This window comes from Parabacteroides sp. KHUB-02 (assembly GCF_056640955.1).
The window spans coordinates 518,534-576,204 of sequence record NZ_JBWQEV010000001.1 but is presented as its reverse complement, the minus strand read 5'-3'; the positions used below and the strand labels follow the sequence as shown (position 1 = coordinate 576,204).

Genomic DNA, 57,671 nt, shown 5'->3' with positions numbered 1-57,671 from the left:
CAGCTTGCCACCCACCTTTCGTACCTCCACGTACGAGGGGGCGAAATACTCGAAAAGAGTCTCTCCCCGACGTTCCCGCCGGGAAAGCTCCACGTCCAAGCCTTTGGAGGGACTGATCCGGTCACGCCGTCCACCCGCGGCGGTAGGAAGCGTGAGCACGTACCAGCGCACGGCTTTCAAGTCATGACGCTTGCCGGCCTGTGTCAAGCCCCCCTTCGGGCGATCGTTTCTCAAAATACGCGTCGGCATGATTCTCTTTTCCCTAAGATATACGAGGAGTTCCCCTCTGATTAAACGACAATTCAAAGCCCTGCCAAGCGTACCCTATTTACGCCTAACACACAGCACTTTAAGTTTTCAAATATGGCATTTCTGAAAATTACCATACCTAGTGAATATTTAGCTACTCGGGAAGTAGCGTAAAAGGAGGTGAAAATTACCCAGCTGTAGAGACGGAGCGTGCTCCGTCTCCCATCGTCTGACGGTAATTTAAATACCATTTTGAGGAGATGAGACGGGGCACGCCCCGTCTCTACAGGGATACACACACAGGTTATGAGGCATGGTGGAATGATACCGGGAACAAGAGGTCGTTTCACCCGCGTCACCATGTCTATACGTTTAGGATAAAATGGGAAAATCAAAGAATCGAGAGGATCAAACGCCTACAATGAGTAAACAAGCGGATCTATTCGCTTGTTTTTAGTTATTTTTTACTATATTCGCGGCATGAAAGAATACGCTACTTCCCGAGTAGCCAATCTCTTACCCTACCTCGGATACCGGTTTATACACGCTCTCGAAGCAAGCCCGGTTCACCGCCGACAGACGTTCCAAGGAAAAGCTCTTCAAGTAAATTTGCGTGGTCTTGATAGACGTATGCCCCAACAGCTCACTGATCATCTCGATCGGTACGTCCTGTTCCTTCAAGGTCGTGGCGAAAGAGTGACGGATCGTGTACGAGGTGACCGGCTCACCCACACCACAAGTCTCCGCCAGCGACCTCAAGGCGCGGTTAAAGCGCAGCAAGGCGCCGTTGTATTCCGCATAGGCCGCCTCACCCGTTTTCTTCCCGCTCAGAAACGGGAACAGGTAAGGCGAGTCCTTGTCCGTGCAAACCGCCAACTCATCCAACAAGAGCCGTACATCGGCCGGGATCTCCACCCGGATGAAAGACCCGCTCTTCTGACGGTGGTACGACAAGACCCCGTCCTTGACATTCTCTTTCCGCAAATGGGCGAAATCCACGAACGCCATCCCGCTGAACGAGAACATCAGGCAAAAACACAGCTGGGTTCTCCGCATCTCCGGCTCAACTCTCGGAGTCCCCATCAACGAACGCAAGCTATCCAGAGGCAACGCCTTCTTCCGCTTGCTCTCCACGCCTGTAAACACCCCCTTGAACAGATTCGGGATATACGAAACCTCGCCAGCCTCCACCGCCAAGTTATAGATATGCCGGATTCGCCGCATATAGGTGGACACCGTATTGCGCATACAGCCCCGCTTCGACAGCCATGCCTGATAAAGCAAGAGCCTCTCTTTGTCTATATAGGCATAAGGGATTTCCTCCATCCCGCAAAAACACTTGAACGAGCGTAAAGCGTCCAGATAACTCTTCGCCGTGGAATAACGCCCCACCTCACGAAGGTGGGCTATATAAGCCAACATACCCCCCACCACGTCTTCTTTTTTCATATAAATCCTCCTTAAATCCTTGTTTATTCTGTTATCTTTTATTTAATCATGTCAACACCATTAACATTGGGACGAACTGTTCGTCCCGCACTTTATTTTATTAATCCGACCTTCACCGCCGTTAATCTTAAGAAAAAGAATACATGAAAAATGAATTTAAAATGTCCCTTTTCGCAGCCCCGATCTCACCGGTCAAAGATAGCCTAACGGGACGAGTATCACGACCGGCTACCGTATATCCCAGTCGAGAAGTCACCTTACAGGAGGTGGCCCGACTCATCACCGGCGATCCGGCCCTCGAACGCCTCACCCGGCAGCTCCGCCTCCCGCTTGAGACGGGTGACAAGGAACGATTCAGCGAGCTGAAACGGCAAACGCTACCGTATGTCACGCCTTGCGGGACTTTCTCCTACCGGAAAAGCGATCGGCTCCTAGCCCCGAGCGGATTGGTAGTAGTGGATGTAGACGGATTGGACTCTACCGCGGAGGCGGAAGCTCTCCGAAGACAGCTGTTCGACGATGCCTACCTATGCCCCGCTCTCTGCTTCATCAGCCCGAGCGAACGAGGCGTAAAGGCTTTCGTCCCCTATCCGGAACATCCCGGAAACGAGACACCCGCCTATATCTCCGAGCATATCCTAGGCGTAATGAACTACGTGGAATATGTGTATGGCGACGGAGAGACGCGAGGCTCCCAGAAAGTAGACCCGAGCGGCAAAGACATCGTCCGCTCCTGTTTCCTATGTCATGATCCCAACGCACTCTTTAGGATTTGAAATCATAACTCATAAATCATAAATTACATGTCAGACAGTTTATCCCGCTTAGTAGAAGCGGTTCGTTCGGCGGGTGTAGATATCGCCCCCGGATATTGTGAATACGTACGCTTGGCGTTTGCCATCGCCAACGATTGCGGCGAGGCAGGACGAGAAGGTTTCATCGCCCTGTGTTCCCTATCGGTGAAGTTTAACCGGGAGAAGGCCGAACGACTTTTCTCCAACTCCTTGAAAAAGGGAGACCACAGGATACACCTCGGTACGGCCTTCCACTTGGCCGAACTGGCGGGCGTACGCTTGGAGCCTCCAAGCCGCCCCCGCAATACGCACGCAAGTAATGCAAGTAATGCAAATAATGCAGCACCTGTTTCCCACACACGTGCGTGCGATAATAATGTAGAGACCGAGATCGAGGAGCAGGTCGATCCGTTCACCCACCTGCCCTTCTTCCCCGAGGGGCATGAGTGGCCCCGGATGTTGCGGCAGATCATGGCGTTCGGACAGAGCCGGGAGCAACGGGATGTACTCCTTCTGGGCGGGCTCACCACCTTGGGCGCCTCGCTCGCCCAGACGCTGCGGTTCCTATATGGAGGCAAATGGTTCTTCTCCAGTTTGCAAACCTTCGTCGTCGCTCCCCCCGCCTCCGGAAAAGGCGTGCTCGCGTGGACGCGAATGCTCGTGCAACCGATCCACGACGAGATCCGGGCGACCGTGGCGGAGGAGATGAAAAGGTATAAGAAAGAGATGACCTCCTTCAATTCCTTGGGACGGGAAAAGGCGAAAGCCGAGGAGCCGGAAATGCCTCTCAACCGTATGTTTATATTCTCCGGCAACAACACCGGTACCGGTATCTTGCAGAATATCATCGACTCGGGCGGCGTGGGGATCATCTGCGAGACCGAGGCGGACATGGTCAGCAACTCCATCGCCTCGGATTATGGCCATTGGAGCGAGGTGATCCGCAGCTCGTTCGATCACGACCCACTCAGTTACAACCGGCGGACAGACCGGGAGTATCGGGAGCTGCGGCACTCACACCTGTCGGTATTGATAAGCGGAACACCCGGGCAGGTGAAGCCGCTGATCCCTTCCAGCGAGAACGGATTGTTCTCCCGGCAAATGTTCTATTATATGCCCCGTGTACTTCACTGGATCAACCAGTTCAGCCTACAGCGGACCGACACGTCGCTGGAGTTCCAGAAATTGGGCAAGGACTGGATCGCTCACTTGAGAGAGATCCAGAAACTGGGGGTGATCTCGCTTCGCTTGACCGACGCGCAAATCGTCTCCTTCAACGAGGTGTTCCAAACCTTGTTCGAGCGCTCCCGGAAGGGCACCGGCAACGAGATGAACAGCTCCGTCGTACGGATGGCCATCAATATCGGACGTATCCTGTCGATCGTCGCCCTATTGCGAATAACAGGGGAATGCGAGGAGGCGGGAGACTTCGCCGCCAGCCTGCGCAAGTCGCCCCGGCTCACGCCAGACCCGCAGACCTGCGCCGACAACATCAAGGACGGGATCATCACCCGCTGGGATCTCTCCATCCAAGAGGATGATTTCCAAGCGGTCCTTTCCTTGGCCGAGCCTATGTACCTACACGCCGTACACATACTCTCGTTCCTTCCCGCCAACGAGGTGAAGAACCGGGGCATGGCCGACCAAGAACGTCTCTTCATCGCCTTGGATACGGATTTCACCTATCAATCCCTCTTGGAAGAAGCCGAGAAGCTGAAGATACCCAAAAACACCGCATGCAGTTGCTTGCAACGTTGGCAGAAACAGGGAATCGTCCGAAAGGGAGAAAAACGAGGGGATTATAAGAAAACATAATCCCTCTTCCTCCTCTTCTTTTAAGTATGTACGCACGTGTGTGGGAAAACAGGTACTGCACTACTTGCATTATTTGCATTACTCGCACGCCCCACACGTACACCGGCATCGCCTCACGCCTACGCCCGTACAGGGCCACGCCGATATACGTGTGGGCTAACGTCAATATACGCATGAAGCGATGCCGATATACGCATGCGAAAGCGAACGTGGAAGATCCTCGTTCAAGGACGGCCCAAATAGCGAAAGATCAGTTCCACTTGCAGGGAGGTGAAAATCCGTTGCCGGTTTTGGTAGCCTGTCTCATCCAGCTCATGGCTGAGCTTCTGATGATGCCGGACCCATCCCGCCAAGCGGTTGAGGGCGGAACACGGACTGATATCGGGAGCATAGGCCATGGCCAACTCCCGTTTGCTATAAGGGCGCACCGGCCACTCATCCAGATATTCGTTGTTTGTTTGCATAAAATAGGTGTTTTTCAATTCATTTACAGGAATAAAGATACTGAAAAAGTACGAATCCGGCAACGATCCGATCCACTAATATTCATCTTTTATCACCTTATATACCCCGATTTCACACCGCCTCTACGAGACTCATTCCGGAGGAAACCGGAAGTCGTACATTCGTAATCGAAAACAGATCGATCCCATTTTCAATTATCAATTATCAATTTTTAATTATTAAAACTATGGCATTAAATTACAGTGTGGCCCTTCGGCCCAACCCTTTGAAGAAAGACGAGCCGGCGAAAGCGTACGCCACGGCACAGGTCAATGGAGAGCTGTCGCTCAAGCAACTGAGTCGCCGGGTATCCATGCAAACCACCGTCAGCCGTGCGGACGTGGTAGCGGTATTGATCTCCACCGTCGAGAACCTGCTCGATGCCCTCCAAGAGGGAAAGCAGGTGGATTTCGGCGATTTAGGCAAATTCCGTCTACAGATACTCAACGAGGGGGCGGAGAGTCTTGAGAAATTCACATCTACAAACATCACCGGTGTCAACATCCAGTATATACCGGGTGAGGACCTGAAGAACATCTTCGCCGGACTGGAGTTCCAGCCGGTGGCCAGTCGCAAGGCTCAGCAAGCCGTGCTTCGTGCGGAGAAGGCTGGGGAGACCTCTGTCGATATCAGCAAGAAGCCCGCTTCCGGAGGGGACGACTCGGAATCGCCTGACGAGATCTAGCGTGTCACTTTTGGCTTGCACCCAATCGGTATGTCACTTTTGGCTTGACCCAAAAGTAACCAAAAGGTCAAGGCTGACGCTGACGGGCTACTTCGAGACCTGCGCTCGCTGTCGCATCCCAACTCGCTACGCTCAAACAGGGATGCTCCGGGCGCTCGCTACGGTCTCTCCGCTTCACGCCCGTCCGCTGAGGCCTTGAACTTTTGGTTACTTTTCTTTCAAGAGAAAAGTAACACACAAACTAAAAAAAGAATAAAAATGAAACAATATTGCTTTTACCAGAATTACAGGGAGGTTCGCCTCCTTGTAATTCATTGCAGCGCAACACGCTACGACCGGGATTTTCCAGTGGAAGCGCTTCGAGGCGCACATAAGGATCGTGGGTTCGCCGACATCGGCTATCATTACTATATCACCCGGGATGGCGAGCTGCACCGCTGCCGGCCGGAGAACCAGATCGGGGCACACGCCTCGGGCTGGAACGATCACAGTCTGGGTATTTGCTACGAGGGCGGATTGGATGAGCGAGGTCTTCCCGCTGATACCCGCACCTACGCCCAGCGTTGTACCCTGCTCGATCTCTTGCGGCAGCTACACCGTGATTACCCTTCGGCACGTATCTTAGGACATTATCAACTCAGCACCAACATTCGCAAGGCTTGCCCCTGCTTCGACGCGGAGAAAGAATATCAACTATTTTGAAGACGTATTGTATTGTTTTCCATAAAATGTAACTATATTTGTAGATATATACGCAGTTTGGAAAGTAAGTACTGGCTAAAATCAACTATTAATGGATAAAAAATTCAACGAAATAGAAATTTCCAACTTCAGGGGCTTCGATTCTATAAAAATAGACCGATTGTCTGGATTGAATGTATTTGTTGGCGCTAATAATGTAGGTAAGAGTACTATATTAGAAGCCGTTTTCATGTTGGTAGGTATGGCCAATCCGATAATGCCCATGCGGGTAAATTACTGGAGAACACAGACTAATTCCGATATGGACAGCTTGAAATACCTGTTTCATAATATTGATTTTAACAATCAGCCTCTGTTAAAGGCAAAAACCGGAACTTCTGTACGAAGACTCACTTTCTCTCCCTTTTTTCGAAATACGACCGAAGCCTCTTCCAGTGACATCTCTTTAAAATCAACTGTCAAACAATTGAATTTTGATTTTGATGTGCAGGAAAAAGATGACTTCTCGTATCATACTGCCTTATTCGTCGGTGTGGACGGAACCCTTCAACAAACGCTAGATGCCACTTATAAGGAGGATTTGAATTGCTTGTTCATCCCTGTGGACAAAAATGACAATAACGCATCCAGTAATTTTGCGACATTGGTAAAAAGGAACAAGAAGCAGGTTGTCATTGATGCTTTGAAAGAGTTTGATCCGGATATAGAATCCATAGAAGCTTTACCGGATGGATTATATCTTGCCATGAAAGGATTGCACGAACTCCTGCCTATCAGCATGGCAGGCGATGGAGTAAGGCGCATGATTAATATCATGGCCACTATCGCCAGCGAGGATTACCACATTGTCATGATTGACGAATTCGACAACGGCCTTCATTATACCACCCACAAACTGATGTGGAGGGTTTTGCTGAAATTCATAGAAAAGCATAATATACAGCTGTTTGTAACTACACATAACTTGGAGTGCCTGCAAAGTCTTGAGTCTGTCATGCAAGATGACGAAAACCTTCGTGAACTTGCCAATGTTTACAATATCGCAAAGACTAAGCAGGCTGGTTTTCAAGCTTACAGATATTCCTTTGAAGGATTGAAAGAGGCGATTGACAATGAAATAGAAATCAGGCGATGAAAGAACTTTTTAAGATTTTCGTTGAAGGAGACGCCGATAAGCGATTTATTTCACAGCTATTGGAATTTTTATTTAAGACTTCTATCGATCAGGGTAATATTATCAAAACATCCGGTTGGAATTGTCTCGTTTCTCCTAAAACAGAAGAAGTTTATGTGAATCAGATGAACAGAACTTCGGCAGATGGCGGTGTTAACCTTGTAATCTTTGATGCTGATGCTGATTTTGAAGACAGGAAGAAGAAATTAATCTTGTGGAAAGAACGCTGTCATGTGGATTTCGAGTTATTCCTATTTCCAAACAATAAAGATACAGGAGAATTGGAAGATTTGTTAGAAAAGATAATCAATCCAAAAAATCAACCTGTCATGGATTGTTGGACCAGCTATGAGGAAGCATTGAAACAGGTAGTATTGCCTTGGAGAGAAGATACCCCTCTTACACTTCCTGCGAAAAAGACAAAGATATATGCCTATCTGGAGGTATTATTAGGGACCTCTAAAACACAGAAGGAAAAAATAAAGGAACCTAATAGGGAATATAGGAATAAATACCATTGGGACCTTGATGCGGATACGCTAAATAATTTAGTTGTTTTTTTAAAGGAACATTTATCATAAAAAAGATACGACATGAACTACTACGAACTTAGTTTCACATACACCTCCCCTATCGAGAAAGAGATTATCAATGACGTGCTGGCCGCCGAGTTGGGGGAAATCGGTTTTGAGAGCTTTACGGAAAGCGAGAAGGGTTTGCTGGGATATATATCCGAGGCTTTATACGACAAAAAGACATTGGATGATAAACTGGCCGACTTTCCGCTAGAGAATACCCGGATCGATTACACCTCCAAATGGGTAGAAAGCAAGGACTGGAATGAGGAATGGGAGAAGAATTATTTCAAACCCATCCGGATCGGAAGCGAATGCATCATCCGTGCCTCCTTCCACGAGGCGGAGCCCGGCTATACATATAATATAATAATAGACCCGAAAATGGCTTTCGGCACCGGCAATCACGAAACGACTTATTTGATGATAAGCGAGATGCTGAAACTAGACCTAGAAGGCAAGGAGCTACTGGATATGGGATGCGGCACAGCCGTGCTGGCCATCTTGGCCCGGCTGAAAGGGGCGAAACGGGTAGCGGCCATCGACATCGACGAATGGGCTTATAACAACGCCCTAGAGAATATCCGCCTGAATCATACCGAAGACATACAAGTTGCCTTGGGCGGCGCCGAGAAAATCAAGGAATTCGGGCAATTCGACATCGTCTTCGCCAATATCAACCGGAACATCCTCCTGAATGACATTTGTCAATATACAAACAGTATGAAACCGGGAAGCATCCTATTTATGAGCGGCTTTTATGTAGAAGATATCCCGGCGATAGAAGCAGAATGTCAGAAGAACGGGCTGAAATTGGATTCTTATAACGAAAGAAATAACTGGGTTGCCGTGAAGGTCTTAAAAGGATAACTTTTTTTAACAACAAAAGTTAAGACAAGGATAAACCTTAATCCAAATAAATACGTTATCTTAGTGGAAACTTCTAAAAAGAAAAAGTTATGAAAAGCGTAGATTCAAAATTATTACTTGGCCTTGTAGTAGGCGCGGCTGTTGGTGCCGCTGTAGGTTATTTGGCAGCGACAGATAAGAGAGAACAATTACTGGAAGAATTGAACGGTGTTGTCGGAAAAGTAAAAGAAGGTTTTAACTCCGCTCTTGCCAAATATAAAGAAGGAAAGCAAGAAGTAGTACAGGCAACAGAAGAAATCGTAGCTGAATAAGCTTTGTATGGAGAAAGATTCAGGAACAGTCTTCCGTGAGCTGAAAGAAGATGTATCGGCTTATGTGGAGTTAAAACTTGAGCTCCTAAAGTTGAGTACATATGAGAGAACGGGTAAAGTCATAGCCGTTCTCTCATATGGCTTGATATTATTGTTTTTGGCATTCTTCGCCATCTTGTTCATATTCTTGGCCTTGGGCTTCTTCCTAGGGGATTGGCTCGGCTCCTCCGGGTTCGGATTCGGTATCGTGGCGGTCTTGTACCTGCTACTTATCGGCATTATAATAATGAATAGGGACAGGATCAGCACAAAAGTATTAAATGAGGTAATAGCCGCCATGACGGCGAATGACGATAAAAATAATGCGACAAACGATGAACAACCAGCAAACCCCACTGGAGAAACTGATTTCTGACAAAGAACGCATACAGAGACAATGTAAGCGGCAGGAACAGAAATTGAATGAGGATTTCTCTTATATACAGGAGAACGCCGGAAGTTTGTTGTTATCCGGACTATCGTCTCTCCTTTTCCCTAGCAATAAGTCAACGACAAAAACAAACGACAAGAACACAGCTCCCGTAACGGCCGGACAACCCTCCATCGCTTTAGGGATCTCAGACTATTTATCCATAGCGAAAGGTATGATTCCCATCGCTTGGGATCTCGCTCAACCATTTATTATGACGTGGGGAATCAAAAAAGCGAAAAAATGGTTCTCAAATCTCTTATTCAAGAAAAAGAAATAACCTCCAACAATTAATTTATGTTAGAGGGCAGTTTTTTTCTCGCTATATTATAAGGCTCAATACAAAAAACATGACTACATTTGCAGTCGTTAAAGCAAGGATAAAATGAATATCTACTCCTTGCGATGGATAAGAGATAAAAATAAAGACTTATTATTAATAAACCCATAAAAAGTTTTATTACAATGATCAAACTAGGTATTAACGGTTTTGGCCGTATCGGACGTATGGTGTTCCGTGCTGCAGTTGCTAACTTTGGCAACGATATTCAAGTTGTAGGTATCAACGACCTTTTGGATGCTGATTACTTGGCATACATGTTGAAATATGACTCAGTACACGGTCGTTTCGACGGCGAAGTAGCTGTAGAAGACGGCGCTTTGGTTGTAAACGGTAACAAGATCCGTTTAACTGCTGAGATGGATCCTGCTAACTTGAAATGGAACGAGGTTGACGCTGACGTTGTTGTTGAGTCTACTGGTTTCTTCTTGACAGACGAGACAGCTCGCAAGCACATCCAAGCTGGCGCTAAGAAAGTTATCATGTCTGCTCCTTCTAAGGACGCTACTCCTATGTTCGTTTACGGTGTTAACCATACAACTTACGCAGGTCAAGACATTATCTCTAACGCTTCTTGTACTACAAACTGCTTGGCTCCTATCGCTAAGGTTTTGAACGACAAGTTCGGTATCGTTAAAGGTTTGATGACGACAGTTCACGCTGCTACAGCTACTCAGAAGACTGTAGACGGTCCTTCTAAGAAAGACTGGAGAGGTGGTCGTGGTATCCTTGAGAACATCATCCCTTCTTCAACGGGTGCCGCTAAGGCTGTAGGTAAAGTATTACCTGTATTGAACGGCAAATTGACAGGTATGGCTTTCCGTGTACCGACTTCTGATGTTTCTGTTGTTGACTTGACAGTAGTTCTTGAGAAAGAGGCTTCTATGGCTGACATCTGCGCTGCAATGAAGGAAGCTTCTGAAGGCGAATTGAAAGGTGTTCTTGGTTATACTGAAGACGCAGTTGTTTCAACTGACTTCCGTGGCTGTGCTAACACTTCTATCTTCGACGCTAAAGCTGGTATCTCTTTGGATTCTAACTTCGCTAAGATCGTATCTTGGTACGACAACGAGTGGGGTTATTCAAACAAAGTTTGTGAGATGGCTCGCGTTATCGCTGGTAAGTAATTTATTACCACTCTACATAGAAAAGGCTATCCTCTTTGAGGATGGCCTTTTTTTTCGTACGTTTGTATCATGAAATCATATGAACTTATCACGATTCTAGGGCCTACGGCTTCCGGAAAGACGACCTTCGCCGCCGCTCTCGCCGCCCAGTTGGATACGGAGATCATCAGCGCTGATTCCCGGCAGATCTATCGTTCTATGGATATCGGGACGGGTAAGGATTTGGCCGATTACAACGTGAATGGAAAACAAATCCCCTATCACTTGATCGATATCTGCGAGCCCGGCTATAAATATAACGTATTTGAGTATCAGCATGACTTTTTCCGGGTCTATGAGGATATGAAGCGGAGGGGTAAACTCCCGATCTTATGCGGAGGAACCGGGATGTACATAGAGGCCGTATTAAAAGGATATAAGCTATTAGACGTGCCTCAAAATCCTGAGCTAAGGGAATCCTTGAGGAATAAAACCTTGGAGGAGCTGGAAACCATCCTCGCCTCTTATAAGATATTACATAATAAAACGGACGTGGACACCGCCCAGCGGGCTATCCGTGCGATCGAGATCGAGGAGTATTATAAGACTCAGGCACCAGACGTAAATGAATATAATCCGATCAACAGCCTGATCATCGGTATCCACATCGACCGGGAATTACGTAGGGAAAAAATATCCAGACGCTTGCGGACCCGGTTGGACGAAGGAATGGTGGATGAGGTTCGTACGATCTTGGCTACGGGTGTTAAACCGGAGGACTTGATCTATTACGGATTGGAATATAAGTTTCTTACTTTATATATTATCGGGGAGCTTTCTTTTGAGGAGATGGTCTCGCAACTCGAGATAGCGATCCATCAATTCGCCAAGAGGCAAATGACTTGGTTCCGGGGCATGGAACGCCGGGGTTGCGAGATTCATTGGATAGACGCCACCCTACCGACCGAAGAAAAAATAGCGACAACAATGCGAATTCTAAATAATCAGCTATGATAACAATAAACGATCTAAATAAAAGCGAGAACTTCTTCTTGATGGCAGGTCCTTGCGTAATCGAGGGGGAAGATATGGCGTTACGTATCGCCGAGAAAATAGTGGGTATCACGGAAAGACTGCATATACCCTATGTATTCAAAGGCTCCTATCGGAAAGCGAATCGCTCCCGTCTGGATTCTTTTACGGGCATCGGGGATGAGAAGGCGTTAAAGATCTTACGGAAGGTGGGCGAGACGTTCAATATTCCCACCGTTACCGACATCCATGAGACAACGGAAGCTGCCATGGCCGCCGAATATGTCGATGTCCTTCAAATCCCGGCTTTCCTATGCCGCCAAACGGATTTATTGGTAGCGGCGGCCGAGACCGGGAAGATCGTCAATATAAAGAAAGGACAGTTCCTTTCGCCGGGTGCCATGCAATTCGCCGTACAAAAGGTAGTGGACGCAGGAAATGATAATGTCATGATCACCGAGCGGGGAACGACATTCGGCTATACCGACCTTGTTGTCGATTTCCGGGGTATCCCGCAAATGCAAACATTCGGTTTCCCAGTCATTATGGATGTAACCCATTCCTTGCAGCAACCGAACCAAACCTCCGGCGTGACCGGTGGATTGCCCGCCCTTATCGAGACGATAGCGAAAGCCGCTATAGCCGTAGGCACGGACGGCCTGTTTATAGAGACCCACCCGGAACCAAGCCAAGCCAAATCCGACGGGGCCAATATGCTAAAACTGGATTTATTGGAAGATCTTTTGACACGTTTGGTACGTCTACGCCAAGCGATCCTATAAAAAATAAGGGGCCCTTACTAAAAAGGCCCCTTTATTTCTTATTTTTACGATCAATAATCTAATTATCCCATCTTGCTGATCTTCTTCAACCGATCTTCATCTATCAACTTAATCTTTCTACCGTCTAAAGCAATGATACGTTCCGCCACAAAGGTGGACAACGTGCGAATAGCATTCGATGTAGTCATATTAGATAGATTTGCCAGATCTTCACGAGCCAAATAGATGCTTAACGTAGCACCGTCTTCTTCCAACCCGTAACTATCTTTCAGGAATAACAAAGATTCAGCTAATCGCCCACGAATATGTTTTTGCGTAAGGTTAACCGTACGTTCATCCGAGATACCGAGATCAATGGATAATTGTCGGATGAAAAACATAGCCAAATTCGGATTGCTCATTAAAAGGCCCGTAACCACTGTCATAGGAATCATGCAAACCGTAGAAGCCTCGAATGCGGAAGCGTTCGTCAAGTAATCTTCTTGAGCGAAACTAGCCCGGTAACCAAAATACTGCACAGGCTTAATCATTCGGATAATCTGGCTTCTGCCACCTACTCCATCCTTGTAAATCTTCACTTTACCCTTTAACAAGCACATCATGTCCTTTGGTTCGTCGCCCTCGCAATAAATCAACTCGTTACGTTTGAAATGCTGGATCGTCGAATTACTACGGAGGATCTCACGTTCCTTATCGGTCAGAACCCTCCACACCTCTGATAAACTGGCCGATAAATCGACCTCTTCTTTTTGCTGTTTAACCACGACTGCTATATAACATACTTATGAAGCACAAATATACGATTTTTCTTTTGAAAAAATAAAAACTTTTGTACGATTAATTACACCATATTGTAACATTTTACTTTCTTTCACGTCTAAACTGAAATTTATTCATTATGTTTGTCTGGAAAGAATGTAAAATCGTTGAAAAAGTTATATTCGATACTTACCTTGATTTTAATCTCTATAAGTATTTTCGCAAAGAGCACTGATACTTATAGTGATAAGATCCTGTCTTTTGGCAAGGGGAATCGAGAAACGAGAGAACGGGCGGACTCGATCATGCACCTTGTCATCGAAAAAGCGGCCCAATACCAAAATACGGTATCGAAATACGAGGCTGAGATTTATATCAAAGGACGTACAGAAATTTTAAAACAAAATATGTTAATACGTCTCGCCCATCATATCTTTCCTATCGACCGGAAAAATAAGGATATGCTTTTTGAAATGGTCTGTCAATCTAAATTTAACGCCCCGCAGAATTATCTTCATGATCTAAAGGCGGTCAACGGAAACAGCATACCCAACGGGAAAAAGCAGCAGGAGGCCTTGGCCTTCTTGAATTTGAACGTATACTCCCCTACCGCTTACGATGATGCTATCTTCATGCCGATAGCTAGCAACGCTTTTAAGTTTTATACGTTCAACTTGGAAGGGCTGGAGACTATCAACGGCTTGACGATTTACAAAATCCGTTTCCTACCGAAGCAATGGAGCCAGAAATTGGTATGCGGGGATCTATATGTCATCGACCAGTCATGGACGATCGACAAGATCGATATGAACGGTCGTTACTCTTTCGCCGAATTCAACCTAGTCATGAGCTACGGACGGGATTTCAGACGGTTCATCCTACCCGAGAAGGCGGATCTATTCCTCCGATACAGGGTATTGGGAAACGCAGTGGCAACCACCTACCATTCTTCCTTTAAGTATCAGGAAGTGGAATGGGTGGAGGAGGACAACGAAAGCCATAAATGGAAATCCTTGGACCTGACCAATTATTACAAACTCTCGTCCGATACGGTTCCTATTATCAGGGATTCCACGTATTGGAATATCCATCGTGACAATCCCTTGAGTCCGGATGAAACCCACTTATATAGTAAAGCCCAAGAGCAGAATATAAGTAAAATCGATACGGCCGATGATCTCCAGAAGTACGTTAAGCTAACGGAGCAGTTGACGAATACGGTCAATATGGATTATAAAACGACCCGTATTAAATATTCCGGCTTTCTAAATCCGTTCCAATTGGGTTATTCCGCCCGTAACGGCATCACTTACAAACAGCGATTCCGTATCAGCAAGACATTCGCCCGTGACAAACAGATTCGTTTCCGTCCGGAGATTGGTTACGTATTCAAGCGCAAGCAGATATTTTTCAAGGTCGGAGGCGATTGGGAATACTCGCCGCAGAAACGGGGAATCTTATCGGTAGAAGTAGGAAACAGTAATGAGAGTTATTCTTCCGAGATCACCCAAAAGATCAATGAGGAATTGAAGGATTCCACCTTCAATTTCGATGATTTAAACCTTGAGTATTTCAAACATTACTATGCGGAAATAAAAAACTCCATCGAGTTATTCAATGGGTTTCAATTAACAACAGGCATCTCTTACCATCGCCGTATCCCCTCTAAAAAGAAAGTGGCGATTGATCCCGGGGATGATGTAGAGGAAATACTTAGTCAAAATTATAATGACTTTACGCCCACGCTCGGTTTCTCCTATACCCCCCGCCAATATTATCGCATGGACGGATACCGGAAGGAGTATGTCTATTCTTACTATCCCACGATATCAATCGAAATAGCGAGAGGTATCCCCGGAGTCGGGAAAAGCTCAGGAGATTACGGACGTATAGAGGCGGACGTGCATCAAAGCCTTATGCTTGGCCTGTGCAGACGATTGAACTATCATATCAGCGCCGGTCTTTATACACAACAGAAGTCTACCTATTTCGCAGACTTTAGGTATTTCACCCGCAGGAATTTCCCCGATACGTGGGATGATCAGATTGGCGGAGTCTTCAATCTACTGAAAGGCGAGTGGTTCAATGCCTCCGATAAGTATATACAAGCACATTTCATGTATGAAAGCCCTTTTATCTTATTTAAGGTTCTCCGCATCAACTCCACGAAAAAGTTCATGCAAACGGCCTCACGCTATATCCTCTCCGAACGCTTTTATTGGAGCCAGCTATGGACACCGGTCTTGCCTAGCTATACGGAAGTCGGATACGGGATCGGGAACCATATCTTTAATATCGGGATATTCGCCGGATTCGATCGCTGGCATTACCAAAGCATGGGATTCAAGTTTGCCTTCGAGTTATTTCAATGAATCGATAGTGGGCGGGCTACCAATATCCCTTTACAGCTCTTTATCCCCTCGGCGTAATCTCGTAAGGAGGATGCTTGGATGATTCCCTTTTTAGCGGAAGAAGAGGCATGGATAAATGTCAGTTGTCCATCCTTCCAATAGGCGATCCCGACATGCGTCACGTCCAGCCCCTTGATAGAAGTAACAAAACAGAGGATATCGCCATTCTTGATTCCGGACGAACATTTCTCGATCTCCTGTTTAGGCACATAATAATGAGGACGTAGGTTTATCTCCTTTTCCTTATCGGCCATCCTTCGAACTCTTTCCGGATGGTTCTTCAGTTGCTTATAGCTATCCGGATGCGTAGAGATAAAAGATAAATCCAAAGGTAGGGAGGCACCACCGATTTCCCTCCCCATATCTTTCACGATTCCTTTTCGCTCATTCTCATAGAACCAGTCCGTCATATAATGCAAACGATCTGTGTAATCCCCTATCGTACCCTCTCTGTACCGGAGCCGTTGTAGATTCTCACAGAAGTTCTCAAAGGTAGTTTTTTCCTCTCGCAGGGTACGGGATAAAGCCAATACGGTCTCCGCGAATGTGGTGCAATCCAATTCCCGCAGATTGACCACCAAGCCCTCCGGCTCCTTTTCCAAGGTAGAGGCGACATAAGGAGTCCCCCGGAAGAAAAGGGCGGTATGGATCATTAGCTCGTCTAGGGGTAACGACTTCTTAGGTTCCATCTGAGTACAATACCGATCGAAAATAGCACGATCCTCATCCGTACAATACAATTTACGGGATGTATGCTCTTGGGCGTTCACTAAAAACACCATACATACACACACCCAAAAACCGAGCAGTAGCATTCCCCTTCTCATAAGCTAATCCTTTTTCGTTTTCAGTAAATCCTCCAATTTCACCAGCTCGTCACGGAATTGGGCAGCCTCGATGAAATCCAGTTTCTTCGCCGCCTCTGTCATCTGTTTGCGAGTCCGCTCGATCGCCTTCTCAAGCTGCGTACGGTTCATGTATTGCACGACCGGGTCCGCTACCAAGCTTGGTTCCGGCTCTATATAAGCGTAAGGCTCCGCCGTTTGTTGTTTCTCGGCAAGCATGGATACACTGTTTTTCATGACTTGCTTCGGAGTAATGCCATGCGCCTCGTTATAAGCCATCTGTTTCTCCCGCCGGCGATTGGTCTCGTCCATGGTCTGTCGCATACTCGCCGTGATCTTATCGGCATAGAAGATAACCTTTCCGTTCACGTTTCGGGCGGCACGTCCGGCTGTCTGTGTCAAGGATCGGTGGGAACGCAAAAAGCCTTCCTTATCCGCATCCAAGATAGCGACCAACGAGACTTCCGGTAAGTCCAGCCCCTCGCGTAGCAGGTTGACACCGATCAGCACGTCAAACAGGCCATTCCGCAGGTCGTCCATAATCTGTACCCGCTCCAAGGTATCTACATCGCTATGTATATAGTTGCATCGTACCCCCATGCGGGTCATATACGTAGTCAGCTCTTCCGCCATACGCTTGGTCAAGGTAGTCACCAAGACTCGTTCGTCTTTTGCCGAGCGCTGCGTGATCTCCTCCATCAAGTCGTCGATTTGGTTTAATGAAGGACGGACATCGATAATCGGGTCCAGCAGGCCTGTCGGACGTATCACCTGCTCCACCACCACTCCCTCGCTCTTTATCAACTCGTAATCGGCGGGAGTAGCGCTCACATAAATGCCTAGAGGCGTCAACGACTCGAACTCATCGAAGGTAAGCGGACGGTTATCCATCGCCGAGGGCAAACGGAAACCATACTCCACCAAGTTTTTCTTCCGGGCATAATCCCCGCCATACATCGCACGAATCTGCGGGATCGTCACATGGCTCTCGTCTACGACAAGCATGAAGTCTTTCGGGAAATAGTCCAACAAGCAGAAAGGACGATCTCCCGCCGCACGTCCGTCGAAATAGCGGGAATAGTTCTCGATACCCGAGCAATGCCCTAGCTCCCGGATCATTTCCAGATCAAAAGTGACACGCTCATACAGGCGTTTCGCCTCAAAGGGCTTACCGATCTCCTTGAGGAAATTCACCTGCGTACCCAGATCCACATCGATCTGGCCGATCGCCATATTGATACGCTCTTGGGTGGTCACGAATAAATTAGTAGGATAAATATTCAGCTCATCCTGTTCATCATATTCCTCGCCTGTCAACGGATTAAAAGAGGAGATGCGGTCTATCTCATCATCCCAGAACTCGATACGATACGCCATACCGTCGAAGGTCTCGATCGCTGGGAAGATATCCACCGTATCGCCATTCACACGGAAACAGCCGCTTTTGAACTCCAGCTTATTATTCACGTACAGGGCGTCTACAAACCGGCGCAACAACTTATCCCGGTCGATACGCATACCCCGTTCCAGATGCGTCACTTTCTCGGCGAAAGCCGTAGGATCCGCCATACCATACAAGCAGGATACGGATGAGACCACGATCACGTCCTTACGACCCGACAATAAGGAAGCCGTAGCCCTCAAACGCAGCTTATCGATCTCCTCATTGATCGCCAAGTCTTTCTCTATATAGGTATCGGTAGAAGGTAGATAGGCCTCCGGTTGGTAATAATCATAATAAGAGACAAAGTACTCTACCGCGTTATTGGGGAAAAACGCTTTAAACTCACTGTACAACTGAGCGGCAAGCGTCTTATTATGACTGAGTATCAAGGTTGGTCTCTGAACTTCCTTTATCACGTTAGCGATCGTAAACGTCTTACCGGAACCGGTAACACCCAAAAGAGTTTGGAAAGGGACACCACTCTTGATCCCTTCCGACAACGCCGCAATCGCCTCGGGTTGGTCACCCGTGGGACTGAACGAAGACGATATTTCAAAATTCATCCTTTACCCGATCTGTTGTTTAGGCATTACCAACCACAAGATAACGTATAACAGTCCGCCGAATCCAGCGAAGAAAACCATCAATACCCACACGATCCGTACGATCGTCGGATCGATATCCAAGTATTCCGCAAGACCAGCACAAACGCCACCTATCATCTTATTATTCGAACGAGTCAATCTTTTCTTCTCTTCCATATCTTATTATATCTTTATCAATATACAAAACTAATGAATCTCACTCATATTTACAAGTTGAACCAATAATTCATTTTGATCATGAACGTATTTGTAGCGGGGAGTCCCCACATACGATTCAGATTACTTCCCCAGCCGGAGGAATACCAGTTGTCCCGGTTGGACATCCGGTGTTCCCATACGAAATAAAGCGTGGAGCCGGGCAAGTATTCCCAGCGGGCTACCAAGTTGGAACGAAACTCGTTAAACCTAAAATCCGGGTTCCTGAAAGGCATCTGCTCAGCTCCCTCCCCGATGGTATAGACTCCATCCGCATAAGTCAAATGATCCGGATCAATACGTTGGAAACGGTTCTCAAAGGTATGCGACTTCGTATCCGCCGCTAATTTAAAATCATCGTATTTAGCGATAGAGGTGAACGGGGCGCCATAGAATTGAATGGAAATATCGGGGGTCACGTTCACTTGTAATTTCAGCGTGAGACCATAGGTCTTCTGATCCATGTGGCCCATAACATAAGCAGGGGCAGAGCCACGTGCGCCAAGCGGATGCGTCGTAGCCACATATTGCATCTCATCCGTATTCCATGCGTAATCCAGTTGCCCGGACAAATAGACATGGTTTCCCAAGCGGAAGGTCAGGCTCGGCGAGATCGTATTGAAGCGATTTCCCTCGAAATTATGATCGCCCTCGTATTTGAGCATGAACATCATTCGTTTCGCCTTATCGGTATTGAACTTAGCGGAAGTTAAGAAATAAGAACCGAAGCGAACATCCGGTCCCCCTCGCAATAAGCGGCTATCCAGCCAATTCCAAGCGAAGGTTTCCTTGACATCCCATTCATACCGGTTCATCGTCATACTTTGCCAACGCAAGGAAGCGTTGTTGCTAAAAGGAGTACCGCCGTAATTCCACATATTCTTTTGGGACAGGGTAAAGGCGTTGTACCGGAATATCTTCCAGATATCGGTCTGCCGATACATGATCTCCGTCTCATTCATCAGATAATCCGTCTCCTTCATATATCCCATATCATTCAAGTCGAGACCGGGTGACGACCAAGTAAAGGTCTCCGAGAAGTTCCATTTGGCGTTTCCTTTCCGTCCCACTTTCACATAACCACCCGTTCCGGTCAGGGAGCGACGGGTAGGATCCACCCCCAGATAATCGGCGGAGGAAGCCCTTTGATAATAATGCGCCACGCTATTCTGCAAGGCCGTGATCGCTCCGGCGCTACCATGCAAGGAACTCAACATTCCCTTTACATCTATATAATAAAGGCGATTCTTGAAATACTGGGTAAAATCAATACCCGCCGTGAAAGCGTTACGCACCATAAAATCTTCCAGATAAGGCTGATCCAAGGCACGGTTTACCGAAGTCACCATACCGCCCAGCAAGGTATTCCCCTTCCAGTTCTTTTGCACACGGGCCACGGTATAGTTTGTCAAAGGCTCCACGACTTCCACATCCTCCACCCCATTACGGGTAACCTTGGAGGAGGAACGTGCCGTCACACTCTCGATCACTCCGATCGTCAAGCCCCGTTTATTCGTACCCGTCAGTTTCAAAGCACCAATAATCGGCACATTCTCTTTCGTCTCGGCATAACTGCCTACGTTGTCTATACCCCGTGGCGTATAAGAGGGAGAGGCGCCGATCCTACGGGTATAAAACATCATATCGCTACCGTTCGCGAAATCCAAGATATGTTTTCCTTCCAAGAAGAAGGGGCGTTTCTCATCGTAAAACGTCTCGTAAGCCGTAAGGTTCATTACGGAGGGATCCAACTCCACTTGTCCGTAATCCGGATTGATCGTCATATCCAACGTATAATCCGAGAGGGCGAACTTAGCGTCCAAGCCCACGTTTCCTCCCCAGCTATGTCCTTTTTGATAAGGGCTGCCATCTATCCGGGGTTCCTGCCTGTATTTACCCATTACATACGGCAAGAACTCGATGCCGCGAGGCTTGGGAACAGAGTCCATGCCGCTCATGTTACCGAACGAAAAGACATGTCCGTTATTCTTCAAGGGAATCATGCTCCAATTTTGCACCTCGTTATTCCTACGTATGATACGGCGTATGTGCAAGCCCCAAACGCCATCCTCCGATTGCTGGTTATAGCGCAACTGGCTGAACGGGATACGCAGCTCGGCGGTCCAACTGGAATCCGCCCGATCAATATGCGTCCGGCCCTCCCAAACGGCGTTCCAGCTCTTATTGACATCCAACTTGTCGGTAACGATTAAATCGGTCTTATTCCCTCCCAGATTGATATTGAATTCCGGCGCCGCCCGATAATCATGGTAGGTATCGAAAGCGACACTGATCAAATCGCCCAGACTATTATCATCCCGGTTCCCGATAAAACGATTCATCTTATCCGGCACGGCGTCCTTACAATACACGCCTATATAGATATATTTATCATCATAGAAAAGTTTCACCCGGGTCGGAGATTGGGTGATCGCCCGCTCATAAGGGATAATCTGTACGAAACGATCCGACCATTCGCCTTGCTTCGTCCAAAAGTCCTCATCCAACTTACCGTCGATCGTAGGTTTCACTCCCGATACTTTCCGGATATTATAGGTACGTTTATACGCTTTCTCAAAGGGGACGATCGAATCTTGCTGGGCTTCGCACAACAACGAGATTCCTAAAAACACGAGTAGAGTCAGATATTTCATAATGGCCTAGACTATAAGATAACAATAAGCCTCAAAGATACACACTTCTTTTCAGAAAAGAACACATCTTCCTTAGATTTATCGCAACGAAGCCGAAGGCATACTTTCCGATACGTTCAATCACGGCGTGGCCGATTGGATCTATGGCGTGATGGGCCGGCAGGCGGTCGGCCACGTCCCCATGAATAGCGTCACGATAAAAATCAACAACCGCCTCCCAACGCCCGGTACAGCAATATCTTCTTCCGGCATAAATCGGTGACGATATCGATATGCTCCAGCTCGCTATCCAGATAACGCTCCTCGGCAGAGAGAACCTCCAAGAAACCGGTATAGCTTAATTGGAACATCTCGCCGGCATTCACCACGGAACGCTGGTGAGCAAGGGATTCTTTCTCTTTCAAGCGGATACGCTCCGTTTGGGTCTGGCTGGCGCAATAGAGATCGAGCACCTCGGTGTAAGCGTTCAAAGCGGTCTCGTGGTATTGGGACAAGGCGATACGCTGGGAAGCCTTCGCCTCGTTCCACATCGAACGGATCTCATCGCGGCGGAAGATAGGAGCCGTGATACCCGCCGCCAAGTCGTACACCAAAGAGGCCGGCGAGTGGAACCACTTACCCACGTCAAACGCGTTGAAACCACCACTGGCGCCAAGCACCAACGAGGGATAGAAAGCCGCCTTCGCCGCTATCACATCCGCCTTGGAGGCGATCAGCTCCATCTCGGCGGAACGTACATCCGGACGCAATGTCAAGAGGTTCGCCGGAATCCCTTCCGACAAGGGAACCGGCAACTTACGCAACTCATCGAATCCCATCCGGCGAATCTCGAAGGGGAAAACACCCAACAGGCAGGCGATCGCCCGCTCCTTCTCACCGATCAACTGATCGTTTTCCAGCAACTTACTCTCGATCGACAACACACGGGCATAAAACTGATCGACCGCCAACTGCGTCTCCGCCCCTTCCTTCTTCAACTGGCGGGTCAGCTCATGGGAACGACGGGCACTGGCCAGCGCGTTCCGCAACACCTCCTTACGCCGGTCCAAGCCGATCAACTCATAATATTGAATCGCCAAATCGGAGATCAACATCGACTGGGCAAAACGGGTAGCCTCCACGGAAGCCATCCAGCGAGCGGCGGCGGCCTGCTTCTTCCGGGTCAGTTTGCCCCAGATATCCGCTTCCCATTGAAAGCTCAAGCTCAAGCCGAAATCCCGGTAAGGGTCCGGTATATGCTTATCCTTTGGCAAAGAAGGCACGTTCGTCTCGCTATTCCCCACACCATCCATCGTATATTCACCGAAACGGTTCACGGAGGCTCCGATGTTCAAATTCACGTCCGGCAGCAAAAGCCCTTTCGCCCGTTGCAAGGCCGCACGGCTCATGGCGATGCGCTCCATGCTCTGCCGGAAGGAATGGTTATTGCGTAAAGCCACATCCACATAGCCTCGCAATAAGGTATCTTGGAAAAAGACATCCCACGACAGCGGTTTCACGAACGTAGTGTCGTTCATTCCCATCTCGCCGGATTCCGGAAGCGAGATCCGCTCGTCCATCGATAGCTCGGGAGTCTTACAACCGGCCAAAGCGATCAGAGTCAAGGCACAGCCTATCATTATAATATATCTCATCTTATTAATACACATACTCGTCTTCTTTAATTTGCTCTTTCTCTTTTCTCTTTTTAAAATAAGTAGCCAGCGACTCGAAGATCACGTAAAGCCCCGGGATCAAGAAGATACCGACAAACGTACCGATCAACATACCTCCGGCCGCCGCCGTACCGATCGAACGGTTCCCCAAGGCACCGGCTCCCGAGGCGATCGTCAACGGAATCAAGCCACTAATAAAAGCGAAGGAGGTCATCAAGATCGGGCGCAAACGACTGGTAGCCCCTTGAATAGCGGCTCCCATCACGCTGATACCTTCCTTACGGCACTGGTTCGCCACCTCGATAATCAAGATCGCGTTCTTTCCCAGCAAACCGATCAACATCACCAACGCCACCTGCGCATAGATGTTATTCTCCAGACCTACCACGTACAGCAAGAAGAACGAGCCGAACACACCCGCCGGAAGCGACAGGATGACCGGAAGCGGAAGCAATAAGCTCTCGTATTGGGCGGCAAGCAACAGATAGACGAATGCCAAACAAATAGCGAAAATTACCAACGTTTGCCCACCGGACTCTTTCTCCTCCTTCGCCACACCGGACCATTCGGTATCATAACCACGGGGCAATACCTCGGAAGCGATCTCCTCAACAGCCGCCAACGCCTCACCCGAGCTGACACCCGGGGCGGCCTCGCCGGTAATCATGGCCGAGGTAAACAGGTTGTAACGGGTAATCTGGCTCGGACCATACACACGCTCCATCGTCATGAAGTTGGAGTAAGGCACCATATTCCCCTCCTTATTCTTAGCATACAGGCTGAACAAATCCTCCGGATTCATACGATACTCCGGCGCCGCTTGCAACATGACCTTATACATCTGGCCGAAACGGACGAAGTTGGAGGAGTAGAAGCTACCTACATAGGATTGCAAGGTTTCCATGGACTCGTTCACGTTGATGCCCAACTTAGCCGCCTTCGCCAAATCCACCCGGAGCAGATATTGCGGGAAATTCGGGTTGAAGCCGGAAGTGACACCGGTCAGGCGAGGATCAGCGTTCAGCTTCGCCACGAAGTTCTTGGCAACCTCATCCAGCTCGGCGAACGTACCGGCGGTCTTATCTTGCAGACGAAGCTCGAAGCCACTCGCGTTACCGAATCCCGGAACCGTAGGCGGCAGGAAGAACTGGATGTCCGCATCCTTGATATGGGCGACACGATCGGCATACACACTCATCAACTCCGCCGCCGTCTGCTCCCGTTGATCCCAAGGGGTTAGGTTAATCATACCCATACCGAAGCTGGCACCCTCCGTCTCGGTCATCAAGCTATAGCCGGCCAAGGTAGAGATCGTCTCCACCTCTTCCAACGGCAACAAAGCCGCTTGCACCTTGTTCAAGGCAGCTTCCGAACGCTCCAAGGTAGCTCCGGGAGGTGCGTCTACGTTCACATAGATCATACCTTGGTCCTCGTTCGGGATAAAGCCGGAAGGCAACACGAACGTCATGCCCCACGTGGCCAGACAGAAAAGGATCAAGGTTGCGTACGTCAGCATCCGACGGTTCAAGAACCATCTTAAATTCAAGCGGTAACGACGCTCCAAGAAATCATAACGGCTATTGAACCCATCAAAGAAACGAGCCAGCAGATTTTTCTTTTTCTTCTTCGAGTGGGATACCGGCTTCAGCAACAAGGCGCAAAGAGCCGGAGACAACGTCAAGGCGTTCACGCCGGAGATCACGATCGCCACAGCGAGCGTCAACGAGAACTGGCGATAGAAGATACCCACCGTACCATCCATGAAACCGACCGGGATAAACACAGCGGACATCACCAGCGTAATAGCGATAATCGCCCCTCCGATCTCACCGATCGCTTTTTTCGTCGCCTTCAACGGGGGCAGCTTCTCGTTGTGCATCTTCACGTGGACCGCCTCTACCACCACGATCGCGTTATCCACCACGATACCGATAGCGAGCACCAAGGCGAACAAAGTCAGCATATTGATTGAGAAACCCAGCATCTGCATAAAGAAGAACGTACCGATCAACGATACCGGAACGGCGATAGCGGGTATCAGCGTAGACCGGAAATCCTGCAAGAAAAGATACACCACGACAAATACCAAGATAAACGCCTCCAGCAAGGTCTTGAGCACGACCGATATGGAAGCGTCCAAGAAACGGGATACGTCGTACGAGATATTATATTCCATACCCGGGGCAAACGTCGTTTCCTTCAATTCCTCCATCTTCGCCTTGATCTGCTGGATCACCTCACGGGCGTTCGAGCCCGGACGCTGCTTGATCATGATAGAGGCCGAGGGCTTTCCGTCCGTCATGGAGATCATATTATAATCCTCGGAATCAAACTCGATCGTAGCCACGTCTTTCAAGCGAAGCACGGAACCGTCCGGCAGGGCTTTCAAGACGATCTCGCCATATTCCTCCGGCGTGCTGAACTTACCGCTATATTGCAAGACGTATTGCAATTGCTGCGGGATCTTGTCGGAGCTGATACCCGTCTTACCCGGCGCCGCCTCGATATTCTGCGAGCGGATCGCCTCCGTAACCTCTTGCGGCGACATATTATAAGCCGCCAACCGGTTCGGGTTCAGCCATACACGCATCGCATAGTCGCGACTACCCATGATCTCCACGAATCCCACGCCGTCGATGCGCTTCAACTCACGCAAGATATTGATATCGGCAAAATTATATACGAATTTCTCCGTATGGGTACTATCCGAGCTCATGATGTTCAGGTACATCAACATACTGTTTACCTCCTTCTCCGTGATCACGCCGGCACGGATCACCTCTTCCGGAAGCTCATCCAGCACGGTGGTCACACGGTTCTGCACATTCACAGAAGCTACGTCCGGATCGGTACCGACCTTGAAATAGATCGTAGTCAAGGACATACCGTCGTTCGTACAAACAGAGGTCATATAGGTCATTCCGGGCACGCCGTTGATGGCACGCTCCAGCGGGGTCGCCACCGTTTTCGCCATCACGTCGGCGTTCGCTCCGGTATAACGGGCGGTAACGGTAACGGAAGGGGGCACGATATCCGGGAATTGGGTAATCGGCAAGGAGTTGATCGCCAGCAATCCCAAGAAGACAATTACCACCGAGATCACGCCCGATAAGATAGGGCGTCTGATAAATATTTCAAACATAGGGCTTACTTATTATTCTCGATTTCGTTAGACGATTCCAATTGGCGACGGATCGTGGCTCCATCTACCATATCGGGATTGATAGTCATGCCGTCCGTGATCATCTGAACACCCTCGTAGACGATGACGGTCTGGTCCGGCAAATCCTGTGTCACGTAATAAGAACCGTGGCGGGCCAACGGCTCGAAGCTACGTACGCTCACCTTTCCATCTTCCGCTACCGTATATACATAGGTAAAATCCTGTATCTCGAAAGTGGATTGCTGAGGAACCAAGACGACGTTCTCCATCTTGGTCAGCATCCGGATCTTACCGGATACGCCATGTCGCAGCAAACGTTCCGGGTTCGCGAAACGGGCACGGAAAGCGATCGATCCGGTACCCCGCTCAAAGTCGCCCTCCACGGTCTCTACCTTCCCTTTATACCGATAGGTGGATTGGTCGGAAAGGATCAGCTCCAGATTATTATACTCCGGCTGGTCGATACCGCTCAACTGCGTCCGTTTATATTCCAGATACTCCTTCTCGTTGATCTTGAAATAGGCGAACATATCCGATACGTCCGTCAAGGAGGTCAATAAGCTGCTCGGCGTAACCAAACTTCCTACCTTAAAGGGGATGCGGTCCACGTATCCCTCGAAAGGAGCCGTGATCGTCGTGTACGAGAAATTAGTCTCCGCACGTTGCAAACGGGATTTGGCCTGTTGCACCTGCAAGCGTGCCACGTCCGCCTCGGCCATCGCCTGCTCCAGACGGATCGGCGAGATGATATCTTTCTCCACCAAACGCTTGATGCGGTCTACCTCTACCTCCGCCATCTTCAACTCGGCTTGGGCCTGTTTGTGATGGGCTTGCGCCTCTTTCACCTCCTCGTACAATTCCGCCGAGGAAAGCTTGAAAAGCACCTGCCCTTTCTTCACGTGCTCGCCCTCGTCCACGAGGACGGCCTCCACGAATCCTTCCACTTTAGGTTTCACCTCTACAAACTGTACGGCTTGTACATCCGCTACATACGACTGCGGCACCTCGATCGTGGTCGTGGTTAACCGCATCACCGGCGTATGATCTTTCTTCCCGGACTTTTTCTCCCGGTTTTGGCTACAAGATACCCATACACAAGCCGTTAAGCATAGTAAGGGTAAATAGTTAGAAAACAATTTTATCCTCATAAAACTTATAGATTTATAATTATTTGAATACGACGAAAAGCACATAGGCGAATCACCCCATGCGCGACAATAAGAAACAGGTAAGTTCTACTAAATCAGATAGGAACAGAACCAAACGAAATTCTGTGCTTTGTGTAGGTTATAAAATAAAGGAAGCTTGGCGCATTGCCGTAGTTCCAAGGAATGAATTAATTCATGTAAATCCAGAATCGTAAACAAGTCCCATATCAAATCGATCTCCAAGGCTCGAATTTGCACTTGCTCCTGACGTACCGTTCGCAAGGAGGCGTTATCGTCAAAATCCAACAACACATCGGGTGCCTCTTTATCGACTATTTCCATCGAGGTAGTGGTAATATTCTCCGGAAAGAAATCGCTTCCAATGGAATAAAACTGTAACAGCACCAACATGATCATAAGCATGATACGCTGGTGAAGCCCAAAACGATTATTCACTGTTACATTTAGCATCTTTTATCTAATGGAGGCGCAAAGATAAACAATCTTTTTGGGAAGAAAAAACATTTCACCCGCATACGAGTATTGGTATCGCCCCACGCCGGTATAGGCATGAGGCGATGCCGGTATAGGCGTAGGGCTACACCAATACCGACACAGGCTCACGCCTATACCGGCACTTAAATATATGCTTTTACCTTCTCCCGATCCGTTTGCACCGTCTCGAATTCGGAGGACACGATACTGCTTCCCATCGGGACATTCTCATTGCGGTATTCCATTTTACTATATACGATACTTCGGGCGGACGTATGAAACTCTTTCGCTCCTGTCTCCGCCTCTATTTTCCCGATATTATTCTCACGTACGCCACATCCCGGCATGATGATGATCCGTCCGTCCGCACGTTTCACCAGCTCGGCGATCAAGGGGATTCCTTTCACGGCATCCGATTGCTGGCCGGAGGTCAAGATACGGTCGCATCCCAACTCGATTAGCTGCTCCAACGCAGTGAATGGGTCCCGGCAAACATCGAAAGCACGATGACAAGTTACGGACAGAGGTTTTGCCGCCTCGATCAAGCGCCGCATCAAGGGTACATCGATATCCCCGTCTTTCGTAAGACAGCCGAAAACGACGCCATGCACCTTTAGCTCCTTGCACAGTTCTATATCCAATAGCATGGATTGCACCTCGGCTTCCGTATACAAGAAATCACCGCCTCTCGGACGGATAATCACATTGATATCGATCTTGGAAGTCAGAGCCTTCGCCGTCTTGATCTCTCCATAACTAGGTGTAGTTCCCCCTTCGGGTATCCCGGCGCAAAGCTCTACACGGGTAGCGCCTCCCGCCTCCGCCTCCACACAGCTTTGAGCGGAGTTCGCACATATCTCAATAATTCGTTTCATGTTTATTTAGTATTGTTGACGTACAAAATTACATAAATATCACCACTTGCTCAACAGAACCACAAATAACTATCCGATACCATTAAAAACACCCCTATTATGGATTAACAAAATAAAACAGAACTATCACCTTTACTATCAAAAAGGCAGCAAATTCGTATCTCCTTATCTATCTATGCCTTAGAAATTTGACTATAGCTTTCTGATTCGTCCAAATAAGAAACAAATTGGTCTATTTCGGAACTATAGCTAAATAGTTTAAAGTTTAACTAATCTCAAAAAGACACAAAAAGTTCTATTTTCAAGGATCGAAACGCCATAAAACGTAATATTGCAACGACATTTTAATAGGTTAAGATAAATAACAAATAGGCTTTATGGGAGAAATAAAAGGCTATATCTCACAGGTTATCGGCCCGGTAGTGGATATCCACTTTGATTATGGGACAGAAGAAACAGTAACCCTCCCCCGTATCCACGACGCCATGGAGATTTCCCGCCCGAACGGAAAGATCTTGATCGTCGAAGTTCAGCAACACATCGGGGAAAACACCGTCCGTACCGTAGCGATGGATACGACCGACGGATTGAGACGAGGCATGGAGGCCATGTCATACGGAATGCCCATCACCATGCCGACCGGCGACCAAGTCAAAGGACGTTTAATGAATGTCACAGGCGACCCTATCGACGGCATGGCCCAGCTTACTAAAGACGGGGCTCTTCCCATCCATCGTGAGCCTCCTAAATTCGAGGATCTGACAACGACCCAAGAGGTCTTGTACACGGGTATTAAAGTAATCGATTTATTGGAACCTTACGCCAAAGGAGGTAAGATCGGACTTTTCGGAGGAGCCGGAGTGGGCAAAACGGTATTGATCATGGAATTGATCAACAACATCGCAAAGAAAAACAACGGATTCTCCGTCTTCGCCGGTGTGGGTGAACGTACACGTGAAGGAAATGACCTATTGCGTGAAATGATCCAATCCGGTGTCATCCGATACGGCGAGGAGTTTAAGAAGAGTATGGAGGCAGGTAACTGGGACTTGTCGAAGATCGATTACGATGAATTGGCTAAGTCGCAAGCTACCTTGGTATTCGGGCAGATGAACGAACCGCCGGGCGCCCGCTCGTCCGTAGCCTTATCCGGTTTGACGATCGCCGAATCCTTCCGTGACAAAGCCTCTGAGGGAGAAAGAAAAGATATATTATTCTTCATCGATAATATCTTCCGTTTCACCCAAGCCGGTTCCGAGGTTTCCGCCTTGCTGGGGCGTATGCCTTCCGCCGTAGGTTACCAACCGACATTGGCCACGGAAATGGGAGCTATGCAAGAGCGTATCACTTCAACCAAGAAGGGCTCCATCACCTCCGTACAGGCGGTGTATGTTCCTGCCGATGACTTGACGGACCCGGCTCCGGCGACTACCTTTACGCATTTGGACGCAACAACCGTCCTCAGCCGCAAGATCACGGAACTCGGTATCTATCCGGCCGTAGACCCGCTGGAATCTACATCCCGCATCCTTGATCCGCTGATCGTAGGCAAGGAGCATTACGACACAGCGCAACGGGTAAAACAAATCCTGCAACGGAACAAGGAACTTCAAGATATCATATCCATCCTCGGTATGGAAGAACTTTCCGACGAGGACAGGCTAACGGTCAACCGGGCCCGCCGTGTACAACGTTTTCTGTCCCAGCCCTTCTCCGTGGCGGAACAATTCACTGGCGTACCCGGTGTCATGGTCTCTATAGAGGATACGATCCGGGGATTCAAGATGATCATGGACGGGGAAACGGATGACATACCCGAACAGGCATTCTTAAACGTAGGAACCATCGAGGATGTCTTGGAGAAGGCCAAGCAGCTGAAAGAACAAGCAAATTAATCGATATGAAACTGGAAATTGTATCACCGGACGGCATTCTTTTCGAAGGCGAGACCGAATCTGTCTCATTCCCGGGAGTTGCCGGTTCATTCGATATCTTGCCTCATCACGCCCCATTGATAGCAGCGTTGAAGGCGGGTACGATCCGGTTCGAGGCAAACGGCAAAAGACAAGAACAAACGATACAAAGCGGATTCGTAGAGGTAAAAGACGACATCCTATCCGTTTGCGTCGAATAAAAACATACGACAATGAATGGCAGATTAAAAATGAGGTTAATGGGTTTGATCACGTTTATCAACGTGGCAATAGGCGTTTCATTGGGTGGTTTATTATATACCATCTGGCCGGAACACTATTTCTCGTGGTATCCGTCCATTCCCTTCTTTTACTGGGTCATGGCCATGGCGATGACTTTCTTCCTAGACCGGGTAAAAAGGAAAAACGGAGATGTGACCGTAACCATGTACATGCTAGTCCGGTTGTGTAAGTTCACGCTCGCTTTCGTCTTCTTATGGATGTACGCGGCGTTTGTCGGGCAACAATTAAAGACATTTGGTTTCACGTTGATGTTATTCTATTTCATTTACCTCGGACTGGAGACTTACATTTTATATCTGTTTGAAAAGAAAAGAATGAAAAGAGAGAAAAGGGAAAAGGATGATGAGTACAATCAAAGATAACAAATACATATGGATCGCTTTCTGGATGTGGCTCAGCTTTCTCACTCCGGCAAAAGCGGCGTCCGGCGAGATAGACGTGCAGGATATCGTCTTCTCCCACATTCAAGACGCCTATACATGGCATATCACGGAATGGAACGGACAAGAGATTGCGATTCCCCTGCCTATCTTGGTAAAAAGCGAGGAAAGAGGATGGGATTTATTCCTGTCATCCCATCTACATCAAGGCCGGACGCATCACAATTATTATATCGCCGGGGAAGGTGAGCATGCGGGAAAGGTTGTTGAGAAGAACAGTGCCGGAGAAGAGGTTCGCCCGATGGATTTCTCATTGACCAAGAATGTTTGCGGACTGTTCCTCAGTTGCGGTCTCTTGCTTTTCATCGTTCTCCGAACCGCCCATTGGTATAAAAAGCACCCGAACGAGGCGCCGGGCGGATTTATCGGATTGATGGAAATGGCCATCTCCTACATACAAGACGGGGTGATCAAAGAGGCGATCGGAAAAGAATATAAGCCGTTCTCGTCCTATTTGCTGACGGTATTTTTCTTTATCTTGATCAACAACCTGATCGGAATCATACCTATTTTCCCGGGAGGCGCTAATATTACGGGAAATATAGCGGTAACAGGCGTATTGGCACTTTGTACGTTTATAGCGGTCAACCTGTTCGCCACGAAAGCGTACTGGAAAGAGATCTTTTGGCCCAAAGCGCCGATCTACTTGAAACTGCCCTTGCCGATCATGCCGTTCGTGGAGTTCTTCGGGGTATTCACCAAGCCGTTCGCGTTGATGATCCGTCTGTTCGCCAACATCATGGCGGGCCATACGATTATCTTGGCGCTAACCTGTTTGATATTCATAACGGCAACCATGGGAGTAGCCGTGAATTTCGGTATGACGATCGTATCCGTCTTGTTCTGTGCGTTCATGAACTGTCTGGAATTGTTAGTGGCTTGCTTGCAAGCTTATATTTTCACCCTGCTGTCGGCCAACTATATCGGATTGGCCAAGGTAAGGGAATAAATCCAAAGAAATTAAAGTATTAGAATTATATTATTAAGGTTACTAATTTAAAATTAAACACTATGTTATCGACTATTTTATTACAAGCGGCAGCCGGGATGGGCGTAGCGAAGATGGGAGCCACTATAGGAGCGGGATTCGCCGCCATAGGTGCAGGTATCGGAATCGGATTGATCGGTAAAGGTGCCGTTGAAGCTATTGGACGCCAGCCGTCGGCCGCAGGAGAGATCCGTACCTCGATGTTGATTATGGGAGCGTTGGTAGAAGGTGTGGCATTGTTCGCTATTGTCGTATGTTTCTTAGCGTTGTTCCAATAAAAAAGTAACAAACTATGTCTTTATTAACACCGGATTCAGGGCTTCTATTCTGGATGATCGTTTCATTCGGGATTGTCTTCGTGATCCTTTCCAAATACGGTTTTCCCGTGATCGTCAAGGCAATCGAACAACGGAAAGCTTACATTGACAATTCCTTAGAGACGGCACGTCAGGCGAATGAGCGACTTGCCCATATCCAAGCCGAGGGCGAGAAGATGCTAGCCGAGGCCAAGGAAAAGCAAAACGCCGTCCTGAAGGAAGCCTTTGCCGAAAAGGAGCGGATCATCGAGGAGGCACGTAAAAAGGCCGTCTCCGAGGCACATCTGCAGATAGAGGAGGCTACCCGGCGTATCCGCGAAGAAAAAGAGAAAGCTATTCGCGAAGTCCGCTCGGAGATAGCGGATCTGTCTATCGCTATCGCAGAGAAAGTAATGAAAGAGAAAATCGGTCGGGATAAGGAACAACAACAGATGATCGACCGGCTGCTGGATGAGGTATCGTTTAGTAAATCGTAAGGTATGGATATAGGAACTATTTCTTCCCGGTATGCCAAGGCGCTTTTCTCCCTAGCGAAAGACAAGGGACAGGAAAGCCGGGTATATGATGATATGAAGATGTTGGCGGACAGCTTCTCGATGGAGCCGGAGCTTAGGGGTGCCTTGAGCAACCCGATCGTTTCCGTACCGGAGAAAGTGAAATTGCTTACGGCGGCGGGAGGTATCGAGGTATGCGAGCTATATACACGTTTTATCAATCTGGTATTAGCCCATAAACGGGAGACGTTACTGCCCTTCATCGCATACATTTATATCCATTTGTACCAGAAAGAGAAAAAGATTACCCGGGTACGATTCGACACGGCCGTAACGGTAGACGATGCGGTCAAGTCTCACCTGCAAGACAAGCTGCGGAAAGAGACGGGATGCACGATCGAGTTCTCCGGCCATGTGGAACCGGAACTAATCGGGGGCTTCCGCCTACGCATCGGCAATTACCGGATAGACGCTAGCTATGCGACGCAACTACGGGATATCCGTACCGGGCTACTCGAAAACAGATAAAAAAGAAGAAGTATGACAGAACAGATAAAAGTGAGTGAAGTCTCCTCCATCCTGCGCCAGCAATTGGAAGGAATCCATACCAGCATCAAGCTGGAGGAGGTCGGGACCGTATTGCAGGTGAGTGACGGCGTGGCCCGCATCTACGGGCTGGATAATGCGGAGGCGAACGAGTTGCTTCAATTCGATAACGGGATGGAAGCGATCGTGATGAACTTGGAGGAAGATAATGTAGGCGCCGTCCTTTTAGGTCCGACCGACCGAATCAAGGAGGGCGACACCGTAAAACGCACGGGCCGCATCGCCTCTATCGATGTCAGCGAGGGGATGATCGGGCGTGTGATCGACCCATTGGGAAACCCGATTGACGGGAAAGGCGAGATCCTTGGCGAGACTTGCGAGATGCCGCTTGAGCGCAAGGCTCCGGGCGTGATCTTCCGTCAGCCGGTAAACGAGCCTTTGCAAACCGGTATCAAGGCCGTAGACGCTATGATCCCTATCGGAAGGGGACAACGTGAGTTGATCATCGGCGACCGGCAGACGGGAAAGACCTCGATCGCTATCGATACCATCATCAACCAACGTAGCAACTACGAGGCAGGGAACCCGGTTTACTGTATTTACGTGGCGATCGGGCAAAAGGGTTCCACGGTAGCGGCCTTGGTGAACACCTTGCAAGAGAAAGGCGCCATGGACTATACGATTGTCGTAAGCGCGACCGCCTCCGACCCGGCAGCCATGCAATATTTCGCCCCGTTCGCCGGAGCGGCCATCGGAGAGTACTTCCGGGATAGCGGACGACACGCCTTGGTGGTCTACGACGATCTGTCCAAACAGGCGGTCGCCTACCGTGAGGTTTCCTTGATCCTTCGCCGTCCTTCCGGACGTGAGGCGTACCCGGGTGATATCTTTTACCTGCACTCCCGCCTATTGGAACGTGCCGCCAAGATCATCAACCAGCCGGAGGTAGCCCGTGAGATGAACGATCTCCCCGAAAGCATGAGAGACAAGGTGAAAGGCGGTGGCTCCTTGACCGCTTTACCGATCATCGAGACTCAGGCGGGAGACGTATCGGCTTATATCCCGACCAACGTGATCTCTATCACCGACGGACAGATATTCCTTGAGACCGATTTATTCAACCAAGGGAACCGCCCGGCTATCAACGTCGGAATCTCTGTTTCCCGTGTAGGCGGTAACGCGCAATTAAAGGCGATGAAAAAGGTAGCGGGTACCTTGAAAATCGATCAGGCTCAGTTCCGTGAATTGGAATCATTCTCCAAGTTCGGGGGCGAGATGGATGCCGTCACCGCTTTCACGATCGATAAGGGGCAGAAGAATACCCAGTTACTGATACAGCCTCAATATAGCCCGATGCCGGTGGAAGAGCAAATCTCGATCCTTTATTGCGGAACGCAAGGTCTGCTGAAAGAGGTTCCATTGGACAAGGTGCATGAGTTCGAGGCAAGGTTCTTGCAAGAATTACGGACCTCTCATCAACGGGACGTACTGGATGTCTTAAAGACCGGCGTTATCAATGATGAGATACGAGGCATATTGGAAAAAACAGCGAAGGAGCTATGGGTTCATTGAAAGAAATAAAAGTCAGGATCGCCTCTATACGGAGCACGCAGAAGATCACCGCCGCCATGAAAATGGTATCGTCGGCCAAGCTTCATCATGCCCAGACGCAAACCGAGCATACACTTACATATGCTAATAAACTATCCGCTATCTTAAACGGTCTTCTTTCGGCGGAATGCGACCTAGACTCACCTTACACCGAACAGCGTAAGGTGAGCAAGGTGGCTATCGCCGTATTCGCCTCGAGCACGGGTTTATGCGGGACATTCAATGCCAATATATGGAAAGAGTTATCCGCCACGATCCAGACTTATAAGAACCAGCAAATAGAGGTAGGCCTCTACCCTATCGGCAAGAAAATAGCGGATGAGCTTCATAAAGCGGGGTATAGCTTCGACACTGATTTCATCATGATCGGCGAAAAACCGTCTTATGAAAGCGCCGTATCCTTGGCGAACCGTCTCATGGAGCTGTTCGTCACGGGTAAAGCGGACCGGGTGGAATTACTGTATCACCATTTCAAGAACATGGCGACACAAGTCGTAACCCACAAGACGTATCTTCCCCTTTCCCTCTCGGATACGGAAGCGGCGGAAACAGCCACCGACTACATCCTTGAGCCCTCGGCGGAAGAGTTGCGTAACCGGCTTTTCCCGAAATTGCTGAACCTAACCATCTATACGATCCTACTCGACACCTCGACCGCCGAGCACGCCGCCCGTATGATGGCTATGCAGACCGCCAACGACAACGCGAACGATTTAATCCAACAATTAACTTTGCAATATAATAAAACCCGCCAGCAAGCCATCACCAACGAATTGCTGGATATCATGGGAGGAGCGGCCGTTTCATCGTAATAAAAACGGGATGCATCCTTGACTAAACAGACAATGATCCGTATGTAAAACACTTTACTAACGGATCATTTCTTATTTACAAAAAAAAGTAAGACCTTTGCTCACCAAAACATAAGCCTGTATACATTATATTATACCAATCTAGGATCGTACTCATGATGAATCAAGAAAAGCTAAAAGGGCATCTCCTTATTTTAGCGGCCAACATCCTGTTCGCCATTAATATGCCCGTATCCAAAGATCTACTCCCCGAGCATGTGCAACCCGAGGCGTTAACCAGTATGCGGATGAGCTTCGCTTGCGTGATGTTCTGGATCACCTCCCTATTCGTTCCCTATGAGAAAGTGCCGTTGAAGGACTTGGGACTTCTATGCCTTTGCGCCCTTTGCGGAGTAGGCTTGAACCAAGGGCTGTTTATCTGGGGATTGAATACCACGTCGCCGGTAGACGCTTCCATCATAGCGACCGCCGTCCCCATCTTTGTCATGATCTTGGCGGCCCTGATCCTAAAGGAACCTATCACACGGATGAAAACGTTCGGGGTACTGCTTGGTATATGCGGGGCGATCTCCTTAATACTACAATCCACGCAAGGTTCCAATCAAGCGAGCAGTCTAGGGGGAAACCTCTTGATTACGGTTAGCGGATTCATGTACTCGATCTATTTGGTAGTATCCAAGCCACTAACACTCAAGTACTCATCCGTCACGATGATGAAATGGATGTTCCTGTTCTCCACGCTGATTACCCTGCCTTTCGCTATCGAGTCCATCTGGAATACCCCGGCTTTCCATAAAGAGGTCTTCGACGGCCAAGAGCTGGGAGCCATTTTCTTCGTATTATTCGGGGCCACGTTCATACCCTATTTATTAATACCGCTGGCCTTAAAGCGAATCCGCCCGACTACCGTCAGCATGTACAATTATATCCAACCGATCGTAGCTTCCTTTATCGCCGTATTCATCGGTCAGGATAGTTTTAGCGTAACGAAACTAGTATCAGCCGCACTTGTTTTCTCCGGCGTCTATTTAGTGACCCAAAGCAAGAGCCGGGCGGACCTTGAACAACAAAATAGTCAATCTTTTAGCAAAAACGCTTGCAATATGAAAAATAATGCGTAATATTGCCCCCATAATATAAAAGAATAAGTAGCATACAAAATCAATGATGAGTGTAGAGTCCTCATATTATACATGGGCATTGATGACCCCTTGGGGGGTTAGAATCTATTAATAAGCATTCGCGTAGACCACGTCACGCTATGTCGCAATCTCGTATTGCATCCTTTTTTATTTCTCCTTTTACATAAATAAGTTTAATCAATCGGTTATTGTCGGTTGCTAATCATGAAAAAGCCTTTTTTTGATTGTCAATCCTCGATGAACCATTAAAAATACATATCGATGAAAGTATTAAAATTCGGCGGAACATCCGTAGGTTCCGTGAATAGTATCTTAAGTGTAAAGAAAATAGTAGAGGCTATCGAAGAGCCCGTAATCGTGGTTGTCTCCGCCTTAGGGGGCATCACCGATAAATTACTGGCCACTTCTACCATGGCTTCTAAAGGCGACCTTGCCTACGAGAAAGAATTATCGGAGATCATCGCCCGCCATCTGGACGTGATCGAGGGAGTGATAGAGGACAAGGAGGTACGCATGGATGTCCAGAAGAAAGTGATGGCTTTACTGGATGAATTGAGCAATATTTTCAAAGGTGTTTATTTGATTAACGATTTATCCGCCAAGACATCCGATACGATCGTAAGTTATGGCGAGCGCCTATCTTCCTTGATCGTCTCGAACGTGATCAAGGACGCTAAGTTGTTCGACTCACGCAAATATATCAAGACAGTCAAGCAATTCAACAAGCATATTGTGGATTTCGACTTGACCAACAAGCTCATAAAAGAGACCTTCTCGCCGCTGCCCAAGGTTTCCTTGGTGCCCGGATTCATATCTTCCAGCACGGAAACCGGAGAGGTTACGAACCTCGGACGAGGGGGATCGGATTATACCGCCTCCATCTTGGCAACCGCCTTAGACGCTAACACCTTGGAGATATGGACGGACGTGGATGGTTTCATGACCGCTGATCCCCGTGTGATCAGCTCCGCCTACGTAATCGACCGGCTTACTTTCACGGAGGCGATGGAGTTGTGTAACTTCGGGGCGAAAGTAATCTATCCGCCGACGATCTATCCAGTTTATCATAAGAATATCCCGATCCGTATCTTGAATACCTTCAACCCGACCGCTCCCGGAACCTATATCTCGAAAGAGCGGGTGAAAGAGGAAGGCAAGGCCATCATCAAGGGTATCTCCTCCATCAACGATACCTGTTTAATCACGGTACAAGGTTTAGGTATGGTGGGCGTGATCGGCGTGAACTACCGGATCTTTAAGACGCTCGCCAAGAATGGCATCAGCGTATTTATGGTATCGCAGGCCAGCTCCGAGAATAATACGACTTTCGCCGTACGTAACGCCGACGCTGATTTGGCCGTACAAGTATTGAACGACGAGTTCGCCTTGGAACGTGCGCAGGGTGATATGAACGATACCGTAGCGGAGAAAGATCTGGCTACCGTCGCTATTGTAGGCGAGAACATGAAACGTACCCCGGGTATCGCCGGGAAGCTGTTCGGTACGCTGGGACGTGCGGGCATCAGCGTGATCGCTTGCGCCCAAGGCGCTTCCGAGACGAATATCTCTTTCGTTATCAAGCATAAATACCTTCGCAAGGCGTTGAACTCCATTCATGACTCTTTTTTCCTATCCGAATATAAGGTATTGAACCTTTTCATCGCCGGTGTAGGAACCGTAGGCGGCAATTTATTGGAACAGATACGCATCCAGCAACCGAAACTGATGCGGCAAAACGGTTTGAAGCTGAATGTCGTAGGTATCTCAAACTCCAAGAAAGCCCTTTTATGCCGGGAAGGGATCAACCTCGACAATTACCTGGAGGAGCTGAAGGAGAACGGGGAAGAGAGCAACCCGGAGCATCTGTGCGAAGAGATCGTAAAGATGAATATCTTCAACTCCGTATTCGTGGATTGCACGGCAAGCCCGGACGTGGCGGCTCTTTACGAGACGTTGATGAACAATAACGTATCCGTCGTGGCGGCTAATAAAGAAGCGGCCTCCTCCTCCTACGATAATTATACCAAGCTCAAGGAGACCGCCCGCCACCGCGACATCAAGTTCTTGTTCGAGACGAACGTAGGCGCCGGCCTCCCGATCATCAATACGATGAACGATTTGATCAATAGCGGCGACCATATATTGAAACTGGAGGCCGTACTTTCCGGTACGCTGAATTATATCTTTAATACGATCAGCGCCGATATTCCTTTCAGCGAGGCGATCCATATGGCAAAGGAAGCCGGATACGCCGAGCCGGACCCACGTATCGACCTTAGCGGCAAAGACGTAATCCGTAAGCTGGTTATCTTGGCCCGTGAGGCCGGTTATCCGGTGGAGCAAGCCGACGTAAAACGGAACCTGTTCATCCCGGAAAAGTACTTCGAGGGTTCCCTTGAGGACTTCTGGAAGAATATCAAGGATACAGATGCCGGTTTCGAGGAGAAACGCCAGCTACTGGAAGCGGAAGGCAAACGCTTCCGTTTCGTGGCGAAGATGGAGAACGGCGCTTGCGAGGTAGGCCTACAAGCCGTAGACAGCCACCATCCGTTCTATGAACTGGAGGGCAGCAACAATATTATCATGATCTCCACCGAGAGATATCATGAATATCCAATGATCATCAAGGGATATGGTGCCGGAGCCGACGTGACAGCCGCAGGCGTATTCGCCGACATCATATCCATTGCTAATATTCGATAGGTATGAAGCACATTATCATTTTAGGCGATGGAATGGCCGACGAGCCGATAGAGGCTCTGGGAGGCAAGACCCCGATGCAATACGCCAACACTCCTTATATGGATAAATTGGCGGAACTGGGAGTAACCGGGCAGATGAAAACCGTAGCGGATGGTTTCCATCCCGGTAGCGAGGTCGCGAACATGGCGGTATTAGGCTATGACCTGCCCTCCGTATACGAGGGACGGGGTGTATTGGAAGCCGCCAGTATAGGCGTCGCCCTGCAACCCGGCGAGATGGCGATGCGTTGTAACTTAATCTGCGTAGAAGGCGACATCTTGAAGAATCACTCTTCCGGCCATATCTCCACGGAGGAAGCGGACGAGTTGATCCAATGCCTGAACGAGCGATTAGGCTCCGACCGTGTCAAGTTCTATACGGGTGTCTCCTACCGCCACCTATTGGTAATCAAAGGAGGCGATAAGCGTCTGGATTGCACGCCACCACACGACGTACCCCTCCATCCTTTCCGGCCTTTAATGATAAAACCGGAAGTTCCGGAAGCACGAGAGACCGCCGATTTATTAAACGAATTAATCCTCAAGTCCCAAGAGATCTTAAAGGATCACCCAGTGAACCTCAAACGTATGGCAGCGGGGAAAGATCCGGCGAACAGTATCTGGCCTTGGTCTCCGGGTTACCGTCCGGCCATGCGAACGATGCGGGAGATGTACGGCTTCGGGAAAGGCTCCGTGATCTCCGCCGTCGATCTCATCCGGGGAATCGGCGTTTACGCCGGCCTCGAGGTGCTTCACGTAGAGGGAGCTACCGGATTATACGACACGAACTACGAGGGAAAAGCGCACGCCGCCCTTGAGGCCCTCAAGACAAACGACTTCGTCTACCTGCATATCGAGGCAAGCGACGAGGCCGGGCATGAGGGAGACGTAGACCTAAAGATCAAGACGATAGAGTATCTGGACAACCGTGCCGTACGTATCATCTACGAGGAAACGCAAAAATGGGACGAGCCGGTAGCAATCGCTATCCTTCCGGACCACCCCACTCCTTGCTCCATACGTACGCATACGAATACCCCAGTTCCATTCCTGATTTACAAGCCGGGCGAGCAACCCGACTCCGTTACCACATTTGATGAGTTCTCCGTATCAAACGGCAAATATGGCATACTGGAAAAAGATCAATTTATAAAAGAATTTCTAAACGATTAGAGCATGAAATATTACAGCACAAACAAACAAGCCCCTGTAGCCAGCCTAGAAGAGGCCGTCGTAAAAGGTCTGGCCGGCGATAAGGGATTATATATGCCCGAGTATATCGACTCCTTGGACGAGGAGGTGATAGCCAACATGAAGAACCAGTCCTTCCACGAGATCGCCTGCACGGTAGCACGGATGTTCTTCGGGGAAGACATAGAACCGGAGGTATTGGACGGTATCGTAAAAGATACGCTCTCCTTCGAGACCCCGGTGGTACCCGTAAAGGATAATATCTATAGCTTAGAGTTATTTCACGGGCCTACATTGGCCTTTAAGGATGTAGGAGGGCGCTTCATGGCTCGTCTGCTCGGTTATTTCATAAAGAAAGAGGGATTGAAGCAAGTAAACGTATTGGTAGCTACTTCCGGCGATACGGGAAGCGCCGTCGCCAACGGATTCCTAGGCGTTCCGGGCATTCACGTGTATGTGCTTTATCCCAAGGGAAAGGTCAGCCCGATACAGGAATGCCAGTTCACGACATTAGGACAGAACATCACGGCATTGGAGATAGACGGCACGTTCGACGATTGCCAAGCGCTGGTTAAATCCGCCTTTATGGACGAGGAATTAAACCGTCATATGAAACTGACCTCGGCGAACTCCATCAACGTAGCCCGTTTCTTGCCCCAATCGTTCTACTATTTCAACGCTTACGCTCAGCTGGACAAGCTGGGAAAAGCGGACGAGCTGGTCGTTTGCGTGCCGAGCGGTAATTTCGGAAACATCACCGCCGGATTGTTCGCCTATTGGATGGGGCTCCCTATCAAGCGTTTCGTAGCGGCAAACAACCGTAACGACGTATTCTTGGAATACCTGAATACAGGAACTTATACACCCCGCCCATCAGTCGCCACCCTAGCGAACGCCATGGATGTAGGCGATCCGAGTAATTTCGCCCGTATCATCGACCTATTCGGCGCATTCAATGATCCTCATAAAGAAATATGCGCACTGATCTCCGGACATCGCTATACGGACGAGGAAATCGCCTCTACGATGCGAGCCGTCTATAAAGAGACGGGATATATCCTCGACCCGCACGGAGCCTGTGGCTACCAAGGATTACTAGACAGCGACCTAAGCGAGACCGAGACGGGTCTATTCCTCGAGACCGCCCATCCCGCCAAATTCAAAGGAACGGTCGATAAGATATTGGAGGCAGATATCGAGATCCCGGCGAAACTGAAAGCCTTCATGGAAGGAACCAAGCAAAGCATCGAGCTGGCAAAAGATTTCGAGGGATTCAAATCTTTCTTGATGAGCCGGTAAAAATACGTATATAGGCATCGCCCCACACGTATATCGACATAAACCTACACACGTATACTGGCGTAGACCGATATCTATATACGTGTGGGGCGATGCCTACATACGCTCAATCCACCGCCCACTCTTTCATCTCATACATATCCTTATATTCTTCCCAATCCGGATCCATCTCGGTATAAATAGAGATGGGCAGTAACTCGAAAGGAGCCAAGGCCTCATTCAAGCGTTCGCCGAATACACGCACGGTACGTGTGTAAAACACCCAGACCTTCTCTCCTCCTCCGGTATAGACACCCGTCAGGATAGCCAGCTTGTCTTTCTTTTCCATCGCCTTACGAAGCGCTTCCTCCACGGCCTCCATTTTCTCGCCAAGGTCATCGCTAGGAAGGCCTCTCCCATCTCCCTCGTATTTCCAAGTGATCTCGACACGTTCCTTGAACTTACCGGATTCGGTGAACTCATTCAACTCGTCCCGCCCGTAAACGGTAATCATTTGCCCTGACTCGTTTTCCGAGAGAGCCGTAAACCATACATCGCTTAATTTCATCGTCCCTATCTATAAATGATACGCTACTAATTTGACATGATAAAAAAATGAAGCTAAGTAACATTGCCAACACTCTTAACTTACTAGGCAATGTCACTTAGCTTACTTGGCAAAGTAAGTTAACTTCATTCGACAACGAAGTTAACTTCGTAAAACATGTATTATCTCTTTCCTAATCTATGATCCATAATGGCGTAATGGCATTCCCCATAATTCTTCAATTGATCCACGATCTCTTTAGCCGTAGATTCTTCCTCTACTTGCTCGCGTACGAACCAGAACAAGAAATCACGGGAAGCATGATCCTTATCAGCCTCGGCGATATCAACCAATTTGTCGATCAACTCTGATACATAGCACTCGTGTTTGTAAACATGCTCGAATACCTCCAACGGATTTCCCCAGCCTGTCGGAACCACGTTGATCTGGCCGATCGTAATATCGCCGCCACGATCCAAGGCGTAATCGATCAACTTATGAGCATGCTCCAATTCCTCAGCCGCTTGTTTCTTCATCCAATGGGCGAAACCGTTCAACCCTGCTTTCTGGAAATACACGGACATTGACAAATACAAATTCGAAGACCACATCTCCGCATTCACTTGGGCATTGATTGCCTCTGATAAATTTCTACTTAAGATCATAATTTTATCATTGTTTAAAAATGTTGAAGTATTATCCGTTCACGAAATTTCACTATGCAAATATAAATAAAAGTAGGATTCCTTATCTCATTTCCGCCCTTAGATATTGGCTACTTTCGAAAATTTTTCTAACTTACGCCCTTATTTGATAAACATCCATGCAATACACCGACAAATATCGATCTCCCTTGGGAGAAATAACCCTAGCCAGCGATGGCGACCACCTGACAGGATTATGGTTCGACGGGCAAAAATATTTTGCCGCCACTTTATCGGCGGAACACCAAGAAAGAGAACTGCCGATATTCGAGCAAGCCAAAGAGTGGCTGGATAGCTATTTCATGGGTAAGATTCCCAGCTTCACCCCTCCTATCCATCTGGAGGATACGCCTTTCCGACTTGCGGTATGGGACTTATTGAGCAAAATACCTTATGGCGAAGTCGTAACCTACAAGGAGCTCGCCGGCGAAATCGCCCGGCAAAAAGGTATCCCGAGCATGTCTACGCAAGCGATCGGAGGAGCGGTAGGCCATAACCCGATCAGTATCATCATCCCCTGCCACCGTGTCGTAGGCAGCGATGGCAGCTTAACCGGATACGCAGGAGGTATCGACAAAAAAAGGAGCCTGCTTACAATCGAACGGGCCCCAAAAGTATCGTAAAGAGACTTTACCTTGCAAATCCTTGTGGACAAACATAGAATGTAACTATCCCATTAACGTTATCTCCTTCACCTCATGGTCCTCAATATCAGCATATAGGAAGTGGCCGGCGAAAGTGTCTTCCGTGTCTTGGAAAAAAAGCTCCAGTTCGTAATGGATGGAGCCGTCTTCTTTCTCCTTGGTCTCTATATGAACAGATTGCAATTCTACCTGGGAGGCAAACTCCTCTCTGGACAATGCCGGAAGTTCACAATCTTCCCGCCATGCGTTTGCTGTCGGGAGCAATTCGTCGGCCATGCGCAATTGCCATATCGCTTCCCCTTCTTCTTCCAGCTTATTCATATAGCCACTAATAGCTTTCAGATGTTTCCGGATAAGGGATTCGTGCGGACAACGGGGCTCCAGGTTTTTACCGCATTGCTTCCGGATAAGTTTGATGGCCTCATTCAAACATTCAATCTTAGTACCGGTAGAGACCGAGGGCATTTCCCAAAGTCGCTCGTATAACTCCAATCGTTTTTCAAACGAGTGAAGGACAGACCTTGCTCCAATCTTTATATCAAGATAAGCATCATAGGCTTTAGACTCTTCCTTAGTCATATCTCGCTCAACGCCGTTTAGCTTATTCTGACCCTCATCCATGCGAGTAATGATGTCATTGGTAAATTTCACTAATTGACGTACCTGCTTGGGTGTTTTTATTTTGTTTTTCTTCGCATTTTTCTCTACGCTTTGCGCAAAGAATTGAATAGTGGCCATTGTAATTGAAATATTCGTATCCGCACGCATCAAATCATCCGGCAGTTGGACATTACGCACAAGGTCATATAATTCAATTTTATAAGGAATGAGCTGACTGATTTTTTCTTCAACGGGCAAATCCGGGTTGCTCCATATCTTGGTGCAGTCTTGAATGATTACCTTAATCCTCTCGGCGTTCATGTAATCCAAATAGCGTTGCTCTAACGCCTCGTCCACCTTAGGCGGCAGGAGTTTTTTGAGAGCTTTTATCTTCTTTTTGAGTTCGTCTACGTAGGCTTGCTGTTCCGGGGGAAGCAGCTCATTCTTACCTTTTGCCGATTTCTCTTCAATGATAGGTAATTTCTCGGTCGGTGTCTCCAAGGGAGCGATGGAGATGCATAGGTCTACCTCCCTCCCCCAAATCGTCGCTTTATACTCTTCGGGTGTTTGATAGCCACGAAACCATGTCTGGAGTGTACTAAGCCAAAACTCCGTATGCATTTCCAAGGTCATTTTGGAAAGATGGGCGATCTTATCTGTCAGATGAAATTCCCAACTATTTTCATCCGTTTGTTCCTTTCTCATAAATATGAATAATTATTATACTCAAACAGATAACATAACCGCCATTGAGTCAACAAGATTTTCCTCATAATCAACAACTCCGATATGTCTTTATTCAAGCTCATTCTTTCTCTTTTTCCATAACTGATAACTGTTAAACAGATTTTGCCAGAGCACGTAGCTTCCGGGGCCAACGGAGGATAGAGGGTTCAAATAGGTGTAAGACATCCAGATCGCTAACACGGTATTTTTTTGTCCCAAGGCTTGTCCGGCACTAATACGGTCATTGTATTTCGTGCCGATGCGCTTTCCCCAATAAAACTGCGCGATACAGGTTATCAAGCCGCCTAAAGCGATCAGGATTTCTACATAAATCTCCGCCTCGCTATTGACCAAGGATTTCACGGTCTGCCCGGTCACGATAGCTAGAGCGACGGCCCAGAGATAAAAGGCCATATCCCGAAGCCCCGCAAGGAAGCGATGGATAGGCGGCATGAATCTACGCAAGAACAAAGCGAGGAAAAACGGGAATAACAGCAATGGGAAGACTTTTCCCAAGATCTTCAAGAATGCGGCGAAGAAAGTAATCTCGGCATGCGGTTCCACTAATGGGAAGACCAGCGGCACGACAATCGCAGCTAATAGATTCGATAATAAGGTATAAGTAGTCAGACTAGAGGCGCTTCCCCCTAATTTACCCGTAATCACGGCGGCCGCCGTAGCGGTCGGGCAAATCAGGCAGACCATCGCTCCCTCGAACACATCCCGGTATTCCTCTCTCATTGGCAGCCAGAGCAATAAGGCGGCAAGCACCAAACTGGAAATCGCTTGGATAAGCAATAGCCAACCGTGCCAAGGGCTGGGCATCAATTCCCGGACAGAGATCTTACAGAAGGTCAGGAGCAACTGCGCAAAAATCAAAAAGGGCGTCAGATACGCTATTAAAGTGTACATGAACGGCTTTGTAGGCTCCAGAAAAGTAACATTGGCGAAAACAAAATACCCTATCGCACCCGCTAACATGGAGATAGGGAGTGTCCATGTCTTGAAGAATTTCAACATAACGCCTATTCTTTTAATTCGGGATGCAAAATAACATCTTTCCACCGAAAGAGGCAAGAGAAACGGGGATTAATTAGGGATAAAGAGAGACGGGACATGCCCCGTCTCTACATTAGATATTCTTACAGCTTAGTTTTAATGTCCTTATTCCGTAACGGGGGATAGAAAGACGCATTGAACTGGCGCCTTTCTTCTCGGTGACGGTTAAGTCCTCAACCAGACGGTTATCCAATTCCACCAAGCTCGCTTTCACGTCTTGTCCTTGGAAGATTATCGTTTTAGGGGAGGCATCGCTTTGGGCATTGAATAGGCGGATATAAAGGTCATTCCCTTTATAGGTCATAGAAACCAACTCGTAGGCATTATTCTCTATCCGGAAAAGGGAACCGGATGTCAAGGTAGCATCGCCACCCAAGGTTGCGACCAAAGGCTCATTGCGTCGTTCGCTTTGTGTCCAAATACGGCTTTTCTCCCAAGTTCCGGCATGAGGGATCAAGGCATACGAGATCTCGGTCGGACGGTCTATGATATAATCCCGGCCCCACAAGCCTTTACCGGCGTATTGTACGTTCAAGGCCAATGGGAAATCCTTACCATGCGCATAGCTGGTCGTATGATCCGTGAATAATGACAGACCGCAAGAGTTATCCTTGCTCGCTACATCCACCCAATTCAAAATGATATTATGCTTGATGCTATCCCAACGATTGAAAAAGGTATTCTCCAACCGGCTCTCGCAAACATCGAACGGAGCGTCCTTATAAATCTGTTGGTTGGCGATCTGGGTAGGCAGATACACCAAAAGTTTGTAACGGTCGTCATAAAATGCCTTACGGGGATTATCCGCACGGAATTCGATACCCGGCTCACCAATGCGAGGGTTTCCTGTCCAATCCAGTTTAACATTCATATCGATGCGAGGCTCTCCCTGCGTTAACCGGATCGTTTGGGTAAATGAATACTTTCCGATCTTGCCTTTCACAGCCACCTTCACGAATAAGGGCCCTTGCTCCAACACGCTCACCTCAGCCGGTTGATCCATACTGGAAAGGAAACCGCCCTCATCGATAAAATATCCCCGAAGCTCATTAAACCCACGTTCATTCCGGTTATCCACGAATTCCTTGCCTCGTACGGCTTTCGCTTTCAAGCTTTCTATTACACCTCCTTTAGAGGGGTTTAGCACCAAGGTGTATAAATCACTTTCCATGCGAAACGTACCGTCTTTCTGTCTCTCAGCCTTCAAGGTTCCAGACTGTTTATCCTCTGCCTTCCGGATCGCATAAGAGGCATAACCGGCTGAGGGGACTTGCGCACGAAACAAGAGTTTTGAAATGCCGTCTTCCGTCAACCATTGAGCCGGTTGTTTCTTTCCTTGCTTATCAAGAACCACCCAATCCGAGTTTCTCCATGAGACGGGAACTTCCACCGCCACCAATTCATTCCGGTCGGTAGCCAAGGTATTATATACGTACACCGTGGATTCACCTTCCTTTTCTTTCAATAAGGACAAAGCGTTATCAATTATCTGACGGCTGTTTTGATTGGTCACCCCAGTCCAATCCGTAACCGTCTCCGCCCATGTCTTTTTCCCTTGTAATCGATTGTAAGGAACGATCCAGCAATCATGATGCTGCGACAATAGAAGCGTGCGCCATCCCTCATCGATACGTTCAGTCGGCCATTCCATGCCTTTGTATAAGCGAGCGTAAGCCGCCATTTTCTCCGCACGGACGATAGCGTTCTCGGCTACCCGTACCTCTCCGGCCAAACGCTGCATGACCTGCGTTCCCCACATCAAGCCACCTAGGACATTCTCTTGCGAGAAATGCCAATCATCCTGAGTAGTCCCGACGGAACAGTCTTGGATATAATTCCGCCAAGTCTTATAGGCGGTCGGCGTATAATAGCCCGTCGTATCCTGTCCCAGCCAAGGGCCTTTATCCCAACCATGGCTCCATGAGGCATCTTGGATACACATGCCGACCGGGTGCTGGATGCCGGCATCCAAGCATTTATGGATGTAGTCCTCCGTATTGAACCACGAGATGGACTGCCAACAAGAGCCGGGTTGTAAATCCTCGCAGGCGTAACGGGGGACGGTGGTAAGTCTCGTACCATCCGGCCCTACCCAATTCACCAACTCACCTCCGTAGGCGCTTACGTAGCCACCCCACATCGTATTCGGGTTCTTAGTAGAGGCATACGAGAAGCCGAATGACTTCAATATATAAGGCAGGCAACTGGTAAAGCAAGGCTCCTCCGCCGAATAGGTGGTGAATACCGCCTCAGGGAAATGTTTCCGGATTAGCCGCATTCCATATTCGAATTGGCGGATAGCGCTCTCGCCTGATGTTCCGAAGAAATAACTTTGGGCATAGGTCGGGTTTACGTACTCGATCCGCCCACTCTCCACGGATTGATCCTTAAATAAGCGCTTGAAAGCCTCGTAACCTTCAGGGTCTCGTTGCCGTACGACTTCCCATGATTCAGGCTCGATCTCGATATTGATATTCCAGTTGGGATTCTGCCTTAATTTCTGGGCGATAAAGGCGGTCTGCCCCACCGGGTAATGCCCGTAGATACCGCCATGATAGCCATCGATGAAATAGGCTTGTTGGGCATCTGCCCAACCGGCCAACAAGAATTGGCTTAATACGAATATCGCTAGTTTCTTTTTCATATAATATGTACTATTAATTCACATTTAGAATACTTCCAGTCGGTGGGAGACGGGGCACGCCCCGTCTCTACAAGTCTGTAAATTTCTTGATCTCTATTCGCAAGGGGATTGGTTTATTTTGCTCATAGATCTGGTTAACCAGATCCTGTTGCTCATTCACGCAATCCTCACGAATCCCCTTGTGCATGTATTGTAGCCAAAGGTCGCCGTTCCATTGCAAGAAGATGTCGTGGGGACGGTATTTGCGCAAGGTATCCACGGCAGCCTCGTTGCAGGCCCAAAGCATGCCCGTCTTCCGCATCAAGTTATATTCCACCCAATAAAATTCACGCATCTTACGCTCTTTCAACCAGCGTTCCTCGTTCATCTGGCGGATCTTCATCGCTTGTTTATACTGCGGGGTATTCTGAAGAAGAGCCATATTGACACCTCGCTCCAACTCCCTCGCCGTAAAACGACCGATAAACTCCCCACCGATCGTCAACCCGTAATATCCATCCGACAAACCGCTCACGGACAATCCCTCATAATTCATCTCATCCATAAAAGGGATAACACTCAAGGCATCTGCCTGCGTATGTTTCTCATTATCATAATAAGAGGTATCGATAGGATACGGAAGCGATTTCGCCTCGTACGTAAAAGTAAGGTTATCCGAGGAAACAGACAAATCCGAGACACGGCAATTATCCGAGCGAGTCACCTTTTTCCCCGCTCCGTCTATCCGGATATCGGCTACCGGCTTACCGGCCAGACCTTGCGCCTTCAAGAAGAGATAAGCCATGACCAGATGCCCGTCCGTAGAGGGATGTATACGATCCTTCCCGCATAAGGTATACATGGAATCCTCCGCTTGCTCCCATTGGTTGATCGCTACCATCGGGCGGTTAAAATCCACGAATCCCCATTGATTCTCCCGGGCCCGGGCATTCAGGAAATCCACGATCTCCAAGATTGGCGTATTCTTCCCCGGGAAAGCGACCTTATTGAAACGAGAAGTCTCGTCATAAGGAGAGCTTCCGATCAAGATTTTCCTCACCTCCGGATACTTCTTATAGACCTCCTCGATAAGGGCATAATCCCGGCAAGCTTTCTCTACCCGGTTCCGGGCGATCGTATCCGCCCCCGGCTTCCGAAAATCCATATAGCCGACATCGTTCATGCCAAAAGATAGCGTCACCACCGTAGGCTCATGTTCGAAAACCTTATCCAACCGCTGGTAAATCATCTCGGCTACATCCCCACCTACTCCCTCGTTAAAGATATCGATGCGTTGATCCGGGAAACGGGTCATATAATACAGCCAGATATATGAATGATAATGCCCACCGCAAGTAATGCTGTTTCCCACGAAGGCGATCCGATCTCCTTTCTGAAACGGAGCTATCGACTGAGCATATACTCCTGCAAGACCTGATAAAAGCAAACAGACAAACAAAACATATCTTTTCATCTCTATTTCTCTCTTCTCTAATTTTCTGTGATGAATAATATATACCGTGTTAAAAAATATTACTATCAATAGTAATCGTATTTATCATGGATAATAATCCGGATTACTACGGATAGTAATATCCTTCCACACACCTCTAGTCTAGAGAATCGCCCGCTTACTTTTAGCGAACGACATCCTCACCAAGCAGAGGGTTCAGTTCTTTCTCACGCAAAGGTACCGGGAAAACCAAATCCGATTCTTTAAACGGATACGTATGATTAACCGCCTGATAGCCGAATAAATCAACCATTTGCTTCGAAACCGGATCAAACGCACGGTGAGTACGCAACATATCATACCATCCTGTAAACTCATAACAGAGTTCCCACGCACGTTCTTTCAATACTTGATCAACCGTGATTGAAGTCGGTCTCGCCTCATTGGGCAACGCACGGTGACGAACTTGGAAATAAGCATCCACAGCTATAGCGTCGGAAGTAGATCCACCATCCAAGGTAGCTTTTGCCTCCGCACACATTAATAGAACGTCCGCATAACGGTAAACCGGAATATTCGCCCCGCTCTTTCCTGTAGATTCGGCATTCTCATCCCAATATTTGCATAAATAAGGAACATCCAAAGTAATCGTTGTCTCCGGATCACCATATTTGGGTTTAGAAGTATAGAAAAACTCCTCATTCCGTTTACGAATATCTTGGTCATCATAACTTTCATAAAACTCTTTACGAGGAGCCAAACCACCCCCATAAGCCGGAGTAATGGAAATCGGTTGTTCCGGATAAGGCAAAAGGCCAAAATGGAAAGGAGCCCCGGCATCTTGCGCCTCACGCTGGATCATAAAAATATGCTCACCACTATTTTCGTTCTCTGACGCACGCAAATCCTTATAATCAGCGAACAAGCTAAAGGCTCCACTATCAATAACCTCCTTGGCTTTCTCGTAAGCCAATTGATAATACTCATTTCCTTTTTGAAGCGGATAACCTGCCATTGTCAAATAAACCTTAGCTAAAAGGGTCTTGATCGCTCCCATAGAGACATGGCCTGTTTTATCACTCCAATCCAGCCCGGACTGCTCCGCCTTTTTCAAGTCTTCCACGATCTGGTTATAAATATCTTCCTTAGGAGACCTGGGGATCTTCACCGTATTCAAGTCTACCGTAGGTTCCGTCTTCAACGGGATATCCCCGAATAATTGTACCCCTTGGAAATAGTAATATGCCCGCAAGAAATAAGCCTCTCCCAGATACTTCGCTTTCTGGCTCTCGCTAATAATATCCGTAGCGGAAACATTTTGAATCACGCTATTACAATTTTCCAAAGGAAAGAAAGTAGCCTTCCAGAAGTTACGAATAATGCCGTTACTCTCTTCCAAACCGGAAAGCAACAAGAACTGGTTCTGCTCATTACCGGCCGCACGAGGACGATAACTAGTACCTACAAGATATTCCAAGTTAAAAAGGTGAACTGTAGCAATCTCGAGGTCGGAACTCAACAGATCATCAAGCCCGTCATAAGTGCCATCCACAGCCGCCTTTATCTGGTTCTCTGTCGTATAATATTCAGAAGGACTCAAGAAGGTTTTCGGGTCTTCCTCTAAAAAATTCGTACAGGATGTAAAAGCCATTGTCGCAGAAAGCAAGCCACACATCCATACATGCGCTTTATTTTTCATATCTTAGTTTTTTACGAAGTAAAGATTAAACAATTAGAAATTAACACCTAAAGTAAATGAATACGTACGAGGTTTGGGATAGGTATAAAAATCCACTCCTTGCTCAAATACAGCATCATAACTCGTCACCTCCGGATCACTACCAGAATAGTTCGTAATCAAGAACGCATTCTCCACATTGAATCCCAAGGATAAACTCTTGATGTGAGCGGCAGAAAGCATACGGGAACTAAAGTCATATTTCAAGCCGATATTACGTAAACGCAAGAACGAACCCGGCTCACAACTCCAAGAATCTACGTCATTCTCATATCCATCTCCCGGAAGGCGCAAGCTAGGCACCATCGTGTTTTGGTTTTCCGGCGTCCAAGCGTTCACCGGAATGTCCGCATAAGCATTGGAGAATGTCACACGGTTACCCATCAACTGGCGAGTGAAGTTAATCAACTTATTACCATATACCCATTGCAAATCAAACATAAACGTGAAGCCTTTCCACGAGAATGTATTTGTCATATTCATCTCGAATTTAGGAGCGCCATTTCCGATATAGTCTTGGTCTTCGCCATCCTTCATTCCATTACCATTCTTGTCCCAATACTTGATATCGCCGGGTTTCTTATTATACTTAGCGGCTTCTTCCGCCTCATCAGTACCCCATGTACCTAGGCGAACATAGCCGTAAAGAGCATTTAAAGGATGTCCCTCTTCAATGCGTCCTCCCCACTTACCGATAATATTATCATTTATATCCAGTACCATCGAGCGGTTCATCGTATAATTCCAAGAGGTAGTCCATAAGAAATCACGGCTTTGGATATTGCGTGTATTCAAGCTCATCTCAAGACCTTGATTACGGATCTTACCCAAATTTGTCATAGTCTTCTCATATCCTGAGTTAGAAGGCAATTGTAGCTCATACAATAAATCAGTCGTAATCTTATGATAATAATCCGCCATAAACTCGATACGCCCATTAAAGAAACTCAAATCGATACCCGCGTCAAGTTGTCTGGATTTCTCCCAGCGTAAATCCGGATTTGCCATACTTTTCAACGTAACGATCGTCGTCATATCCTTGCCAAAAGGAAGGCGTTTATTCTCATAACGTGCCATAGACGCATAATCACCGATTTCTGCGTTACCCACCGTACCGTAGCTCAAACGGACTTTCATATCATCAATCACCTTTTTTGCGTTCTCGAAGAAATTCTCATTGGATACACGCCAAGCGGCCGAGAATGAAGGAAAGAAACCATATTGGTTATTCAAGCCAAAACGAGAAGAACCATCCTCACGGAAAGAAGCGCCCAATAAGTAACGATTGTCAAAATTATAGTTGATACGGGCATAGTAAGAATTCATCTTATTATCCGTATAGTCTGAGCCAACCTTAGAACGTACGGTGCCGACTCCCATATTATTATACTCAAAATAATCATCGAAGAAATTCTCGGCCCCTAGCTCGCTTTTCTCTGTTTTTGAGTAATACCAACTAGCTCCCGCTACGACATTCAAGTTATGCTTATTCCAGCTTTTATCAAAAGTCAAGTAGTCCTCATTCGTCCACGACATCGTATTCTTATGCGTTTTCTCCGCCTTACCTTTTTGAGTATCTCCATAGCCGAATAAGGTACTCGGGTTATAAGATGAATTGATATAAGAACCATCTTGACGGCTGAAGCTAGTCGTTAACTTTAGCCAAGAGGTAATTTTAAACGTACCGATCACATTAGCCAACGTGTACTGATTCTTATCGATATTCTTACGCTCCTTTAAAATCCTCACGGGGTTCTCCGTATCTTCCGCACCGGGATAATCCCCCTTACGGGAATAGGTACCATCCTCATATTGGATAGGAAGGAACGGCAATGCTTCCAATGTATACCGAGAGATCGCATTCTCCGAGTTTCGGGCATTACTAGATCCTACATTCAACATGGCCTGTAAATGGAACCATTCTTTCAAATCCCATCCGACATTGATAAACGCGTTCAACTGACGTTTATAGGTCTCCAACATTATACCTTGATTATCTTTGTAACTTACATTCGCCACAGCGGTCAGCTTATCGCTTCCTCCGGAGAAACTAAGTGAATGCTGATGAGAAAAAGCCGTACGGGTTACGGCATCCTGCCAGTCCGTATCATATTTCGGAGTCCCGTCCGGATTGAACAGGTCATTCTTACGTGTAAACATATTGCTCGGATCCAGATGGGGAGCGATACGTCCCGGTTGAGCCTCATAAGCACGCTTGAATACATCCAAAGCCTCCTCCGCATTCAAGACATCGACCTTACGAGCTAACGTTCCTGCAGACAGAACTGTATTATACGAGATGTTCGTCGTATTTTTCTTACCTTCCTTCGTGGTTATCACCACAACACCATTCGCACCTCTCGCACCATAAATAGAAGAGGAAGTAGCGTCTTTCAAGATATCGATAGACTGGACAATATTCGGATCAATCTGGTCCGGATCCACGCCAACCACACCATCGACCACATATAGCGGTGTATTGGAAGAATTCAAAGAACCAATACCACGGATCTTTATCGCAGGGCTACCACCCGGCGCACCAGAATTTAAGGCGATATTAACACCAGCCACCTTTCCGGCCAATCCTTGGAATACGTTTGTGGCATTAGGACGTTCCAGTAACTTCTCCGAGTCTACGGAACCCACTGATGTTGACAAGTTTCGTTTCAACATCGTACCATATCCAACGACAACGACCTCTTCAAGCGCTTTATAATCCTCGGCCAACTTCACGTTAAACAATGTACGATTCCCGACCTCGATCTCTTGCTCCGCATAGCCGATATAGGAAAATGACAGGATATCGTTATTAGCCGCATCCAAGCTAAACTTTCCATCCAGATCCGTAACGGTACCGACCGTCGTACCCTTAATCACGACATTGGCCCCGATAACCGGTATGCCATCCGGATCCGTAACGATACCGGAGATCTTTTTCTTTTGTTGCTGTACGGCGTCTTTCTTCAAGATCGTGATGTGCTTACCTGATATACGGTAGGTCAAGTTCGTGTTTTTCAACAACTCATTCAACACGTCGGTAACTTGGCGATTCTTCACCTGTATATCCACTTGCTTACTATTATCGATATCCTCGCTCTTATAGAAAAACATGAACTCGGTCTGTTTCTCAATCTCCGAGACGACATCATAGAACGTCCCGCTCTTTACTTCTACTGTAACTTGAGCTTTTTGCGCATAGGTATCCGCCGAGACATGCAATATACCCAGTATTAAAAAAAGCAATGTGATCTTCATGATTGATTTAAATTTTTTAGGTAATAGATCATCACTATTCCAAACTTTTTCCATAAATTTGTAAATGTTTTTTTATTAAGGACTTACCTCAATCGCACGGTTTCAGCGGACTGGCGAGAAAGGTGATTCATAAATTAAGAACGAATAAGGATCGGGGGTGAGTGGTGTCAGTCCCGATTCTTTTTTTGTGATCAAGTATTTGTCATAGGCAATTCCAATGTTTAAGGTTATACATCTATTATTTTGTTATTTGCTTCTCGCCGATATCAGAATATCTTTTCCGTCTTTCATGAAAGTGAATTGTTTCTCCGAGTTAATAATATCCAACACCTCTTGTATACCTTGATCCAAAGAGAAGGTTCCCGTGTAGCGGATGTTCCGCAGACTGTCATGCGCCAAGCGGATATTTACCCCATAGTAATTCTCCAGACGTTTTACGATAGAGACTAAGGTCTCATCCTTGAAACGATATTTCCCTCCTACCCAAGCGTTCGAGATCGAGGCATCTGTCTCTGACAAGAAAATAGAGCCGGTCCGGTTATCCGACCGGGCTTGTTGATTCGGCTTTAACTTCATGCTACTCATTTTCCGTCCTTGAGCGTCAAAAGATTCCAACAGGATACTACCACTTAATAAGGTGGTGACGCTAAAGCGATCATCGTTGAAAGCCTGTATATTGAATGAGGTTCCGAGTACCGTGATTTGTTGGTTCTTTAGTTTTACGATGAAAGGTTTCGAATGATTCTTCGCAACCTCGAAATAGGCCTCACCCTCCAGATGAACCACACGCTCATCTCCATTAAAAGAGGTGGGGTATTTAAAACGGGTGGAGGCATTGAGTATGATCTTACTGCCGTCGGATAGCAATAGCGTGTTCGCACGTCCGCCTTTTTCCACTACGATCTCGTTATATTCCGTATCGCCGGCATATAAACGATTGCTTATCCATTGATTCATACCCACACCTACTCCCATAGCGATTACGATAATCGCCGCATATCTCAAGAATGAAAGCCAGAACTGTTTGCCAAGGACCTTGGATTTCACAGATACGCCAGAGATCGCATCCAGCTTTCCAGCCATTCGCTCCCAACTACGCTCCACGGAATAGTGGTTCAAGAACGCCACTTCTTTCCGAGTGTCAAAAAGCCCCTTAAGCTCAAAGAAGTGGGCTTTATTAGCGTCACTCTCATGAATCCAAGCATCCAACACCCGAAGTTCATCCTCTTGAATCTCGTTCTGCAAATAGCGTATGATCAGTTCTTCTATCGAATTATTAGATTCCATTTTCTGTTTCATTTATAATATATACGACCGGTTCCCTCTTTTTACTTACGTATTCTACCGTATTTTCATCTAAAAAATAAAACCAGTGCCAGAAGCGCCAACACATTCCGTATGATCTTCAATCCTTTATAGAGTTGCGCCTCTACCGTACGT

The 57,671-nt window shown here is 47.8% G+C and carries 52 protein-coding genes (2 of these 52 running past the window's edge); 29 read left to right on the top strand and 23 right to left on the bottom strand.

What is annotated here, in order from left to right:
- Both ACYIA1_RS02695 and ACYIA1_RS02690 read right to left on the bottom strand, forming a co-directional pair.
- Positions 1-249 carry the 5' end (the start) of a transcriptional regulator gene (locus ACYIA1_RS02695; protein WP_122297361.1) on the bottom strand. The gene continues 873 nt to the left of window position 1, outside the view, so the window shows 249 of its 1,122 coding nt (coding positions 1-249); it begins with the start codon at positions 247-249; its stop codon lies off the left edge, out of view.
- 516 nt (positions 250-765) lie between these two features.
- Entirely contained in the window at positions 766-1,698 is a 933-nt protein-coding gene (locus tag ACYIA1_RS02690; protein ID WP_122297360.1) for a tyrosine-type recombinase/integrase, read from the bottom strand.
- Positions 1,699-1,841: 143 nt separating this feature from the next.
- Between ACYIA1_RS02690 and ACYIA1_RS02685 the strand changes: the two genes are divergently transcribed.
- On the top strand, positions 1,842-2,474 hold the full coding sequence (locus ACYIA1_RS02685) for a BT4734/BF3469 family protein (RefSeq protein ID WP_011965952.1): 633 nt from the start codon (positions 1,842-1,844) through the stop codon (positions 2,472-2,474).
- Positions 2,475-2,501: 27 nt separating this feature from the next.
- A complete protein-coding gene (locus tag ACYIA1_RS02680; RefSeq protein ID WP_122297358.1) occupies positions 2,502-4,307 on the top strand; it encodes a DUF3987 domain-containing protein in 1,806 nt (601 codons plus the stop codon).
- Positions 4,308-4,531: 224 nt separating this feature from the next.
- Here the strand turns inward: ACYIA1_RS02680 and ACYIA1_RS02675 are convergent, their stop codons facing one another.
- On the bottom strand, positions 4,532-4,771 hold the full coding sequence (locus ACYIA1_RS02675; RefSeq protein ID WP_034527861.1) for a DUF4248 domain-containing protein: 240 nt from the start codon (positions 4,769-4,771) through the stop codon (positions 4,532-4,534).
- Between the two features lie 227 nt (positions 4,772-4,998).
- Between ACYIA1_RS02675 and ACYIA1_RS02670 the strand changes: the two genes are divergently transcribed.
- From ACYIA1_RS02670 to kdsA, 12 genes are all read left to right on the top strand, one after another.
- A complete protein-coding gene (locus ACYIA1_RS02670; RefSeq protein WP_005865971.1) occupies positions 4,999-5,496 on the top strand; it encodes an HU family DNA-binding protein in 498 nt (165 codons plus the stop codon).
- A gap of 10 nt (positions 5,497-5,506) precedes the next feature.
- Positions 5,507-5,695: a hypothetical protein gene (locus tag ACYIA1_RS02665; protein ID WP_480336309.1), complete on the top strand. Its 189-nt coding sequence runs from the start codon at positions 5,507-5,509 to the stop codon at positions 5,693-5,695.
- Between the two features lie 59 nt (positions 5,696-5,754).
- Entirely contained in the window at positions 5,755-6,198 is a 444-nt protein-coding gene (locus ACYIA1_RS02660; RefSeq protein ID WP_480334299.1) for an N-acetylmuramoyl-L-alanine amidase, read from the top strand.
- A 91-nt stretch (positions 6,199-6,289) separates the two neighbouring features.
- Positions 6,290-7,333, top strand: a complete 1,044-nt coding sequence (locus ACYIA1_RS02655) for an AAA family ATPase (protein ID WP_480334297.1) — start codon at positions 6,290-6,292, stop codon at positions 7,331-7,333.
- The gene (locus ACYIA1_RS02650; RefSeq protein WP_480334295.1) at positions 7,330-7,953 is read left to right on the top strand and encodes a DUF3226 domain-containing protein; all 624 of its coding nucleotides are present in this window, start codon (positions 7,330-7,332) and stop codon (positions 7,951-7,953) included. The genes ACYIA1_RS02655 and ACYIA1_RS02650 overlap by 4 nt, the downstream gene beginning before the upstream one ends.
- A gap of 12 nt (positions 7,954-7,965) precedes the next feature.
- The gene (prmA, locus tag ACYIA1_RS02645) at positions 7,966-8,817 is read left to right on the top strand and encodes a 50S ribosomal protein L11 methyltransferase (RefSeq protein WP_413639666.1); all 852 of its coding nucleotides are present in this window, start codon (positions 7,966-7,968) and stop codon (positions 8,815-8,817) included.
- Positions 8,818-8,906: 89 nt separating this feature from the next.
- On the top strand, positions 8,907-9,128 hold the full coding sequence (locus ACYIA1_RS02640; RefSeq protein WP_005861840.1) for a YtxH domain-containing protein: 222 nt from the start codon (positions 8,907-8,909) through the stop codon (positions 9,126-9,128).
- Between the two features lie 7 nt (positions 9,129-9,135).
- Complete coding sequence (locus ACYIA1_RS02635; protein ID WP_005861838.1) at positions 9,136-9,543, top strand: phage holin family protein; 408 nt, start codon at positions 9,136-9,138, stop codon at positions 9,541-9,543.
- Positions 9,503-9,877, top strand: a complete 375-nt coding sequence (locus ACYIA1_RS02630; protein WP_005865964.1) for a hypothetical protein — start codon at positions 9,503-9,505, stop codon at positions 9,875-9,877. Before ACYIA1_RS02635 ends, ACYIA1_RS02630 begins: the two co-directional genes overlap by 41 nt.
- Before the next feature lie 185 nt (positions 9,878-10,062).
- Complete coding sequence (gene gap, locus ACYIA1_RS02625; RefSeq protein WP_005861834.1) at positions 10,063-11,064, top strand: type I glyceraldehyde-3-phosphate dehydrogenase; 1,002 nt, start codon at positions 10,063-10,065, stop codon at positions 11,062-11,064.
- Positions 11,065-11,133: 69 nt separating this feature from the next.
- Positions 11,134-12,057: a tRNA (adenosine(37)-N6)-dimethylallyltransferase MiaA gene (gene miaA / locus ACYIA1_RS02620; protein WP_005861832.1), complete on the top strand. Its 924-nt coding sequence runs from the start codon at positions 11,134-11,136 to the stop codon at positions 12,055-12,057.
- A complete protein-coding gene (kdsA, locus tag ACYIA1_RS02615) occupies positions 12,054-12,857 on the top strand; it encodes a 3-deoxy-8-phosphooctulonate synthase (protein WP_044545592.1) in 804 nt (267 codons plus the stop codon). The genes miaA and kdsA overlap by 4 nt, the downstream gene beginning before the upstream one ends.
- 62 nt (positions 12,858-12,919) lie before the next feature.
- Here the strand turns inward: kdsA and ACYIA1_RS02610 are convergent, their stop codons facing one another.
- Positions 12,920-13,570, bottom strand: coding sequence for a Crp/Fnr family transcriptional regulator (locus tag ACYIA1_RS02610; RefSeq protein ID WP_369799702.1), 651 nt, complete (start codon positions 13,568-13,570; stop codon positions 12,920-12,922).
- 213 nt (positions 13,571-13,783) lie between these two features.
- Between ACYIA1_RS02610 and ACYIA1_RS02605 the strand changes: the two genes are divergently transcribed.
- Positions 13,784-15,988, top strand: coding sequence for a DUF5686 family protein (locus ACYIA1_RS02605; RefSeq protein ID WP_121960997.1), 2,205 nt, complete (start codon positions 13,784-13,786; stop codon positions 15,986-15,988).
- Here ACYIA1_RS02605 and ACYIA1_RS02600 read toward each other — a convergent pair.
- The 9 genes from ACYIA1_RS02600 to ACYIA1_RS02560 form a co-directional block, all read right to left on the bottom strand.
- Positions 15,982-16,854, bottom strand: a complete 873-nt coding sequence (locus ACYIA1_RS02600) for an N-acetylmuramoyl-L-alanine amidase-like domain-containing protein (RefSeq protein ID WP_122144285.1) — start codon at positions 16,852-16,854, stop codon at positions 15,982-15,984. The two genes, ACYIA1_RS02605 and ACYIA1_RS02600, sit on opposite strands and share 7 nt — an antisense overlap.
- A gap of 3 nt (positions 16,855-16,857) precedes the next feature.
- Positions 16,858-18,879, bottom strand: a complete 2,022-nt coding sequence (gene uvrB / locus ACYIA1_RS02595) for an excinuclease ABC subunit UvrB (RefSeq protein WP_057329073.1) — start codon at positions 18,877-18,879, stop codon at positions 16,858-16,860.
- A 3-nt stretch (positions 18,880-18,882) separates the two neighbouring features.
- On the bottom strand, positions 18,883-19,077 hold the full coding sequence (locus tag ACYIA1_RS02590) for a PspC domain-containing protein (RefSeq protein ID WP_008774065.1): 195 nt from the start codon (positions 19,075-19,077) through the stop codon (positions 18,883-18,885).
- A 50-nt stretch (positions 19,078-19,127) separates the two neighbouring features.
- Complete coding sequence (locus ACYIA1_RS02585; protein WP_480334290.1) at positions 19,128-21,770, bottom strand: DUF5916 domain-containing protein; 2,643 nt, start codon at positions 21,768-21,770, stop codon at positions 19,128-19,130.
- 203 nt (positions 21,771-21,973) lie between these two features.
- Positions 21,974-23,419, bottom strand: coding sequence for an efflux transporter outer membrane subunit (locus tag ACYIA1_RS02580; RefSeq protein WP_413639662.1), 1,446 nt, complete (start codon positions 23,417-23,419; stop codon positions 21,974-21,976).
- Positions 23,409-26,567: an efflux RND transporter permease subunit gene (locus tag ACYIA1_RS02575; RefSeq protein WP_044544720.1), complete on the bottom strand. Its 3,159-nt coding sequence runs from the start codon at positions 26,565-26,567 to the stop codon at positions 23,409-23,411. Before ACYIA1_RS02575 ends, ACYIA1_RS02580 begins: the two co-directional genes overlap by 11 nt.
- A 5-nt stretch (positions 26,568-26,572) precedes the next feature.
- Entirely contained in the window at positions 26,573-27,736 is a 1,164-nt protein-coding gene (locus ACYIA1_RS02570) for an efflux RND transporter periplasmic adaptor subunit (RefSeq protein WP_005865934.1), read from the bottom strand.
- 90 nt (positions 27,737-27,826) lie between these two features.
- The gene (locus tag ACYIA1_RS02565; RefSeq protein ID WP_008774070.1) at positions 27,827-28,207 is read right to left on the bottom strand and encodes a hypothetical protein; all 381 of its coding nucleotides are present in this window, start codon (positions 28,205-28,207) and stop codon (positions 27,827-27,829) included.
- Between the two features lie 167 nt (positions 28,208-28,374).
- Positions 28,375-29,106 (bottom strand): copper homeostasis protein CutC, encoded by a 732-nt coding sequence (locus ACYIA1_RS02560; RefSeq protein WP_005861801.1) that lies wholly within the window; start codon positions 29,104-29,106, stop codon positions 28,375-28,377.
- A gap of 377 nt (positions 29,107-29,483) precedes the next feature.
- Here ACYIA1_RS02560 and atpD point away from each other — a divergent pair, with 377 nt between their 5' ends.
- The 13 genes from atpD (at position 29,484) to thrC (ending at position 42,903) form a co-directional block, all read left to right on the top strand.
- Positions 29,484-31,001 carry a F0F1 ATP synthase subunit beta gene (gene atpD, locus ACYIA1_RS02555; RefSeq protein ID WP_008774072.1) on the top strand — a complete coding sequence of 506 codons (1,518 nt, stop codon included), beginning with the start codon at positions 29,484-29,486 and terminating at the stop codon, positions 30,999-31,001.
- A gap of 5 nt (positions 31,002-31,006) precedes the next feature.
- Positions 31,007-31,240, top strand: coding sequence for an ATP synthase F1 subunit epsilon (gene atpC / locus ACYIA1_RS02550; RefSeq protein ID WP_005861798.1), 234 nt, complete (start codon positions 31,007-31,009; stop codon positions 31,238-31,240).
- A gap of 12 nt (positions 31,241-31,252) precedes the next feature.
- Positions 31,253-31,684 carry a hypothetical protein gene (locus ACYIA1_RS02545; protein WP_008774073.1) on the top strand — a complete coding sequence of 144 codons (432 nt, stop codon included), beginning with the start codon at positions 31,253-31,255 and terminating at the stop codon, positions 31,682-31,684.
- Positions 31,662-32,711 carry a F0F1 ATP synthase subunit A gene (atpB, locus tag ACYIA1_RS02540; RefSeq protein ID WP_008774074.1) on the top strand — a complete coding sequence of 350 codons (1,050 nt, stop codon included), beginning with the start codon at positions 31,662-31,664 and terminating at the stop codon, positions 32,709-32,711. The genes ACYIA1_RS02545 and atpB overlap by 23 nt, the downstream gene beginning before the upstream one ends.
- A 62-nt stretch (positions 32,712-32,773) precedes the next feature.
- The gene (atpE, locus tag ACYIA1_RS02535) at positions 32,774-33,028 is read left to right on the top strand and encodes an ATP synthase F0 subunit C (RefSeq protein ID WP_005861792.1); all 255 of its coding nucleotides are present in this window, start codon (positions 32,774-32,776) and stop codon (positions 33,026-33,028) included.
- Positions 33,029-33,042: 14 nt separating this feature from the next.
- Positions 33,043-33,543: a F0F1 ATP synthase subunit B gene (gene atpF / locus ACYIA1_RS02530; RefSeq protein WP_005861790.1), complete on the top strand. Its 501-nt coding sequence runs from the start codon at positions 33,043-33,045 to the stop codon at positions 33,541-33,543.
- Between the two features lie 3 nt (positions 33,544-33,546).
- Positions 33,547-34,089, top strand: a complete 543-nt coding sequence (locus ACYIA1_RS02525; RefSeq protein ID WP_057326390.1) for a F0F1 ATP synthase subunit delta — start codon at positions 33,547-33,549, stop codon at positions 34,087-34,089.
- A 12-nt stretch (positions 34,090-34,101) separates the two neighbouring features.
- Positions 34,102-35,679 carry a F0F1 ATP synthase subunit alpha gene (atpA, locus tag ACYIA1_RS02520; protein WP_005865921.1) on the top strand — a complete coding sequence of 526 codons (1,578 nt, stop codon included), beginning with the start codon at positions 34,102-34,104 and terminating at the stop codon, positions 35,677-35,679.
- Entirely contained in the window at positions 35,667-36,530 is an 864-nt protein-coding gene (locus ACYIA1_RS02515) for a F0F1 ATP synthase subunit gamma (protein WP_480334283.1), read from the top strand. Before atpA ends, ACYIA1_RS02515 begins: the two co-directional genes overlap by 13 nt.
- 155 nt (positions 36,531-36,685) lie before the next feature.
- On the top strand, positions 36,686-37,651 hold the full coding sequence (locus ACYIA1_RS02510; protein ID WP_480334281.1) for a DMT family transporter: 966 nt from the start codon (positions 36,686-36,688) through the stop codon (positions 37,649-37,651).
- A 282-nt stretch (positions 37,652-37,933) separates the two neighbouring features.
- Entirely contained in the window at positions 37,934-40,375 is a 2,442-nt protein-coding gene (gene thrA, locus ACYIA1_RS02505; RefSeq protein WP_005861780.1) for a bifunctional aspartate kinase/homoserine dehydrogenase I, read from the top strand.
- 2 nt (positions 40,376-40,377) lie between these two features.
- Positions 40,378-41,586: a cofactor-independent phosphoglycerate mutase gene (locus ACYIA1_RS02500; RefSeq protein WP_146375633.1), complete on the top strand. Its 1,209-nt coding sequence runs from the start codon at positions 40,378-40,380 to the stop codon at positions 41,584-41,586.
- A gap of 3 nt (positions 41,587-41,589) precedes the next feature.
- A complete protein-coding gene (gene thrC, locus ACYIA1_RS02495; protein WP_258920201.1) occupies positions 41,590-42,903 on the top strand; it encodes a threonine synthase in 1,314 nt (437 codons plus the stop codon).
- 106 nt (positions 42,904-43,009) lie between these two features.
- Here thrC and ACYIA1_RS02490 read toward each other — a convergent pair whose 3' ends face one another.
- On the bottom strand, positions 43,010-43,450 hold the full coding sequence (locus ACYIA1_RS02490) for a DUF695 domain-containing protein (RefSeq protein ID WP_122144277.1): 441 nt from the start codon (positions 43,448-43,450) through the stop codon (positions 43,010-43,012).
- A 161-nt stretch (positions 43,451-43,611) separates the two neighbouring features.
- Positions 43,612-44,094: a ferritin gene (locus ACYIA1_RS02485; RefSeq protein ID WP_044545844.1), complete on the bottom strand. Its 483-nt coding sequence runs from the start codon at positions 44,092-44,094 to the stop codon at positions 43,612-43,614.
- 158 nt (positions 44,095-44,252) lie between these two features.
- Here ACYIA1_RS02485 and ACYIA1_RS02480 point away from each other — a divergent pair, with 158 nt between their 5' ends.
- Entirely contained in the window at positions 44,253-44,756 is a 504-nt protein-coding gene (locus ACYIA1_RS02480) for a methylated-DNA--[protein]-cysteine S-methyltransferase (protein WP_008780811.1), read from the top strand.
- Positions 44,757-44,801: 45 nt separating this feature from the next.
- On the opposite strand, the gene ACYIA1_RS02475 is transcribed toward ACYIA1_RS02480, so the two are convergent.
- The 8 genes from ACYIA1_RS02475 to ACYIA1_RS02440 all read right to left on the bottom strand — a co-directional run.
- Positions 44,802-46,082, bottom strand: a complete 1,281-nt coding sequence (locus ACYIA1_RS02475; protein WP_480334277.1) for a DUF2262 domain-containing protein — start codon at positions 46,080-46,082, stop codon at positions 44,802-44,804.
- A gap of 90 nt (positions 46,083-46,172) precedes the next feature.
- Positions 46,173-47,123 (bottom strand): transporter, encoded by a 951-nt coding sequence (locus tag ACYIA1_RS02470; protein ID WP_048928027.1) that lies wholly within the window; start codon positions 47,121-47,123, stop codon positions 46,173-46,175.
- 112 nt (positions 47,124-47,235) lie between these two features.
- On the bottom strand, positions 47,236-49,806 hold the full coding sequence (locus tag ACYIA1_RS02465; protein WP_272059942.1) for a glycoside hydrolase family 38 C-terminal domain-containing protein: 2,571 nt from the start codon (positions 49,804-49,806) through the stop codon (positions 47,236-47,238).
- 67 nt (positions 49,807-49,873) lie between these two features.
- Positions 49,874-51,259: an SGNH/GDSL hydrolase family protein gene (locus ACYIA1_RS02460; RefSeq protein ID WP_480334274.1), complete on the bottom strand. Its 1,386-nt coding sequence runs from the start codon at positions 51,257-51,259 to the stop codon at positions 49,874-49,876.
- A 163-nt stretch (positions 51,260-51,422) separates the two neighbouring features.
- Positions 51,423-52,937 (bottom strand): RagB/SusD family nutrient uptake outer membrane protein, encoded by a 1,515-nt coding sequence (locus ACYIA1_RS02455; RefSeq protein WP_009018572.1) that lies wholly within the window; start codon positions 52,935-52,937, stop codon positions 51,423-51,425.
- A 33-nt stretch (positions 52,938-52,970) separates the two neighbouring features.
- Positions 52,971-56,231 carry a TonB-dependent receptor gene (locus tag ACYIA1_RS02450; protein WP_480334271.1) on the bottom strand — a complete coding sequence of 1,087 codons (3,261 nt, stop codon included), beginning with the start codon at positions 56,229-56,231 and terminating at the stop codon, positions 52,971-52,973.
- Positions 56,232-56,477: 246 nt separating this feature from the next.
- Complete coding sequence (locus ACYIA1_RS02445) at positions 56,478-57,518, bottom strand: FecR family protein (RefSeq protein WP_272057171.1); 1,041 nt, start codon at positions 57,516-57,518, stop codon at positions 56,478-56,480.
- A gap of 65 nt (positions 57,519-57,583) precedes the next feature.
- On the bottom strand, positions 57,584-57,671 hold the final stretch of the coding sequence (locus tag ACYIA1_RS02440) for an RNA polymerase sigma-70 factor (RefSeq protein WP_008778039.1). The gene runs 479 nt beyond the window's last position; the window shows 88 of its 567 coding nt (coding positions 480-567); its start codon lies off the right edge, out of view; it ends in the stop codon at positions 57,584-57,586.

Bases quoted from the DNA above. Each gene is read 5' to 3' on its own strand.
- ACYIA1_RS02690 (WP_122297360.1), bottom strand. From the start codon at position 1,698: ATGAAAAAAGAAGACGTGGTGGGGGGTATGTTGGCTTATATAGCCCAC.
- ACYIA1_RS02685 (WP_011965952.1), top strand. From the start codon at position 1,842: ATGAAAAATGAATTTAAAATGTCCCTTTTCGCAGCCCCGATCTCACCG.
- ACYIA1_RS02680 (WP_122297358.1), top strand. From the start codon at position 2,502: ATGTCAGACAGTTTATCCCGCTTAGTAGAAGCGGTTCGTTCGGCGGGT.
- ACYIA1_RS02675 (WP_034527861.1), bottom strand. From the start codon at position 4,771: ATGCAAACAAACAACGAATATCTGGATGAGTGGCCGGTGCGCCCTTAT.
- ACYIA1_RS02670 (WP_005865971.1), top strand. From the start codon at position 4,999: ATGGCATTAAATTACAGTGTGGCCCTTCGGCCCAACCCTTTGAAGAAA.
- ACYIA1_RS02660 (WP_480334299.1), top strand. From the start codon at position 5,755: ATGAAACAATATTGCTTTTACCAGAATTACAGGGAGGTTCGCCTCCTT.
- ACYIA1_RS02655 (WP_480334297.1), top strand. From the start codon at position 6,290: ATGGATAAAAAATTCAACGAAATAGAAATTTCCAACTTCAGGGGCTTC.
- ACYIA1_RS02650 (WP_480334295.1), top strand. From the start codon at position 7,330: ATGAAAGAACTTTTTAAGATTTTCGTTGAAGGAGACGCCGATAAGCGA.
- prmA (WP_413639666.1), top strand. From the start codon at position 7,966: ATGAACTACTACGAACTTAGTTTCACATACACCTCCCCTATCGAGAAA.
- ACYIA1_RS02640 (WP_005861840.1), top strand. From the start codon at position 8,907: ATGAAAAGCGTAGATTCAAAATTATTACTTGGCCTTGTAGTAGGCGCG.
- ACYIA1_RS02635 (WP_005861838.1), top strand. From the start codon at position 9,136: ATGGAGAAAGATTCAGGAACAGTCTTCCGTGAGCTGAAAGAAGATGTA.
- ACYIA1_RS02630 (WP_005865964.1), top strand. From the start codon at position 9,503: ATGAACAACCAGCAAACCCCACTGGAGAAACTGATTTCTGACAAAGAA.
- gap (WP_005861834.1), top strand. From the start codon at position 10,063: ATGATCAAACTAGGTATTAACGGTTTTGGCCGTATCGGACGTATGGTG.
- miaA (WP_005861832.1), top strand. From the start codon at position 11,134: ATGAAATCATATGAACTTATCACGATTCTAGGGCCTACGGCTTCCGGA.
- kdsA (WP_044545592.1), top strand. From the start codon at position 12,054: ATGATAACAATAAACGATCTAAATAAAAGCGAGAACTTCTTCTTGATG.
- ACYIA1_RS02600 (WP_122144285.1), bottom strand. From the start codon at position 16,854: ATGAGAAGGGGAATGCTACTGCTCGGTTTTTGGGTGTGTGTATGTATG.
- uvrB (WP_057329073.1), bottom strand. From the start codon at position 18,879: ATGAATTTTGAAATATCGTCTTCGTTCAGTCCCACGGGTGACCAACCC.
- ACYIA1_RS02590 (WP_008774065.1), bottom strand. From the start codon at position 19,077: ATGGAAGAGAAGAAAAGATTGACTCGTTCGAATAATAAGATGATAGGT.
- ACYIA1_RS02585 (WP_480334290.1), bottom strand. From the start codon at position 21,770: ATGAAATATCTGACTCTACTCGTGTTTTTAGGAATCTCGTTGTTGTGC.
- ACYIA1_RS02580 (WP_413639662.1), bottom strand. From the start codon at position 23,419: ATGTGTATTAATAAGATGAGATATATTATAATGATAGGCTGTGCCTTG.
- ACYIA1_RS02575 (WP_044544720.1), bottom strand. From the start codon at position 26,567: ATGTTTGAAATATTTATCAGACGCCCTATCTTATCGGGCGTGATCTCG.
- ACYIA1_RS02570 (WP_005865934.1), bottom strand. From the start codon at position 27,736: ATGAGGATAAAATTGTTTTCTAACTATTTACCCTTACTATGCTTAACG.
- ACYIA1_RS02565 (WP_008774070.1), bottom strand. From the start codon at position 28,207: ATGCTAAATGTAACAGTGAATAATCGTTTTGGGCTTCACCAGCGTATC.
- ACYIA1_RS02560 (WP_005861801.1), bottom strand. From the start codon at position 29,106: ATGAAACGAATTATTGAGATATGTGCGAACTCCGCTCAAAGCTGTGTG.
- atpD (WP_008774072.1), top strand. From the start codon at position 29,484: ATGGGAGAAATAAAAGGCTATATCTCACAGGTTATCGGCCCGGTAGTG.
- atpC (WP_005861798.1), top strand. From the start codon at position 31,007: ATGAAACTGGAAATTGTATCACCGGACGGCATTCTTTTCGAAGGCGAG.
- ACYIA1_RS02545 (WP_008774073.1), top strand. From the start codon at position 31,253: ATGAATGGCAGATTAAAAATGAGGTTAATGGGTTTGATCACGTTTATC.
- atpB (WP_008774074.1), top strand. From the start codon at position 31,662: ATGATGAGTACAATCAAAGATAACAAATACATATGGATCGCTTTCTGG.
- atpE (WP_005861792.1), top strand. From the start codon at position 32,774: ATGTTATCGACTATTTTATTACAAGCGGCAGCCGGGATGGGCGTAGCG.
- atpF (WP_005861790.1), top strand. From the start codon at position 33,043: ATGTCTTTATTAACACCGGATTCAGGGCTTCTATTCTGGATGATCGTT.
- ACYIA1_RS02525 (WP_057326390.1), top strand. From the start codon at position 33,547: ATGGATATAGGAACTATTTCTTCCCGGTATGCCAAGGCGCTTTTCTCC.
- atpA (WP_005865921.1), top strand. From the start codon at position 34,102: ATGACAGAACAGATAAAAGTGAGTGAAGTCTCCTCCATCCTGCGCCAG.
- ACYIA1_RS02515 (WP_480334283.1), top strand. From the start codon at position 35,667: ATGGGTTCATTGAAAGAAATAAAAGTCAGGATCGCCTCTATACGGAGC.
- ACYIA1_RS02510 (WP_480334281.1), top strand. From the start codon at position 36,686: ATGATGAATCAAGAAAAGCTAAAAGGGCATCTCCTTATTTTAGCGGCC.
- thrA (WP_005861780.1), top strand. From the start codon at position 37,934: ATGAAAGTATTAAAATTCGGCGGAACATCCGTAGGTTCCGTGAATAGT.
- ACYIA1_RS02500 (WP_146375633.1), top strand. From the start codon at position 40,378: ATGAAGCACATTATCATTTTAGGCGATGGAATGGCCGACGAGCCGATA.
- thrC (WP_258920201.1), top strand. From the start codon at position 41,590: ATGAAATATTACAGCACAAACAAACAAGCCCCTGTAGCCAGCCTAGAA.
- ACYIA1_RS02490 (WP_122144277.1), bottom strand. From the start codon at position 43,450: ATGAAATTAAGCGATGTATGGTTTACGGCTCTCTCGGAAAACGAGTCA.
- ACYIA1_RS02485 (WP_044545844.1), bottom strand. From the start codon at position 44,094: ATGATCTTAAGTAGAAATTTATCAGAGGCAATCAATGCCCAAGTGAAT.
- ACYIA1_RS02480 (WP_008780811.1), top strand. From the start codon at position 44,253: ATGCAATACACCGACAAATATCGATCTCCCTTGGGAGAAATAACCCTA.
- ACYIA1_RS02475 (WP_480334277.1), bottom strand. From the start codon at position 46,082: ATGAGAAAGGAACAAACGGATGAAAATAGTTGGGAATTTCATCTGACA.
- ACYIA1_RS02470 (WP_048928027.1), bottom strand. From the start codon at position 47,123: ATGTTGAAATTCTTCAAGACATGGACACTCCCTATCTCCATGTTAGCG.
- ACYIA1_RS02465 (WP_272059942.1), bottom strand. From the start codon at position 49,806: ATGAAAAAGAAACTAGCGATATTCGTATTAAGCCAATTCTTGTTGGCC.
- ACYIA1_RS02460 (WP_480334274.1), bottom strand. From the start codon at position 51,259: ATGAAAAGATATGTTTTGTTTGTCTGTTTGCTTTTATCAGGTCTTGCA.
- ACYIA1_RS02455 (WP_009018572.1), bottom strand. From the start codon at position 52,937: ATGAAAAATAAAGCGCATGTATGGATGTGTGGCTTGCTTTCTGCGACA.
- ACYIA1_RS02450 (WP_480334271.1), bottom strand. From the start codon at position 56,231: ATGAAGATCACATTGCTTTTTTTAATACTGGGTATATTGCATGTCTCG.
- ACYIA1_RS02445 (WP_272057171.1), bottom strand. From the start codon at position 57,518: ATGGAATCTAATAATTCGATAGAAGAACTGATCATACGCTATTTGCAG.